At 62.3% G+C, this 55914-nt stretch carries 52 protein-coding genes (1 of these 52 only partly in view); 7 read left to right on the plus strand and 45 right to left on the minus strand.

Annotation, left to right across the window (positions count from 1 at the left end):
• Positions 1–227: 227 nt before the first annotated feature.
• From ACMKFF_RS04265 to smc, 11 genes are all read right to left on the minus strand, one after another.
• Positions 228–1598, minus strand: a complete 1371-nt coding sequence (locus ACMKFF_RS04265; protein WP_419496155.1) for an LCP family protein — start codon at positions 1596–1598, stop codon at positions 228–230.
• A 123-nt stretch (positions 1599–1721) separates the two neighbouring features.
• Complete coding sequence (locus tag ACMKFF_RS04270) at positions 1722–1862, minus strand: hypothetical protein (RefSeq protein ID WP_367927681.1); 141 nt, start codon at positions 1860–1862, stop codon at positions 1722–1724.
• A 139-nt stretch (positions 1863–2001) separates the two neighbouring features.
• Positions 2002–2184, minus strand: a complete 183-nt coding sequence (gene rpsU / locus ACMKFF_RS04275; RefSeq protein WP_349135570.1) for a 30S ribosomal protein S21 — start codon at positions 2182–2184, stop codon at positions 2002–2004.
• 158 nt (positions 2185–2342) lie between these two features.
• Entirely contained in the window at positions 2343–4754 is a 2412-nt protein-coding gene (gene leuS, locus ACMKFF_RS04280; RefSeq protein ID WP_419496156.1) for a leucine--tRNA ligase, read from the minus strand.
• Positions 4755–4766: 12 nt separating this feature from the next.
• Positions 4767–5123 (minus strand): ribosome silencing factor, encoded by a 357-nt coding sequence (gene rsfS, locus ACMKFF_RS04285; RefSeq protein WP_419496157.1) that lies wholly within the window; start codon positions 5121–5123, stop codon positions 4767–4769.
• Between the two features lie 13 nt (positions 5124–5136).
• On the minus strand, positions 5137–6888 hold the full coding sequence (locus ACMKFF_RS04290; RefSeq protein ID WP_418487344.1) for an LCP family protein: 1752 nt from the start codon (positions 6886–6888) through the stop codon (positions 5137–5139).
• Positions 6885–8078 carry a nicotinate (nicotinamide) nucleotide adenylyltransferase gene (gene nadD, locus ACMKFF_RS04295; protein ID WP_419496158.1) on the minus strand — a complete coding sequence of 398 codons (1194 nt, stop codon included), beginning with the start codon at positions 8076–8078 and terminating at the stop codon, positions 6885–6887. Before nadD ends, ACMKFF_RS04290 begins: the two co-directional genes overlap by 4 nt.
• A gap of 30 nt (positions 8079–8108) precedes the next feature.
• A complete protein-coding gene (locus tag ACMKFF_RS04300; RefSeq protein ID WP_349135563.1) occupies positions 8109–8555 on the minus strand; it encodes a YhbY family RNA-binding protein in 447 nt (148 codons plus the stop codon).
• Positions 8549–9160 (minus strand): RdgB/HAM1 family non-canonical purine NTP pyrophosphatase, encoded by a 612-nt coding sequence (rdgB, locus tag ACMKFF_RS04305; RefSeq protein ID WP_349135562.1) that lies wholly within the window; start codon positions 9158–9160, stop codon positions 8549–8551. The genes ACMKFF_RS04300 and rdgB overlap by 7 nt, the downstream gene beginning before the upstream one ends.
• A gap of 13 nt (positions 9161–9173) precedes the next feature.
• On the minus strand, positions 9174–10079 hold the full coding sequence (gene ftsY / locus ACMKFF_RS04310) for a signal recognition particle-docking protein FtsY (RefSeq protein ID WP_349135561.1): 906 nt from the start codon (positions 10077–10079) through the stop codon (positions 9174–9176).
• Positions 10080–13661 (minus strand): chromosome segregation protein SMC, encoded by a 3582-nt coding sequence (smc, locus tag ACMKFF_RS04315; protein ID WP_419496159.1) that lies wholly within the window; start codon positions 13659–13661, stop codon positions 10080–10082.
• A 121-nt stretch (positions 13662–13782) separates the two neighbouring features.
• Between smc and dapA the strand changes: the two genes are divergently transcribed.
• On the plus strand, positions 13783–14664 hold the full coding sequence (dapA, locus tag ACMKFF_RS04320) for a 4-hydroxy-tetrahydrodipicolinate synthase (protein WP_419496160.1): 882 nt from the start codon (positions 13783–13785) through the stop codon (positions 14662–14664).
• Between the two features lie 124 nt (positions 14665–14788).
• Here dapA and xerD read toward each other — a convergent pair whose 3' ends face one another.
• The 3 genes from xerD to ACMKFF_RS04335 form a co-directional block, all read right to left on the minus strand.
• On the minus strand, positions 14789–15673 hold the full coding sequence (xerD, locus tag ACMKFF_RS04325; RefSeq protein ID WP_417325582.1) for a site-specific tyrosine recombinase XerD: 885 nt from the start codon (positions 15671–15673) through the stop codon (positions 14789–14791).
• Positions 15674–16003: 330 nt separating this feature from the next.
• Positions 16004–16399: a TIGR04086 family membrane protein gene (locus ACMKFF_RS04330; protein ID WP_419496161.1), complete on the minus strand. Its 396-nt coding sequence runs from the start codon at positions 16397–16399 to the stop codon at positions 16004–16006.
• Between the two features lie 97 nt (positions 16400–16496).
• Entirely contained in the window at positions 16497–16667 is a 171-nt protein-coding gene (locus tag ACMKFF_RS04335) for a DUF1540 domain-containing protein (protein ID WP_349135556.1), read from the minus strand.
• A gap of 157 nt (positions 16668–16824) precedes the next feature.
• Between ACMKFF_RS04335 and rpe the strand changes: the two genes are divergently transcribed.
• On the plus strand, positions 16825–17475 hold the full coding sequence (rpe, locus tag ACMKFF_RS04340; protein ID WP_349135555.1) for a ribulose-phosphate 3-epimerase: 651 nt from the start codon (positions 16825–16827) through the stop codon (positions 17473–17475).
• Between the two features lie 278 nt (positions 17476–17753).
• On the opposite strand, the gene ACMKFF_RS04345 is transcribed toward rpe, so the two are convergent.
• The 9 genes from ACMKFF_RS04345 to ACMKFF_RS04385 form a co-directional block, all read right to left on the minus strand.
• Positions 17754–21236 (minus strand): UvrD-helicase domain-containing protein, encoded by a 3483-nt coding sequence (locus tag ACMKFF_RS04345; RefSeq protein WP_419496162.1) that lies wholly within the window; start codon positions 21234–21236, stop codon positions 17754–17756.
• Positions 21229–24456: a PD-(D/E)XK nuclease family protein gene (locus ACMKFF_RS04350; protein WP_419496163.1), complete on the minus strand. Its 3228-nt coding sequence runs from the start codon at positions 24454–24456 to the stop codon at positions 21229–21231. Before ACMKFF_RS04350 ends, ACMKFF_RS04345 begins: the two co-directional genes overlap by 8 nt.
• 301 nt (positions 24457–24757) lie before the next feature.
• Complete coding sequence (locus ACMKFF_RS04355; RefSeq protein ID WP_419496164.1) at positions 24758–25366, minus strand: stage II sporulation protein R; 609 nt, start codon at positions 25364–25366, stop codon at positions 24758–24760.
• Between the two features lie 54 nt (positions 25367–25420).
• Entirely contained in the window at positions 25421–26278 is an 858-nt protein-coding gene (ispE, locus tag ACMKFF_RS04360) for a 4-(cytidine 5'-diphospho)-2-C-methyl-D-erythritol kinase (protein WP_419496165.1), read from the minus strand.
• On the minus strand, positions 26275–27516 hold the full coding sequence (locus ACMKFF_RS04365; RefSeq protein ID WP_419496166.1) for a DUF1015 domain-containing protein: 1242 nt from the start codon (positions 27514–27516) through the stop codon (positions 26275–26277). The genes ispE and ACMKFF_RS04365 overlap by 4 nt, the downstream gene beginning before the upstream one ends.
• A gap of 108 nt (positions 27517–27624) precedes the next feature.
• Complete coding sequence (locus ACMKFF_RS04370; RefSeq protein ID WP_419496167.1) at positions 27625–28647, minus strand: lipid II:glycine glycyltransferase FemX; 1023 nt, start codon at positions 28645–28647, stop codon at positions 27625–27627.
• 86 nt (positions 28648–28733) lie between these two features.
• Positions 28734–29477, minus strand: a complete 744-nt coding sequence (locus ACMKFF_RS04375; RefSeq protein WP_419496168.1) for a hypothetical protein — start codon at positions 29475–29477, stop codon at positions 28734–28736.
• On the minus strand, positions 29474–30862 hold the full coding sequence (locus ACMKFF_RS04380) for a HAMP domain-containing sensor histidine kinase (RefSeq protein ID WP_419496169.1): 1389 nt from the start codon (positions 30860–30862) through the stop codon (positions 29474–29476). The genes ACMKFF_RS04375 and ACMKFF_RS04380 overlap by 4 nt, the downstream gene beginning before the upstream one ends.
• Positions 30859–31518 carry a response regulator transcription factor gene (locus ACMKFF_RS04385; protein ID WP_419496170.1) on the minus strand — a complete coding sequence of 220 codons (660 nt, stop codon included), beginning with the start codon at positions 31516–31518 and terminating at the stop codon, positions 30859–30861. The genes ACMKFF_RS04380 and ACMKFF_RS04385 overlap by 4 nt, the downstream gene beginning before the upstream one ends.
• A gap of 261 nt (positions 31519–31779) precedes the next feature.
• On the opposite strand from ACMKFF_RS04385, the gene ACMKFF_RS04390 reads away from it, so the two are divergent.
• Both ACMKFF_RS04390 and ACMKFF_RS04395 read left to right on the plus strand, forming a co-directional pair.
• Positions 31780–32832 carry a sodium ion-translocating decarboxylase subunit beta gene (locus ACMKFF_RS04390; protein ID WP_419496195.1) on the plus strand — a complete coding sequence of 351 codons (1053 nt, stop codon included), beginning with the start codon at positions 31780–31782 and terminating at the stop codon, positions 32830–32832.
• Positions 32833–32844: 12 nt separating this feature from the next.
• Positions 32845–33027, plus strand: a complete 183-nt coding sequence (locus ACMKFF_RS04395; protein ID WP_367927125.1) for an OadG-related small transporter subunit — start codon at positions 32845–32847, stop codon at positions 33025–33027.
• Between the two features lie 50 nt (positions 33028–33077).
• Here the strand turns inward: ACMKFF_RS04395 and ACMKFF_RS04400 are convergent, their stop codons facing one another.
• Positions 33078–33317, minus strand: coding sequence for a hypothetical protein (locus tag ACMKFF_RS04400; RefSeq protein ID WP_419496171.1), 240 nt, complete (start codon positions 33315–33317; stop codon positions 33078–33080).
• A 493-nt stretch (positions 33318–33810) separates the two neighbouring features.
• Here ACMKFF_RS04400 and ACMKFF_RS04405 point away from each other — a divergent pair, with 493 nt between their 5' ends.
• A complete protein-coding gene (locus ACMKFF_RS04405) occupies positions 33811–35172 on the plus strand; it encodes an MATE family efflux transporter (RefSeq protein ID WP_419496172.1) in 1362 nt (453 codons plus the stop codon).
• Between the two features lie 66 nt (positions 35173–35238).
• On the opposite strand, the gene ACMKFF_RS04410 is transcribed toward ACMKFF_RS04405, so the two are convergent.
• From ACMKFF_RS04410 to rplU, 5 genes are all read right to left on the minus strand, one after another.
• On the minus strand, positions 35239–36654 hold the full coding sequence (locus ACMKFF_RS04410) for an MATE family efflux transporter (RefSeq protein WP_419496173.1): 1416 nt from the start codon (positions 36652–36654) through the stop codon (positions 35239–35241).
• Positions 36655–36771: 117 nt separating this feature from the next.
• Positions 36772–38046 carry a GTPase ObgE gene (gene obgE / locus ACMKFF_RS04415; RefSeq protein WP_419496174.1) on the minus strand — a complete coding sequence of 425 codons (1275 nt, stop codon included), beginning with the start codon at positions 38044–38046 and terminating at the stop codon, positions 36772–36774.
• 326 nt (positions 38047–38372) lie between these two features.
• On the minus strand, positions 38373–38654 hold the full coding sequence (rpmA, locus tag ACMKFF_RS04420) for a 50S ribosomal protein L27 (RefSeq protein WP_349136091.1): 282 nt from the start codon (positions 38652–38654) through the stop codon (positions 38373–38375).
• Positions 38655–38657: 3 nt separating this feature from the next.
• The gene (locus tag ACMKFF_RS04425) at positions 38658–38981 is read right to left on the minus strand and encodes a ribosomal-processing cysteine protease Prp (RefSeq protein WP_349136090.1); all 324 of its coding nucleotides are present in this window, start codon (positions 38979–38981) and stop codon (positions 38658–38660) included.
• The gene (gene rplU / locus ACMKFF_RS04430) at positions 38981–39292 is read right to left on the minus strand and encodes a 50S ribosomal protein L21 (protein ID WP_349136089.1); all 312 of its coding nucleotides are present in this window, start codon (positions 39290–39292) and stop codon (positions 38981–38983) included. Before rplU ends, ACMKFF_RS04425 begins: the two co-directional genes overlap by 1 nt.
• 176 nt (positions 39293–39468) lie before the next feature.
• On the opposite strand from rplU, the gene ACMKFF_RS04435 reads away from it, so the two are divergent.
• Together ACMKFF_RS04435 and ACMKFF_RS04440 are read left to right on the plus strand one after the other, a co-directional pair.
• A complete protein-coding gene (locus ACMKFF_RS04435; protein ID WP_419496175.1) occupies positions 39469–40461 on the plus strand; it encodes an FAD:protein FMN transferase in 993 nt (330 codons plus the stop codon).
• Complete coding sequence (locus ACMKFF_RS04440) at positions 40458–40811, plus strand: NusG domain II-containing protein (protein ID WP_419496176.1); 354 nt, start codon at positions 40458–40460, stop codon at positions 40809–40811. The genes ACMKFF_RS04435 and ACMKFF_RS04440 overlap by 4 nt, the downstream gene beginning before the upstream one ends.
• Here ACMKFF_RS04440 and ACMKFF_RS04445 read toward each other — a convergent pair.
• The 16 genes from ACMKFF_RS04445 to ACMKFF_RS04520 all read right to left on the minus strand — a co-directional run.
• A complete protein-coding gene (locus ACMKFF_RS04445) occupies positions 40808–41236 on the minus strand; it encodes a CBS domain-containing protein (protein ID WP_418464156.1) in 429 nt (142 codons plus the stop codon). The two genes, ACMKFF_RS04440 and ACMKFF_RS04445, sit on opposite strands and share 4 nt — an antisense overlap.
• A 104-nt stretch (positions 41237–41340) precedes the next feature.
• Positions 41341–42726, minus strand: a complete 1386-nt coding sequence (gltA, locus tag ACMKFF_RS04450; protein ID WP_367927115.1) for an NADPH-dependent glutamate synthase — start codon at positions 42724–42726, stop codon at positions 41341–41343.
• A 13-nt stretch (positions 42727–42739) separates the two neighbouring features.
• Entirely contained in the window at positions 42740–43594 is an 855-nt protein-coding gene (locus ACMKFF_RS04455) for a sulfide/dihydroorotate dehydrogenase-like FAD/NAD-binding protein (RefSeq protein WP_349136083.1), read from the minus strand.
• 76 nt (positions 43595–43670) lie between these two features.
• Positions 43671–44597, minus strand: a complete 927-nt coding sequence (gene gluQRS, locus ACMKFF_RS04460; protein WP_419496177.1) for a tRNA glutamyl-Q(34) synthetase GluQRS — start codon at positions 44595–44597, stop codon at positions 43671–43673.
• Positions 44594–45517 carry a D-2-hydroxyacid dehydrogenase gene (locus ACMKFF_RS04465; RefSeq protein WP_419496178.1) on the minus strand — a complete coding sequence of 308 codons (924 nt, stop codon included), beginning with the start codon at positions 45515–45517 and terminating at the stop codon, positions 44594–44596. Before ACMKFF_RS04465 ends, gluQRS begins: the two co-directional genes overlap by 4 nt.
• Positions 45510–46079 carry a prolyl-tRNA synthetase associated domain-containing protein gene (locus ACMKFF_RS04470; protein WP_419496179.1) on the minus strand — a complete coding sequence of 190 codons (570 nt, stop codon included), beginning with the start codon at positions 46077–46079 and terminating at the stop codon, positions 45510–45512. Before ACMKFF_RS04470 ends, ACMKFF_RS04465 begins: the two co-directional genes overlap by 8 nt.
• 1 nt (position 46080) lies before the next feature.
• On the minus strand, positions 46081–47412 hold the full coding sequence (locus tag ACMKFF_RS04475) for an LCP family protein (protein WP_419496180.1): 1332 nt from the start codon (positions 47410–47412) through the stop codon (positions 46081–46083).
• Positions 47413–47694: 282 nt separating this feature from the next.
• Positions 47695–49422 carry an ABC transporter ATP-binding protein gene (locus ACMKFF_RS04480; protein ID WP_418464803.1) on the minus strand — a complete coding sequence of 576 codons (1728 nt, stop codon included), beginning with the start codon at positions 49420–49422 and terminating at the stop codon, positions 47695–47697.
• Positions 49416–51194 (minus strand): ABC transporter ATP-binding protein, encoded by a 1779-nt coding sequence (locus ACMKFF_RS04485; RefSeq protein ID WP_419496181.1) that lies wholly within the window; start codon positions 51192–51194, stop codon positions 49416–49418. The genes ACMKFF_RS04480 and ACMKFF_RS04485 overlap by 7 nt, the downstream gene beginning before the upstream one ends.
• 83 nt (positions 51195–51277) lie before the next feature.
• Complete coding sequence (locus tag ACMKFF_RS04490) at positions 51278–51991, minus strand: hypothetical protein (protein WP_419496182.1); 714 nt, start codon at positions 51989–51991, stop codon at positions 51278–51280.
• Positions 51992–52142: 151 nt separating this feature from the next.
• Positions 52143–53114, minus strand: a complete 972-nt coding sequence (locus tag ACMKFF_RS04495; RefSeq protein ID WP_419496183.1) for a helix-turn-helix transcriptional regulator — start codon at positions 53112–53114, stop codon at positions 52143–52145.
• 2 nt (positions 53115–53116) lie between these two features.
• The gene (locus tag ACMKFF_RS04500; RefSeq protein ID WP_419496184.1) at positions 53117–53518 is read right to left on the minus strand and encodes a hypothetical protein; all 402 of its coding nucleotides are present in this window, start codon (positions 53516–53518) and stop codon (positions 53117–53119) included.
• Positions 53512–53757, minus strand: coding sequence for a hypothetical protein (locus ACMKFF_RS04505; protein WP_419496185.1), 246 nt, complete (start codon positions 53755–53757; stop codon positions 53512–53514). The genes ACMKFF_RS04500 and ACMKFF_RS04505 overlap by 7 nt, the downstream gene beginning before the upstream one ends.
• Positions 53754–54389: an L-2-amino-thiazoline-4-carboxylic acid hydrolase gene (locus ACMKFF_RS04510; RefSeq protein ID WP_418464808.1), complete on the minus strand. Its 636-nt coding sequence runs from the start codon at positions 54387–54389 to the stop codon at positions 53754–53756. Before ACMKFF_RS04510 ends, ACMKFF_RS04505 begins: the two co-directional genes overlap by 4 nt.
• Positions 54386–55228, minus strand: coding sequence for a class I SAM-dependent methyltransferase (locus ACMKFF_RS04515; RefSeq protein ID WP_419496186.1), 843 nt, complete (start codon positions 55226–55228; stop codon positions 54386–54388). The genes ACMKFF_RS04510 and ACMKFF_RS04515 overlap by 4 nt, the downstream gene beginning before the upstream one ends.
• Positions 55229–55277: 49 nt before the next feature.
• Positions 55278–55914 carry the 3' portion of an L-2-amino-thiazoline-4-carboxylic acid hydrolase gene (locus tag ACMKFF_RS04520; protein ID WP_417325031.1) on the minus strand. Its footprint extends 65 nt past the window's final position, so 637 of the gene's 702 nt are visible here — the last part of the coding sequence; the start codon falls outside the window, past its right edge; it ends in the stop codon at positions 55278–55280.

The following is a 55914-nucleotide window of genomic DNA, read 5'->3' on the forward strand; positions in this document are numbered from 1 at the left end:
GAGACCTTTCAACTCCCAAAATCCGGCTTTCTTCAGATTCCACCTCACGATGGACACCCTTGCCTTTGGCTAGCCCTTCCCGCTACCGGGCGGACTCGGGACTTTCACCCTATAGAACGTGCGCTCACCGGGCGCACATACCAGCAGCGGCATGGCCGGTCCGGCCACGCCGCTGTTTCGTTTATACGATACAGATCTCGACTCATGCCGCCGCAGGAGCCGTCTGCTCAATCGTCATAGCCCGAGATATACAGCTCCTCGTAAATGATGCGGTAAATGCGGTCACTGGCACGGCGCAGGTCATAGACGTAGTAGAAATACTCCTTGATGAGCCCGGCCCACCAGTCCACCTGCCCCTCCGGGAAGAAATACTGCTCGACCGTGTAATTCTGCCCCAGCGTCTCAGCGGCCATGGTCAGAAGCGTCTCAGCCTCGAACGATGTTGCGCACATACCGAGGCAGTCGCGCACAAAGCCCGGATACTGCGACAGCGGCATGGTCTGCAGCGTGTTGAGGATCGAGAGAATGACCTCACGCTGGCGGCCGGTGCGCTTGCGGTCGCTGTCCGTGGCACTGCTCTTGCGGATGCGGGCATAGGAGACCGCTGTTTCCCCGTCAAGCAGGCAGTCGCCGACATGGACGTTCGGATAATTGGAAAGATAGCGCGCCTCATCCTCGTCGATGTTGACTGTCACACCGCCGATCCGGTCGATGATCTCCGCGAGCTGATCAAAATCCACAGCAATATAATCCGACACGTTCAAGTAATAGTTATAGTTCAGATTCTTGACGGCCATCGCCGCGCCGCCCCAGGTGTAGGAATAGGCCAACTTGGAGAAAAAGCCGTATTCCGGAATGAAAACATAGGAATCGCGCGCAAGCGAGATAAGCTTGATCTTCTGATGCACGCGGTCGAGCGCAACGAGCATGACGCTGTCGGACGAATCGACGCCATCGAGGCCGAACAGCACGAACACCTGAATTTTGCTTGCATCGCTGCTGAGATAGCTGCTGCGCGGGGCCTTGCCCGTGTCGAGCTTGGCCAGTGCCTCGGCCGGGATATCATTATTGGACAGCAGGTAGCGATCGACCTCCGTGAAGGACGGCAGATCAGCCAACTGCTCCTCCAGACCGGACAGCGCCTCAGAAAAACGCTCCTCGCGTTCCAGGCGGCCGTCGGCCTCCGTCGCCGTCTGGTGCAGGTCACTGGCGGAAAGCGAATCGAAATCATCGTCCGTCGTCATTTTGCCGGTCAGATAATGGTCTGCATACAGCAGTCCGCCTGTCAGCACGAGCGCAACGAGCGCCAGAGCAAGGCCCCAGGCGGCAAAGCCGCGGCGGCGCTTTTTCCGCAGCAGACCGGCGACGGCAAGCACGGCAGCCAGTCCGGCGGCTCCCACGCCGAACGGCAGGCCGCGGCGCAGCACGGTGATATCTCCGGCGGCAAGCGAGCCGCTGCGGTAGCCGAGCCAGATGCGCAGCACGACGGCTGCCAGCAGCGCCAGCACGATGACAGCCAGGAAAAAGGCAGGCAGGCCCGCGCGCTTTTTCTTTCGTGCGGGACGGTGATAGCCCTCCTGTACGGGACGATCCTCCATAAAACACGCTCCTTCCGGGAAGTACTTTTCTGCATTATATCACAGGAAGCGGCAGAAGGCCAGTACCGATACAAAAAAATAGCGGAGGAGAAGGCAAGCCTTCTCCCCCGCCGGATCGATGCGTCAGCAGCCGCAGCCGCCGCAGCCGCAGTTGTTGTTGGCCGCGTTGGCGCAGCCGCCGTTATTTCCGCAGCAGCAGAACAGCAGGAGCAGGATGATGATCCACCAGCAGTTGCCGCCGAAGCAATTGGAATTGCAATTCATAGTCAGGAACCTCCCGTTTGGATTCTGAGCACTCGGCTCATTCCATGTTATGACGGCGGGCCGCAAAAGTGCGGGAGGCGGGACAAAAAACAAGAGCCGCTGCATCAGCAGCGGCTCTGGCTATGCAAGAAAACGGGAATCAATAGCCGCGACGCTTGTTCTTACGAGCAGCTTCGGACTTCTGCTTCCGCTTGAGGCTCGGGCTGACGTAATGCTCACGCTTCTTGACCTCAGCGATAACGCCATCCTTCTGGCAGCTGCGCTTGAAACGCTTCAGCGCGCTCTCCAGAGACTCGTTCTCCTTCACGCGAATTTCAGACATTGATTTCCCTCCCTCCGGTGCATCCGGCTCAATCCGGGATGCTTTCAGGGCCGATATAACGGCATCAATTATTATAGTCAATCGCAAGTCAAAAGTCAAGCGATCTCTACAATTTTTTTCAAACTTTTGCCGATTTCAAGCCGAGCGGCCGGATTCCATCACTTTACGATGAGGTTGACCAGCTTGTTTTTGACAACGATGCTCTTGCGCAGCGCGCCGCCGGTCTTCTCGAGGAAGCGGGCGATCTTTTCGTCGGCCAGTGCCGTCTGAACGACGGTCTCGTCGTCAAGGTCGGCTGCAACATGGATCGTGCCCCGCAGCTTGCCGTTGACCTGAACGGCCATGTCGATCTCCGCATCGCGGCACTTCGACTCATCATACGCCGGCCAGGCCGAGACGGAGCAGATGCCCTCGAAGCCGTGCTGCTGCCAGATCTCGTCGCAGATGTGCGGCGCAAACGGGCTGAGCAGCTGCAGGAGCGTTTTGAGCTCGGCAGCGTTGCAGCCGTTGTCCGTCAGCGTAGACGTCAGCGTCATGAGCGCGGCCAGCGCGGTGTTGCCCTTGAGCGCATCGATGTCCGACGTGACCTTGCGGATCGTCTTGTGCAGGATGGACTCGTTCTTGGCAGAGTATGCCGTCTCGCGATCGGTGACGGTCTCGGCCAGATTCCATACCTTGTCGAGAAAGCGCTTGCAGCCCTTCACGGCGTTCGTCGACCAGGAGGCGGCCTTCTCGAAATCGCCGATGAAGATGATATAGGTGCGCATGGTGTCCGCACCGTATTCGGCGATGACATCCGTGGGGTTGATGACATTGCCGCGGGACTTCGACATCTTGATGCCGCCCTCGCCGAGGATCATGCCGTGGCTCGTACGCTTGGCATAGGGCTCCTTCGTCGGCACGACGCCGATATCATAGAGGAACTTGTGCCAGAAGCGGCTGTAGAGCAGATGGAGCGTCGTGTGCTCCATGCCGCCGTTGTACCAGTCGACCGGACTCCAGTAGCGCAGGGCCTCGGGCGAGGCAAGGGCCTCGTCGTTGTGCGGATCCATATAGCGCAGATAGTACCACGAGGAACCGGCCCACTGGGGCATGGTGTCCGTTTCACGCTTGGCTGGGCCGCCGCAGCAGGGGCAGGTCGTGTTGACCCAGTCCGTGATGGCGGCAAGCGGAGACTGACCGTCGTCCGTCGGCTCGTAGCTCTCGACATCCGGCAGCTCCAGTGGCAGGTCCTTCTCATCGAGCGGGACGGTGCCGCACTTCGGGCAGTGGACGATGGGGATCGGCTCGCCCCAGTAACGCTGGCGGGAGAAGACCCAGTCGCGGAGCTTGAAGTTGACCTTTGCCTCGCCGATGTGCTTCTCCGTCAGGTATTCCGTGATGGCCTTCTTGGCGTCGGCGACGCTCATGCCGTCAAGGAAGCCGGAATTGACCATCACGCCGGTGGCGCAGTCCGTAAAGGCCGCCTCCTGCACGTTGCCGCCCTTGACGACCTCGATGATCTCGCAGCCGAACTTCTTCGCGAATTCCCAGTCGCGGTCGTCATGGGCCGGGACGGCCATGATCGCACCGGTTCCGTAGGTGGAGAGGACATAGTCCGAAATGAAGATGGGGATCTCCTTGCCGTTCACGGGGTTGATGCCCTTCACGCCGCCGAGCTGCACGCCGGTCTTCTCCTTCGTGAGCTCCGTGCGCTCAAAGTCGGACTTCGCGGCGGCTGCCTCCTGATAGGCCTTGACCTCGTCGGCATTCGTCAGGCGGTCCATCCAGCGCTCGAGCAGCGGATGCTCCGGCGAAAGGACCATGTACGTCGCGCCGAACAGCGTGTCCGGGCGGGTGGTGAACACGGTGATCTCATCGCCGAACGTCGAGCCGAAGCGGACCTCCGCGCCGGTGGAGCGTCCGATCCAGTTACGCTGCTGAATTTTGACGCGCTCGATGAAGTCGACGTCGTCCAGATCGTCGAGCAGGCGCTGGGCATAGCGCGTGATGCGCAGCATCCACTGGCTCTTTTCCTTGCGGACGACCGGGCTGCCGCAGCGCTCACAGACGTTCTCTACGACTTCCTCGTTTGCCAGCACGCACTTGCAGGACGTGCACCAGTTCACGGGCATCTTGGCCTTGTAGGCAAGGCCGTTCTTATAGAGCTGCAGGAAGATCCACTGCGTCCACTTGAAATACTTCGGGTCCGTCGTGTTGATCTCGCGGTCCCAGTCGAAGCTGTAGCCGAGCGCCTGCAGCTGGCCGCGGAACGTGGCGATGTTGTTCTTCGTCACGACGGCAGGATGGATGTGGTTCTTGATGGCATAGTTCTCCGTCGGCAGGCCGAAGGCATCGTAGCCCATGGGGAACAGCACGTTCTCGCCCTGCATGCGGTGCTTGCGCGCGATGACGTCCATGGCCGTATAGGGGCGGGCATGGCCGACGTGCAGACCGGCACCGGACGGGTACGGGAATTCGACCAGCGCATAGAATTTCTTCGCGTCGCTGCCGGTCCTGGCGGCATAGAGCTGCTTTTCATCCCAGATCTTATGCCATTTGGCCTCGATGGCGGTAAAATCGTACTTCATGTTTCTCCCTCTTTATTCTGCAAAATCAATGGGAACCGGCGTTGCGTCGTTCCACAGGCGTTCGAGATCATAGAAGGCGCGCGTCTCTTCTGTGAAGACATGCACGACGAGGCAGCCGAAGTCCAGCAGGACCCACGTTCCGCCGCGGTGGCCCTCCCGGTGCAGCAGCGGCTCGCCCAGCTCATCGGCGACGGCCGCCTCCACGCTGTCGCACAGCGTCTTGACATGCGTGTTGGACGTGCCGGTACAGATCAGAAAATAGTCAGCAATGGACGTGACGTCCGTAACCTGCAGCAGGCGGATCTTCAGGCCCTTGCGGTCGTCGAGTGCCTTTGCGGCGCGCAGCGCCAGCTCCTTGGGTGTATGCATGGGGTGTTCCTCCTTATTCTGCCGTCTCCGGCGCAGCGGTCGGCGCTTCCGTGGGCGCCTCGGTCGGAGCCTCCGTCGGCGCTTCCGTCGGGCCCTCGGTCGGCCCCTCCGTCGGGTCCTGCGTTTCGTCGGTTGGGCCCTCCGTCGGCTCCGTGGGATCTCCCGTCGGTTCCGTCGCCGTATCCTGCGTGGGCTCTGTCGGCTCCTGGCGCGGCTGCGTGCTCTTTGTCGGCGTTGTCGCCGTGGTATCACGGGTCACGGTTCCATCCCCGCGCTGAATATCCGTCTTCTGGCGGATGTTGATGTCATATTTGCCGTATTCCTCGGACGTGGGGTTGAAGTGCTCGTTCAGGATCTTCAGCACGCCGTCCGGGTCGAGCTGATAATAGTCGCCGCCCTTGATCTCCACGGCCTCGCCGGGCAGGGTCACGGTGTACATGGCGTCGAAATCGCACTGCATCAGCTCGGATCCGAGATAGATCAGGTTGCCGACGGTCAGGTCGGTGCGGACATAGGTCGCAAATAGCTCGGCATAGTCCTTCACCTTTGCCAGCGTCGCGGACGAAGCCAGCTTCCGTGCCAACGCTCGCAGGAATTCCTGCTGCGTAGCCGCACGCTCGATGTCCATATCGGCAGCGCCGCTGCGGTAGCGGCACAGCTGCAGCGCATGTGCACCGTCAAGCAGCTGATGGCCCGCCTTCAGGTCGACGTGGATGTTCTCGTCGTCATCGTCATACTGCAGGTCGGTCGGGATATCGAATTCCACGCCGCCGACCATGTCGATCGTCTTTTCAAAGCCCTGCAGATCAACCAGCACATAACCGTCGACTGCAATGGCAAGCGTCTCGCGGATCTTATCGGTCAGCGCACGGATACCGCGGTCACCCTGGCCCGCCGCGCTGTAGACGGAATTGATCTTCGGAATGACGTAATTGCCGGTGATATAAGTGTCGCGCGGGATGCTCATCAGGCTGACGGTGTGCTCCTTTGTGTTGAGATTTGCGATCAGGAGCGTATCCGTGCGGGTGCTGTCGCCATCTGTGCCAACAAGCAGGATGTTGTAGATTCCCTCATGGCCGGAGGCGTCCGGCACGTCCATTTCGATGCTCTGGCCAGTCTGTGCGTCCGTCTCAACGCGGACGCTCGTGCCGCCGTCGGACTTTTTATTGCCGCCGGACGGGGCGACGGCCGTCGTGCGGCCGAGCAGCGCCAGACACATGGCAACAGAGCCGAGGAACAGCGCGATGGAGGCCAGCAGCAGGATCAGGCCGCGCGTTTTGCCGTTCATGCCGCCGCGCGGCGCTTCGGCATCCGTGCGAGGCAGATCACGCGTCAGGTCCTCGTCCCTGACTTCCTCCCGGCGGGGCCGCGGCGCTTCGGCACGCGGCGCACGGGGTGCGGGAACGCTCTGCGCCGGCTGCGGGGCCAGCCGGCTCTGGGGCTGCTGTGCCGCCGGGCGCGCCTGCTGCGCAGGTCTTTGCTGCGGCTGCGCCGGAGCCTGATGCCGCTCCTGCGGCATGACCTGCGACAGCGGCGGGCGCTTCAGATATTGCTGCAGAAGCGGGATATCATTCTCTTCCGTCTCCGCACGGTGCTGTGCCGCCTCGCGGTTGGCATAATCACGCAGGAGCGGGATCTCCTCGTCATCCGCCTCGGGGCGCTGCACATCGGGCTGCACCGGCGCACTGCGGCGCTCAGCCTGCTTCCCGGCGACATAGCGCCCGCCGGAAGCGCCGCGGCTGCTGTTGCCGAATAGTTTCCTCATTCCGACTTCGTCCTTTCGCTTTTCAAAAAATCTCTGGCCGCTCTGGAATTCACGTCAATGGGCTGACCGGTTTCCGTCAGCAGATCGAGCGACATCTCAAGGCCCAGAAGGACCGCCTCATCCAGATCATGCTCCGCCAGAGCGCGGAGCCGTTCCACACCGGGGAAATCCCGGTTCGGCTCCATGTAATCGGCAAGATATAAGATCTTCTGCAGCAGCGTCATGTCCGGCTTGCCGGTCGTGTGCCAGCAGATGGCCGACTGCACCGCCGCAGATTCCCCGAACACCGCCCCTGCGACCGCCGCGCCGCTCTTGGCGTGCAGCAGCTTGGGGTGACTGCGTTCGAATGTATCCAACATCATACCATATTTATCGCATAATTTCAACTGCTCCGGACCGGGAAGCGCCTTTGTCACATCGTGCAGCAGACCGGCACGCCGGGCCGGGCCGGGATCCTCCCCGAAGCGGGCGGCAAGCTCCGCCGCCGTATGGCTGCAGCCGAGTACATGCGGCACGCGCTTCGGGTCGTGCAGCGGCAGGGCGATGCGGGCCAGCGCATCGAGCGGCAGGCCGCGAAGGTCGCTGCGCGTGTGATAAAGCCCCTGCATGCAGACGGCGTCATAGACCGCAGGCTCGAGATAGTCCTCCCCGCAGCGGAAGGCCAGCATGGCGCGGGCGATGGTGGAGGAATAGGGCAGAAAGTCATTTTCCACCAGCACGACGTCCGCCCCGAAGCGGTCGCGCAGCTGCTGCGCCGCTTCCCGAAGCGTTCTGCCGTCGTCCTTTCCGCGATGTGCGACTGCCAGCGAAGCGAGCTTTGCAATGCGCTCCGGCGCATGCCACTGCGCAAATGTCAGCAGCATGTCCGTCCCCATCAGAAACCAGAGGTGGTCGTTGGGATACTGCCGGTGCAGCTCCTCGAGTGTATCGGCCGTGTAGCTTGCGCCGCTGCGGTGCAGCTCCAGATCGCTGACCTCCGCAAACGGAAGGTCCTGCGCGGCCAGCCTTGTCAGCTCCAGACGCGTGTGGGCGTCCGGTGACCCGGCGGCCAGCGCCTTATGGGGCGGCAGCGCCGCCGGCATCAGAATGACGCGGTCCAGCCCAAGTCTGCGCTGGAACTCCGCTGCAGCCAGCAGATGGCCGCGATGCGGCGGGTTGAAGCTCCCGCCGAATATACCGATATTTGCCATGTGCGGCGCTCCCCTTTCCGATGATTTTTGTTATTCCTCGCGGCTCTTCCGGCGCTCGATGGCGGCCTGAATGGCAGCCTGCCGGAAATACTCATTGCGGCGCTCGCGCTCCTCGCGTGCCTGCCGGCGGCGCTCCTGCGCCCCGCGCCGGACGGGGTTCGACTTGCGCTTTTTCAGCTCGCGCGCCTGCCGTGCGGCCTCCTGTGCCTTCTTCTCCGAGCGGCGGTAGATCACGAATTTCGAGCCGACGCACTGCACGCCGTCTGCACCGAGCGCTTCGCACAGCGCATCGCAGACCTCGCGTGCGGACAGGAGCGCCGCCTCGAGCACGCGGCCCTTGACAAGCTCACGCGCCTCAAGCTGCCGGGCGGCCTCGGACAAAACATTCTCCGTCACGCCGCCCTTGCCCACCATCAGGGTGGTATCCAGATCATTTGCCTGTGCGCGCAGATCGGCGCGCTGTTTGCTGGTCAGCATAATTCCTTCTCCTTTTTCGTACCGAACGCCTTCTCCACAAAGGCGCGCAGCGCCCGGGCGCGGTGGGATACCTGATTTTTCTGCTCCGGGGCCAGTTCTGCGAACGTGCACCCGGCATCCTCCGCAAAGAACACCGGATCATAGCCGAAGCCGCCGTTTCCGTGGCGCTCGAACAGGATGTGTCCCGGACACTCGCCGCGCGCGACGATCTCCTTGCCGTCCGGCGTGACGAGGGTGATAACGCTGACGAATTTTGCCGTCCGCTTCCCCTCCGGAACGTTTTCGAGCTTTTTCAGCAGATAGTTGATGCGGTCGGAATCGCTGATGCAGTCCGGTCCGCCGTAGCGCGCGGAATAAACGCCCGGCTCTCCGTTCAGCGCGTCGACCATCAGGCCGGAGTCGTCCGCCACGGCGGGCAGACCGCAGGCCTGCATCACAGCCACAGCCTTGATGCGGGAATTCTCCTCAAACGTTGTGCCGGTCTCCTCCGGCTCGACATGCACACCCGCCTCACGCTGCGAGACGACGTCCAGCCCGTAGGCAGACAGGATCGCGCGCAGCTCGGCGATCTTGTGGGCGTTGTTGCTTGCCATAACGACCTTCATGTCGGGCACCTCCTTAAATCAGCGCGTCGACGAACGCGCGCGGCTCAAACGGCATCAGGTCGTCCATCTGTTCGCCGACACCGATGAGCTTCACAGGGATCTGCAGCGCGTCCGCCACGGCGATGACGATGCCGCCCTTGGCCGTGCCGTCGAGCTTTGTCAGGGCGATGGCCGTAACACCGGCGATCTCCTTGAACTGCTTGGCCTGCAGCAGGCCGTTCTGGCCCGTCGTGCCGTCGAGCACGAGCAGGACCTCTTTATCCGCATTCGGCAGCTCGCGGTCGATGATGCGGGAAATTTTGCCGAGCTCGTTCATCAGGTTGGCCTTGTTGTGCAGGCGTCCTGCCGTGTCGCACAGGATGACGTCGCTGCCTCGCGCCTTGGCGGCGGAAATGGCGTCGAACACCACGGCGGCGGGGTCCGCGCCCTCGTGCTGGCGGACGATGTCCACATTGGCGCGTCCGGCCCAAATTTCGAGCTGATCGGCAGCCGCGGCGCGGAACGTATCGGCCGCGCACAGCAGCACACGCTTGCCCTCGCCGGAGAGGCGATGAGCCAGCTTGCCGATGGTCGTCGTCTTGCCGACGCCGTTGACGCCGATGACAAGCACGACGGACGGGCGCGTGCCGAGCTTCAGGCTCGTGTCGCCGACGTTCAGCATGTCCACAAGGATATCCTTCAGGGCATCGTGAATTTCTTCCGCCGTGCGGAGCTTCCGCTCCTTCACGACGGTGCGGAGTTGCTCGACGGCCTTGCAGGACGTTTCCACGCCGATGTCGGCGAGGATCATGCTCTCCTCGAGCTCCTCATAAAATTCTTCATTTGCACCGCTGAACGAGGCGAAGATGCCGCCGAGCGTGTTGGCCATGGCGGCGCGCGTCTTTTTCAGTCCGTTTTTGATTTTTTCAAAAAAACCCATTTACTTGATCTCCTCCGAAATTCCGAGCTGCTGCTCCATTTGATTCAGGTCCAGATGCAGGATGCGGGAAATTCCCTGCTCCTGCATGGTCACGCCATAGAGCACGTCGGCGGCCTCCATGGTACCGCGGCGGTGAGTGATGACGATAAACTGCGTTTTCCCGCTGAAGCCACGCAGGTAGCCCGCGAAGCGTTCGACATTCCGGTCGTCCAGCGCGGCGTCGATCTCGTCGAGCATGCAGAACGGCGTCGGCCGCACCTTCAGAATGGCAAAATACAGCGCGATGGCAACAAAGGCCTTCTCACCGCCGGACAGCAGCGTGATGGTCTTGAGCTGCTTGCCGGGCGGCTGCACACGAATTTCAATGCCGCACGTCAGCGGCTGCGAGCGGTCCTCCAGCTCGAGCGAGGCCTTGCCGCCGCCGAACATCTCCGTGAATGTCTGGCCGAAATAGGTGTTGATGCGGCCGAATTCCGTGACGAAAATATCGGTCATCTGGCCGGTGATATCGCCGATGATGCCCTCGAGGTCGCGCTTGGACGTCAGCACGTCGTCGCGCTGGCCGCAGAGGTATTCATACCGCTCGTTCACGCGGGCAAATTCGTCGATGGCGCCGAGGTTCGGCGTGCCGAGGCCGGAGATCTTCTTGCGGAGCTCCGCGGCGCGCTTCGTTCCGGCAGCCGTGCTCTCCAGCTCCGCCGCAGCGGCGGGCGCGCTGGAACGTGTCAGCTCATAGGTATCCCACAGCCGGTCGAGAATTTGCTTTTCCTCCAGCTCGGCGGCATTTTTGCGCGACTCCAGACGGGCGCTCTCGCGCTCCATGTTCAGGATATCGCGGTTTTTCTCCTGTACTTCCTTTTCCGTGGCCGTTTTGCGCGCTTCGACCTTCGCACGCTCGGCAAGCGCGGCCTGCAGCTCTTCCTGCCTGGCCTGCGCCGCGGCGTCCTGCCCGGCCAGCTTGTCCTGCTCGGCCTGCAGCGTCTTTTCCAGCTCAGCGGCCTCCTGCGTATAGCGGTCGATGAGCTGCAGCTTCTGCTCGCGGTCGCCGTGCATGGCATGCTCCAGCCCGCGCAGCTGCTCGGCGGAGCTCTTCGCCGTGGCACGCTCGGCCTCCAGTCTGGCCGCCTCCATGCGCAGCGCCGTCAGGCGCTCCGAAAGGCGGCTGCTCTGCTCCGAAGCAACGCTCTGGCCGTCCGAAACGACGGAAAGCTCCTGCTCAGCCTCCTCCAGTGCCTTCTGCAGGTCGGCAACGGCCTTCTGCAGCGCCGCGCGGCGGCCGCTGTTGGCGCCGATCCGCTTTTCGAGCAGCTCCTGCTCGCGCTGCGAGCCGGTGATCGCGTCCGTCAGGGCCTGCACAAGAACGTGGTGCTGCTTTTCCTCGCCCTGCAGGCGCAGAGCGGCGTCTTCGGCCGTACGGAGGTCCGTCTCCGCGTTCGTCAGGTCATAATTCGCCTGCTCCAGCAGACGCTGCGCCTCCTTCTGCTCTCCGCGGAGCTTGTCCAACGCGGCGGCGGCCTCCTTCTGCTGGGCCTGCAGACGCTCGATCTCGTTGGCGCGCGACAAGATGCCCGCACTGCGGGAGACGGAGCCGCCCGTCATGGAGCCGCCTGCATTCAGGACCTGCCCGTCCAGTGTGACGATGCGGAAGCGGTGGCCGAATTTGTTGGCAATGGAAATGGCCGCGTCGAGGTCCTGCGCCACGACCGTGCGGCCGAGCAGATTCAGGATGATCTCGCGATAGCGCGGCTCACACGAGACAAGGTCGGAGGCTACGCCGCAGAAGCCGGCGCAGCGCTCGATGCCGCTCTCGTTCAGCGGCCGGCCGTGGATGACAGACAGCGGCAGGAATGTGGCGCGGCCGTTGTCCGAGCGTTTCAGATATTGGATGGCAGCCTTGGCGCAGCCCTCGTCCTCCACGACGATATTCTGCATGGCGCTGCCGAGCGCGACCTCGATGGCAACGGTGTAGCTGTCCTGTGTGCGCAGCAGCATGGACACCGCGCCATGGATGCCGCGGAGCTTGCCGCGTCGGCTCTCCTGCATGACGGTGCGGACAGCGCGGGAATAGCCCTCCAGCTCACGCTCCATCTCCTGAAAGAGCTTCAGACGGGAGCTGACCGTGTCGAGCCGGACACCGGCGTCCGTGGCCTGCTTCTGCAGGGCCTCGCTCCGCTCCGCTCGGGTGCGGCTGCGCAAACGGTAGCCGTTGATGCGGTTCTGCGCGGCCGTGATATCGGCCTGCGCTTTGGAGAGCTGCTTCTGTGCGGTCTCGAGCGCGCGCTGTGCCTCTGCACAGCGGCTCTGCGCCGCCTGCAGATCCTGTGCCAGCTGGGTCTGCCGCTCCGTGCTCTGGGCAAGACTCTCTTCCACGGCGGTCAGGTCCGCGCCGCGGGCGGAGAGCTCCTCGCGCTTCCGGCCCTGCAGATCGCGCAGGGTGAGATAGCGCTTTGTCATGCCGTCGGCGGAGTCCGCCAGTCTGCGGCCCTCCTCCTCGGCCAGCTTCTGCTTTTCGGCCAGCGCGGCGGTCTGCGTGTCGATCTCGCCCATGCGCTGCTCCAGTGCTTCGATCTGCGCGGAGATGCTGCCGCTGCGGCTGTCCTGATCCTCCAGCTCGTGCTGCACGCGCTTCAGGTTGCTCTGCGCGTTGCCGCGATTCGTCTCCAGCACGGCGATCCGGCTGCGCTGCTCCTGCGAGGCGGCCTCCGCCTGCCGGATCGCATCACGGATCTGATCCGTCTGCAGGTCGCGGTTGTGGAGGTCGAACGTCAGGGATTCCGATGTGACATACAGCTTGTCCAGCGCGTCGTGCTCCTGCTGCAGGATGAAGGCGGCGGAATGATAGTCCTCCTCGGCCTTGCGCGCCGTGGCACTCAGGCGCTCGAGCGACTGCAGCCACAGCGCGACCTCAAGGCCCTTGAGCTCCTCACGGTAGGTCAGGTAGCGCTTTGCCTTTTCCGCCTGATCGCGCAGCGGGCCGACCTGCAGCTCCAGCTCCGAGATCTTGTCGCCGATGCGGGTCAGATTGTCCTGCGTCGTGGCAAGGCGGCGCTCCGTTTCCTCCTTGCGGTGGCGGTATTTCGAGATACCGGCGGCCTCCTCGAAAATTTCGCGGCGGTCCGTGCTCTTGAGGGACAGAATTTCGTCGATGCGTCCCTGGCTGATGTTGGAATAGCCGTCGCGGCCGAGACCGGTATCCATGAACAGCTCGTTGACGTCGCGCAGACGCACGCTCTGCTTGTTGATGTAGTATTCGCTCTCGCCGGAGCGGTAATACCGGCGCGTGACCATCAGCTCGTCGGCGTCATAATGCAGGGCGCGGTCGCTGTTGTCCAGCACGAGCGTCGCCTCGGCAAAGCCGACGGGGGCGCGCTTCTCCGTGCCGCCGAAAATGACATCCTCCATCTTCTGGCCGCGCAGCGAGCGGGAATTCTGCTCGCCCATGACCCAGCGGATGGCATCTGAGATATTGGATTTTCCGCTGCCGTTCGGCCCGACGATGGCGGTGATATCATGGCCAAATCCCACGACCGTCTTGTCCGGGAAGGATTTGAAGCCCTGAATGACTAGCTGTTTCAGATACATATGGACAGATTGCTCCTATTGTATTTCAATGTCTGATTATACCATTGCGCCCCGAAAATTGCAAGACCGGGATTTCACCCCTGCAGGCGGTGCGGCATAGGATGACGCGGAGGTGATCGGAATGCTGCCGATCTTTCGGGGCGCCGCCACGGCGCTCCTCACCCCGTTCCGGCCGGACGGGAGCATCGATCTTCCGGCATGGGACCGCCTGCTTGAGCGGCAGCTGGATGCCGGGATCGCGGCGCTCGTTGTCTGCGGCACGACCGGCGAGGCTGCGGCCCTGACGCAGGACGAGAGGCTGACACTCCTGCGCCGCGCAAAGCAGGCTGCCTGCGGCCATTGTCCCGTTATCATGGGCGTCGGGACGAACTGCACGGCAGGCTCAGTAGAAAATGCAGAGCTTGCGGCACAGAACGGCGCGGATGCGCTGCTGGCCGTCACGCCCTACTATAATAAAGGGACACAGGCAGGCCTGCTTGCGCACTATACCGCGATCGCGGACGCGTCTCCCCTGCCGCTCGTGCTCTATAATGTTCCGTCGCGCACCGGCGTCGACCTCCTGCCGGAGACGGTGCGGGCGCTCGCCCGCCATCCGCATATTGCAGGCATCAAGGAAGCCTGCGGCAGCATCAGCCGAGCCGCACAGCTGCTGGGCCGGTGCGGTCTACCGGTTTGGAGCGGCAACGACGACCAGACGGCCGCGATCATGGCGCTCGGCGGCAGCGGCGTGATCTCCGTGGTGTCGAACGTCGCGCCGGAGGCCGTCGTTGCCATGACGGATGCCTGCCTTGCCGGAGATTTCCGCGAAGGCGCGCGCCGCCAGCTGGAGCTTCTGCCGCTGTGCGAGGCGCTGTTCTGCGTCGTGAACCCCATCCCGGTCAAAGCTGCCATGGAGGATCTCGGCCTGTGCGGCGGGACGCTCCGCCTGCCGCTGTCACCACTGGAGGAGCCGCACCGCAGCCGCCTGCGGGCAGTGCTGCGGGGGTATGGGCTCCTCTCATAAGAGTATCCCCGCGCAGCACCGGGACTGCTTCCTGCGCGGCATGAAAATGCTCCCCCTATGTGACGGTGTCTTTCATCGTCTCATAGAGGGAGCATATCACTTCACCAGCTCCGAAGCTTTTTCTTTAAGCGCGCGGGTGGTATTTTTCATAGACGCTCTTGAGCGTCTTTTTCACGACCTGCGCATAAACCTGCGTGGAGGAGATATCGCTGTGGCCGAGCATCTCCTGCAGGGAATGCAGGTCCGCGCCGTTTTCGAGCAGATGGGCCGCAAAGCTGTGGCGCAGCGTATGCGGCGTGATCTCCTTGTCGATCTGCGCGGTCTGCTGATAGTGCTTGATGATCTTCCAAAAGCCCTGTCTGGAAATGCGGCCGCCGTTCAGGTTGACGAACAGGGCCTGCTCGTCCGGCTCGGCGATCATATTCGGCCGGATATCCGTCACATAGGCCGTCAGGGCTCGGATGGCAGCCGGGTAGATCGGGATGATGCGGGACTTCCCGTTCCCGATGCAGCGGACAAAGCCGCCCGCCAGACTGACGTCCGAAACGTTCAAGGCGATCATCTCGCTGACGCGCATGCCGGTGGCATAGAGCGTCTCAAGCATGGCCTTGTCGCGGTAGCCCTTCATATCCGTACACTTCGGCTGTTCGAGCAGCAGCTCGACCTCGCGGCCGGTCAAAATCTGAGGAAGGCGCTTTTCCGCCTTCTGCTGTGGGATATCGTGCACAGGAGACTGCGCGACCGCGCCGGTGGAGACGCAGTAGCCATAGAAGCTCTTGAGCGATGCCACACACCGGGAGACCGTCGCAGGCGATTTGCCGATACTCGTCAAATGGCGCACATAGGCACAGACCGTCTCCTGCGTGCACGCCTCCAGCGCAGGGCCGTCCGTCTGCTCCAGATAGGTGGTGAATTGCCGCACATCGCGCAGATAGGAAGCGACCGTATTGTCCGATGCGTGCCTGATATTCATAAGGTAGGATTCATATGCAGCCACGAGCTTCCCCATCTTGCGTTCCCTCTCGCCAGCAGAAACTATGCCGCAGCGGCCCGGCGCATACAGGAGGCAACCGGAGCGTTCTGCAAACATTTCTGGCAGTGTAGAATATAATAACGCATATTTTCCCAGATTTCAATCCTTTCCGGCCCGGAAAGGAAAACTTTGTATATTATGCTCAAGAATTATGTTAACAATATTATGTTAACCAATGCAACGGAGACATCGTAATTCAGCGGCTCATCTGCATATTCCACCAGATGTTGTATTCATTATCTGCATATTCACCACATACTGTGTTTTGCATATTTGCAAGTTCTCCTGCATTTATCCGTTTTCGATTTATGCATAGCGGCGCTTTTTCCGGCGCCCGGCCCCGAGCAGAGCGCCGAGCAGCCCCGCACCGGCCAGCGGCAGCAGGACCGGCAGTGCTTCCCCGTAATGTACGCCGAAGAACAGCAGGTTCCCCAGCAGCAAAAACAGCGCATAGCCGCCTGCCGCCCCAAGCCCGCAAAGCAGCTTCCGCCGTCCGCTGTGCAGGGCTGCGATCAGCGCACCGAGAAAGGCGACCAGCCCCGCGATCACGCCCGCGGCGACCGTCAGACTGCTTTCCGGTAGCTTCCCGCCCAAGATCAGGCGCGCAGCCAATGCGGCCAGCGCCAGCGTTACCAGCGGCATGGCCGCCGCCAGCTGCAGCGGCAGCCAATTCCGTTTTTTCCTTCCCTGTTTTCCACCCATGGCGATCCCCTCTCCCATTGTTCTGTTCCAGCCTATGCCGCCACGCAGAAAAAAAGACCCGCCGTCCGGTTTGCCGGACAGCGGGCTTGCAGAAGGATCACTTGCGAACGAAGGACATGCAGTCCGTGCACTGCTTCATCGTGGGATCGGACTCGTGGGTGCCGACCTGGATGCGCTCGAGCGAGCAGTAGTTTTCGTCGCTGCAGTGGTTCCGGCACTGGGTAACGGAGCACTGGATGCAATGGTTGGCATGGCAATCACAGCTCATGAACGGTTCCTCCTTTGCTTGATTTCGAGCCTAGTTTGCGCCGCTCCGCCGGGAAAAATCATGGAAATTCCATCCATTTTCAAATTGACAGCCCCGGAAAATTCGCTATAATGAAGAGCAGAGGTTCAGGAAGAACTGCAAGGAGGTTATTTACACTATGATCAAGGTCGCACCGTCCATTTTGTCCGCGGATTTTGTCAATCTGGAGCGAGATATCCGCTCTCTGCCCGCCGCAGGAGCCGATTATGTCCACGTCGACGTCATGGACGGCATGTTTGTTCCGAATATCACCATCGGCATCCCGGTCGTCGCTGCCATTTCGCGCATCGCCCCCCTGCCGCTGGATGTCCATCTGATGATCGAGCGGCCCATCCGCTATGTTGACGCGTTCTGCAAGGCTGGAAGCAGCATCCTCACGCTCCATGTTGAGGCCGACACGCAGGAAAACACGCTCGAGGCCCTGCGCCGCATCCGGGAAAACGGTGTGCGCGCTGCCATTTCCGTCAAGCCGAACACCCCTGCAGAGGCCGTGCTGCCGTTCCTGCCGCTGTGCGATCTCATCCTTGTGATGACAGTCGAGCCGGGCTTTGGCGGACAGTCGTTCCTGCACAGTACCATGCCGAAGCTGCATCAGCTCCGCCAGTGGATCGACGAGCAGAACCCAGCCTGCGAGCTGGAGGTTGACGGCGGCGTCAATGTGGAGACGGCAAAGATCTGCCGCGATAACGGCGCGAACGTCCTCGTCGCGGGCAGCGCCTATTTCAAGGCCGCCGACCCCGCAGCCTTTGTCCGCGCGGTAAAGGCATAATATCAGAATAATTCCCCGGCCCTGCATGGAAGATCACCATGTAGGGCCGGGATTTTTCAGGCAGCACCGCATAATTCAGCGAGAGCATTCGCCGAGGGATTTTTTGTCGAGACAAAGTTTGAAAAGTGCAGATGTACTTTGTGTACCCGCAAGGGGCATGCCGCATCCGTAAGGCGGCAAAGCCGCCAACGGCTGCGCAATACCTCAAACTTTTCGAACTGATGGATCGGCAAGAAATAACCGGCAAAGGCCGAAACTGCAATTGTGCGGTGTTGCCTTCATAGGCTGACCGCGGTGTCCGTTGCAAAGAAATACACAATGCGCTCCGACACCGGCAGCTCAAAAATACGCGACAGCGCGCGGCTGTAGGCATCAAGCTGACCGCGATAGTATTCCGCGCGCTCGCGCTCCGCACCGGGGCGCAGGCGGTCACTCTTGAAATCAAGAATGACCAGGCCGTCCAGCTCGATGAGGCAGCAGTCCGTAACGCCCTGCAGCAAAATCTCCTCCCCCTCCAGCGCCGGATCATAATTCGCGCCGTCGTCCAGCACGGAGAATTTGAACTCCCGCACAACCTGTGGGGCCTGCAGCACACGCAGCCCCAGCGGAGAGGCAAAGAAGCGGCGCAGCCGTTCCGGGTCGACAGCCTCAAGCTGCTGCGGCGTCAGGAATTTTTGCCGTCCGAGCCGCTCCAGTTCCGAACGAAGCCCCGACTCGTCTGCGCAGGCTGCATAGTTCAGGTGCTGCATGGCAAGGTGCAGCGCCGTGCCGCGCTCCGCCGCTGTCAATGCCCTTCTCCCCTCTTCGAAGCGCGGGACCGGGAAATGAAGCTTCGGCGCCTGTGCGGTCTGCTCGGCCGCCTCGTTATCCAGTTCGCGGCCCTTGAGCTGCGTCGCTGTCAGCTTTGTCGGCATCGTCACCGCCGCTGCGTGGCCATAGGGCGGAAGGAAGCGCGGCTCCGGCGGCTGCTCACACGCCGGTTCGGCCGATGCGGCAGTTCCCGCCTCCGGGGCGGCCTGCACAGCAGTATGGAGTTGAATGCGCCACGGGTGGCCGCCCTGCAGTGCACAGTCCGGCTGCCCGGCTGCAGCGAACAGCTCGCCCGCCTCCGGCCGGGTCATCGCAGCAAGCAGGATCCAGTCGCCCAAGGAATCCGCGCCCTCCAGCAGGGCGGCATCCGGCGGCAGGCTCAGTCCCTGCGCATAGCTCTCGAGCCTGCGCGTCAGGCGGGCGGCGCAGCAGGTCATGATCAGGCGGTACTGCGGCCGCGTCATGGCGACATAGAGCACGCGCATCTCCTCCGAAACGGCCTCCTGATCCAATCTGCGCGCAATGGCCTGCCGCGCAATGGTCGGGCAGAGGATACGCGCTGCGGGGTCATAGCAGTTTGAGCCAAGCCCCAGCACAGGGTCGGTGAGCACATTGGCGCGGGAGTCCGTGCGGTTGAAGCTCTTGCAAAGGTCCGCCAGAAATACGACCGGGAATTCCAGCCCCTTGGAGCTGTGGATGGTCATCAGCCGAACGGCCCCGGCCGCCGCGCCGCCGCTTGACGGCACGCCGCGCTCCCGCAGGCCCTCCAGATGGCGCAGGAAGCCGGGCAGACCGCAGCCGCCTGCGCGCTCATAGGAATCCGCGATCGAGCGGAACGCCGCCAGATTCCGCTGCCGCTGCGGGCCGTTCGGCAGAGCGGCGCAGAGCGCGGGCAGCAGGAGCCGCTCCTCCGCCTCCTCGAGCAGAGTGCGCAGCGGCGCTTCCTGCGCCGTGCGGCGCAGGTCCTCCAGCACGGCGCAGATGGGCGCTTTGCTTTCGCAAAGCAGCGTGTAATGGTCAGCGTCCCGGTCCCCGGCGCGCAGCCGGGCCAACGCGTCGGCAGGATAGCCGCCAAACGGCGAGAGCAGCACCGCCAGCAGCGGGATATCCTGATGAGGATTGTCGATGATCTGCAGCAGTGCGAAGAGGAAGCGAATCTCCTCCGCAGCAAACAGGTCGTCGCTGCCGCAGGAGGCCGGAATGCCGTGCCGCCGCAGGGCGTCGAGATAGGTCTGCGTCCGGCCGGAGAGCGAGCGCATCAGGATGACGATATCACCGGGCCGGACGGGCCGCAGTCCGTCGCCGTCCGGGATCTTCTCCTCCTGCCGCAGCATCTCCGCGATGCGCGCGGCGACAAACTCCGCCTCGGCCGCCGCGCGGTCCGGCGGCGCGCCGTCCCCGGCCGGGCTGTAGTCGATGGCATGCAGCTCCACGGCAGGCTGCCCCATGTCCGGGAATGTCCGGTTGGCGCGCAGCGCCTCGGCATCGCCGTAGACAATGCCGCCAGTCCGCTCCGTCATCGTCAGGCGGAAAACGTCGTTCGCCGCGGACAAAATTTCTGCATGGGAACGGAAATTATCCGAAAGCAGGATGCGGCGCGGCTCTCCTGCAGCGGGCTTCTCCGCAAACGTGCGGTATTTTTCCAGAAAAATGGTCGGGTCGGCCAGACGGAAGCGGTAGATGGACTGCTTCACGTCGCCGACTAGGAACACATTGCGGCCCTCCCGCGAGATCGCGGAATAAATTGCCTCCTGCACGCGGTTCGTATCCTGATATTCGTCCACGAGAATTTCGGCGTAGCGCCCGGCCACCTCGCGGGCGGCCGCCGTCGGCGCGCCGGAGCGGTCCGTCAGCAGGCGAAGGGCAAAATGCTCCAGATCGTTGTAGTCGAGCAGGTGCCTTCTGCTCTTTTCCGCCGCAAAGCGCGCGGAAAATGCCCGCGTCAGGGCCAGCAGTCCGCGCAGCGCCTCCGCGCTTCCGCTGAGCTCCCGCAGCGTCTCGTCCGGCTGCAAAGAGAACGGCTCGAGCCTGCGCCGCACGCGCGCGACGGTGTCCGTGCGCAGGCGCTTGATGCGCTCCTGCGTCTCCGGGTCGGCGCATTTTCGGATCGCCGGGAAACGGCCGAAATCCGGCGGGATGCGCGCAAGCGCCTCCCACGATCCGGCAGAGGCCAGCGCCTCGAGCAGCAGGAGATTGGCCTGCAGCACGGGCGCATAGGCGGAAACGGCCTCGTTCTCCTCAGCAAGCGCCAGCGCGCGGCGCAGCATGGCCGCATCGCTCTGCAGGCCGCGCTGCAGCTCCCGCAGCAGCCACTCGCCCCAGATCGTCTGGCCGGGGTCCGTGCAGTCCGTCACATACAGCATGACCTCCCAGCGGTCCGCCGTCGCAGCCGGATCGGGATAGCACTGCAGGTTCGTGTAGACGCGCACGATCAACTCCTGCAGTGCGCGGTCGTCCCGTCCTGCGCCGGGCAGATCCAGCGCAGCGCGCACGGCGGGCGACGGATCTGCATAGGCCTCCTCGAGAACGGCGCGCACGGCGCGCTCCCGCAAGGCGGCTGCCTCCTGCTCGTCTGCAAGGCGGAAATCGGCGGGCAGCTCCAGAACGTGGGCATAGTCCCGCAGGAGCGCCGCGCAGAAGCTGTGGACCGTGGAGATCTGTGCCAGATAGACGCGGCTGAGCTGCCGCTGCAGATGGCGGTTCTCCGGGTCGGCGGCAAGGCGGCGGTTCAGCTCCGCCAGCAGCTTGCCGCGCAGCTCCGCTGCAGCCGCCTGCGTGAAGGTGATGAGCAGGAATTCGTCGACACACCTGCCCTCGCGGATGACCTGATCGAGCACGCGATCGATCAGGACGCGGGTCTTACCGGAGCCTGCGGCCGCCGCGACCAGCAGGGCGCAGCCGCGGCTCTCCACCGCCGCCCGCTGTCCGGGCGTCAATACGATCTCAGCCATGCTCTCTCCTTTCCAGCGTCTGCCAGAATTCCTCCGCCGTGATCTTCTTCAGCCAGCGAGGCTGTTCATGTCCGGCGCAGATCTCCGAATAGGGGCAGAACGCACAGGCGCTGTCCTTCGCATCCCGGATGCAGGGATCCGGGTCGATACAGCCGTCCGCCAGCTCGTCTCCGAGCGCAGCCACGGTCCGGAACACGAAGCGCTCCAGCTGGGCAAGCTGGACAAACGAGGCAAGGTCGCCCGTTTTCCGCCCCTCCTTGTCAAGCGTATACGGCAGAAAACGCGGGCTCCCGCCGCACGGCTCCATAGCCTCGAGCACCGGATCGCTGTTCAGCAGCACGCCGGAGCGGCGCAGCTGCTTGCGGCGCTCCTTTTCGATCTCGGCCTGCGCAAGACGGTCGCGCACGGAGACGCGCTCGATGCGCGCCGGGAAATACAGCACGCCCGCAGGCAGCGGCTCGCCATGGAGCAGATGTCCGCCCTGCCGGACGAGGGCAAAGAGATACAGCAGCATCTGCAGCCCGCGCCCGTGCAGCACGTTCGTATAATCGAAGCTCTTTTTGCCGGTCTTGTAGTCCACAACGCGGACATAGGGCCGGCCGCCGCTCTGCCAGACGTCTACACGATCAACAAAGCCCTCCACAACGCCGCGGCAGCGTTCCCCGGCAAAGGCCACACCCGGCAGCGCGCCGCGCGCCGAGAATTCCAACTCGCAGAATTTCGGGCGGAAGGCGGAGACGGACAGCTCGTCATACAGCTCGTCGACGACCTGCGTCACCTCGTCAAACGTCCGCCGGAGCAGATAGCCCGTCCGGCCCGAGTCCGGGAAAGTCTCGAGCAGGGTCTGTGCGTTCTGCTCCATGCGCTCCTGCGCCAGTTCCTGCACCCGGCTGCGCGGCACGGCGGCAAATCCGCCCTCGCGCTCCGTCTGCTGCACGATATACTCCAGCACGTCGTGCACGAACGTGCCGTAGAACCGGCTGTCGAATTCCGCCGGTTCGCGTTCCTGCGCCCGCAGGCCATACTGCAGAAAATGTGCAAAGCGGCATCCGGCCAGCACATCGATGCGCGAGGAGGAGAAGTGCAGCTCCGCGCCATAGAGCGCCCGCGCCGTCTCCGGCCGGAGCGAGCCGGGCGAATAGGTCCGGGCCTGCTCCGCACGCGCGGCAGCCCCGGCAAACATCGGCTCCTGCAGCAGACCGCCCGCGGCGGGCAGCCAACGCTCCAGATAGGCCTGCGGCGCGCGCAGCACCAGCGCCTCATCCGTCGCCCCGCGCACCGCCTGCGGCTGCAGCTCCGTCAGCCGGTGGAAAAAGTAGGATTCCCGCTCCTGCACGGCGCTGACCCACAGTGAGCGCCGCGGCGCTTCCAGCACGCTCGCCATGGCGGCAAGCTCGCGGTCGAGCCGGGCCGAAGCAGCAGGGCCGACCTCCAGCCCCATGCGCTGCAGGCTGGCGCGCTCGGCATCCGTCAAGAGGCTGCGCGGCGCGGCAGCAGCCGGGAACGCACCCTCGTTCGCGCCGAGCAGCAGCAGATGCGGCACATCCGCACGGCGGAGCGACATGACGCTGCCGACCGTGACGCTGTCGAGCTGAGCCGGGATCGTGCCGATATCATACTGGCTCAGAACGACGCGGAAAATATGGAAAAATGCGTCCGCCGTGCGGACGGTGCGGCCGAGCACGCCGTACAGCTGCTCCAGCACCGTGCAGACAATGCCGTAGACCTGCGTCAGCTCCTGCGCCTTCTGCAGACTGCCGCTCCGATAGGCCTCCTGCGCACGCTCGTTCAGCCGCTCGCGCAGACCGGTCTGCTCCAGAAAATGATAGAGCGCCAGCACCATCTCGCCCGTATTCTGCGCGGCGCGCAAACCGCGCCGCAGGGCGGACAGGGGGGCGATCGCCTCTGCGCGCCATGCGTTCAGCTCGGCCAATCGCTCCGGCGGCGCAGCGCGGCCGTGCAGCCCGGCCGGGTCCATCGTCCATTCGCGCTCCCAGCGCGCACCCTGGATATTCCAGATCACGGCATAGTTCTCCAGTGCGTCGCACGCGGCGGCGTCCAGCGGAGAAAGGCCGGATTTTAAGTACGCCAGAACGGCCTCCTGCTCCATGCCGCCCGAGGCCGCCTCCAGCGCGGCAAGCAGCATGCGCACGACCGGCTCACGGAGCAGATCGCGCGTTCCGGCAAAATAGGCCGGGATGCCCGCACGGCGCAGGACGGTCTCGAGCACCGGACGATAGGTCTCCGGGTCGGCGCAGGCCACGGCAATGTCGCGCCAGCGCGCGCCGCCCTCCATCCTTTGCAGAATTTCACCCGCCGCAGCGCGGCACTCCGTCTCGATATCCGGCGCGCACGGAAGGCAGACGCCCGGAAGCGCCGGGCAGGCCGCTCCCCTGCCGAACAGCGCGCGCAGCAGAGGCGAAAAAGCCTCATCCTCTGCCGGGAATTCCCGGAGCTGTACCGCCGCGCCCGCCTGCCGGGCCGCTCTCTGCAGGCTGCGGATCGTATCCCGCGCAGCATCGAAAATTTGCGCACCGCCCGCCGGGCTGTCGCAGCTCAGCGCAACGGTCACCTCCGCCCCGCCTGCAAGGAGCTGCGTCAGGATCTCCAGCTCCACGCCGTTCAGGTCGGTAAAGCCGTCAAGATACAGCTGCCGCCCTGCAGCAAACGTTCCGGTCTCCAGCGCGGCGGCAAGCCGCGTCAGGCGGCTGGACGGGTCCTGCCCCGCATTAGCGCAGGCGGCGTCATAGCTCTCCATCAGGAGGGCAAATTCCTCGGTCTTCACGGCCAGCGCGCCGCTGAGCTTCTCCGATGCCGCGCGCAGCAGCTCCGGCCGCAGGCAGTAGGCACGGAATTCCTCCAGCGTGTCGAGCAGCTGCAGCAAAAATTCCGGCCGGGACGTGCTGGCACCGAACAGCTTCAGCCGCGGGCGCACCTGCTCCACAGCCAGCGCCATCAGCAGCAGCCGTCCGCCCGCGTCCGTCTCCTCGCAGGCGGAGCCGCCCTCGATGGAAAACACGCGCGAGGCCAGCCGGGAAAAGCTCAGGACCTCGGCAAAGCGGCTGATCGTGTCGCCGCCCGCGCGGCAGAGCATGCGTTCGGCCTCGTGGGAGAACTGCTCCGGCACGACCAGGATGCGCTGCGCCGTTTTTTCGCAGAGCGCCTGCATCACGCGGGCCGTGTTCTGTTTTCTGCTCGGACAAAGCCAAAGCTCCAGCATGTTTCTCACCTCTTTTTACCTATTGTAACACACGCCGCGCGAAAAGAAAAGCCCACACCGGATCACGACGTGAGCTGCGGACTGTTGAAAAAACTGCCCAGCCAAAGGTTCCGGAGGGAAGAAAAGTGTGAAAGGAAACCGTCAGGGTTTCCTTTCGCGTTAAATAACCCGCCGCAGCGGCAGAATTGCAAAATCATGCTGCAAAAATTGATTTTGCAATTCTGATAGCAGCTTGGCGAAAAAGTCCAACAGGACTTTTTTGACAAGCTGAGCCCACGCCGGGTCACGGCGTGGGGCTGGTTCATGAAAACAGTTCCTTGAGCTTCTGGAGCCACTCGAGCGTTTTGAAGCGCAGGCGGTATTCCGGCTGCTCCTCCGTGATCCATGCAGCCTCGTCCTCGTCAAAACCTCCCGCGGCAGCCTGCAGCTCCGCCTCATCGCTCGTTGCGGCCGTGCAGAGCGTCGGGAACACGACGCACCACCAGTTTTTCCCGGCGGCTTCGCCGATCTGCACCCGCAGCGAGGGGTATGTCCCGGCAGGCAGAGAAAAGCTGGCATAGTCCCGTGTGCCGTAGGTTTCCGGGCCGAGGCTGACCGTCACGTCATAGCCGCTGCCCGCAAGCACGCGCTGCGCCGCCTCCGCGATCTCCGGCAGATGGACCGCGATGCATTTGCGCGCGTCATCCGCCGTTTCGCAGTCTGCCGTCAGGCCGGACACGCAGGCCAGCACGCCGTCGCGCACGCGCAGCTTCTGCGCCTGATCAGCTGCTTCATCGGAATTGGCAATGACATGCAGCCGCACGGTCTTCCGCGCCAGCCTGCGCTGCCGCACGAGCGTATCGGCCGTATAAATGCTGCCGGTCAACAGAGCAAGCGACAGCAGCCAGCAGAGGATCCTTCTGATTTTCATAAAAAACACCGTCCATTCCGTAGTTGCCTATAGAATGGACGGGTTTTGGAATTTTTATACCGTTTTGGCGATAAAGACCTGCGGATAATTGTCCTTGAGCATCGTGCAGGCGACGGCGGCATATTCGAACGAGTCAAACAGGCCATAAACGGCAGAGCCGCTGCCCGTCATCTGCGCGCCATAGGCGCCATAGGACATCATGATGGACTTGATATAGTTCAGCTCCAGATGGTCCGGAATGGCGACCTGTTCAAACACATTGCACAGGCCCGCGCCGATGGCCTCGAGATCGCCCTTTTCAAGCGCGGCTCGCATGGCGCGCGTGTCCGGCCGCTTGGCAAGCGCGACATCGTCGAGTTTGGCATAGAGCGCCGGGGTGGAAAAGCAGACGTCCGGCTTACAGATCACGGTGAACATCTCCGGCGTGTCCGGCAGCTTCGTCAGCCGCTCGCCGCGCCCCTCGGCCAGAGCCGTGCCGCACAGCACGCAGAACGGAACGTCGGAACCGATCTGCGCGCCCAGCTCACACAGCGCATAGACGGAAAGCGGATAGTCCCTCCAGCGGTTCAGCGCGCGCAGCACAGCCGCCGCGTCGGCGCTTCCGCCGCCAAGGCCCGCCCCGGACGGGATGCGCTTGGTGATGCGGATGGTCAGGCCGTCCGGCTCGCCGCCGAACGTGTCAAAGAACACGCGAGCGGCACGCCAGGCCAGATTCGTTTCGTCCAGCGGGATGCCCGCCGTTTCACACTCGATGCGCCAGCCCGTGCCGGTGTCCAGCAGGAGCTCGATGTCGTCGCGCAGGGCAACAGTCTGCAGGATGCTGCGGATATCGTGGTAGCCGTCTTCACGGCGGTCCAGCACGTCGAGCGTGAGGTTGATCTTTGCAAATGCGCCTTCGGTCAGAGTTGTCATTTGATCTTTCTTCCTTCAAGATAGTAACGTTTTTCGCGGCTGTGGCCCATCGAGAACGTCTTGCGCGGCAGGATGCCGTCGGCAATGACGCCGCGGAAGAGCTGGCTCTTCTCCATGGCGGGCAGCAGGAAGCCGATGGCGTTCGGCTGCTTTGCCAGCGCGATGAGGGCGTCGTCGTCATGGATGTAGTCCACTTCGCCGGGATGATCGGCCAGATAGCTGTCCAGGAAGCCCTGCAGCACGCCGACGGCCAGCTCGCTGAGCGAACGGTCGAGCAGCACCGTGCCGGACTCCTCGCCCGCGTACCACGTCACAGGGAAGCCGCCCTCGGCGCAGGCCTGGCTCTCCAGCGCCTTCCGCAGCGCCTTCGGGTCGCAGCCCGTCACAACGCGGTGGATCGGCTCAAAGACCTGCGCGGGATCATGGATGTTCTCCAGCTCCACGAGCGCATAGCGCGCGGGATGGTTCGACAGATCCTCACCGGGATGGTTGCGTTTCAGTTCTTCATAGCAGGACTTTGCGGTGGCAAGGGAATGGTTGCCGTCGCCGACGGCGAACACCATGGGAACCCCCTTCAGGCCCTCGTACTTCTTGCCGACGTTTGCGGTATAGTCCATCAGGCGGGCATTGAACGCAGCGGCTTCCTCGCCGTCGACGAGCCAGCCGCGGATGTGGCCGCCGTCCTCCATGAGGTCAAAGTCATAGAGCTTCTCGAGCTTGTCCTTCTTCTCCGCGATCGGCTCGATGAGCACATGCTCATGGTCGTCCGCCAGCATCAGGATGTGCGGCAGCTCGACGGGCGCTTCGCGGCGGACGCGCATGCGCGGCGGAATGCGCTCAACGACCGTGCGCTCCGTGGCGCGGATGGGCGAAACGGAGCCGGTGGAATAGTCATAGGCGTCCAGATCGACCATGCCGATGAGGCCGCGGCGGATGGAGCCGTTTTCCAGCGTGCGCTCCACATAAACAAACGAATCCTTCAGCGTGCGGAAGACGTTGGCATCGAGATATTCCGCCATTGTGCGGTTGATGAGCGCCGTGTGCGCAGCCTCCTGCGGGGTACCAAGCTCTGCCTCGGGCAGAATAAGGTTGATCGTCGAGGGAGATCCCTCGGCATGCTGCCGGACACGCTCCCAATAGGCAGGGTCAGAGGTGAACTGATCGCAGGCGATGACCGCCCACTTCTCCATGGAATCGACCTGCGGGAAGAGAATGTCTGCCGGTAAAAACGCGTTCATGTGGATATCCGCCTTTCAAAATTTTTGTAGGAATCAGCCAAAATTATTATAGCGTATCTTACAGATTTTGTATAGAGGAAAAAACGAAAACCAGCAAATAATTCGATATTACTCGCGCACGAATATCTTCTGCAAGGTATGGACGAGCTTTGCGCGCATCGGGTGCAGCACGCGGTCGCACTGGCCGACATAGGCATGGAACTGCGCGCCGAAGCCCTGCTTGTAGTGATGCAGGCCGTAATAGGGATTCTCCGGCACGGGATAGCCCTCGACGCCGCGGAAGTCGAAGTAACGGTAGCCGCCCTCGAGCGCGTCGCGCTGCATCTGCCACTGGATCAGCTCATTCGGAAAATCGGCCTGATAGGCACGGTCCGAGCAGGCATACATATGCCACACGCGGTTGCCAAGCTCGGCCGTGATGCTCGCGGCGATGATGACGCCGTCCTTCTCCGCAAGGTACAGCCTGGCCATGGGGCCGAGCGCCTCGAGGAAGTGGGCATAGTACTGCTGCGGCCGCGCGGTAAAGCCGTTCTTTGCCGCCGTGGCGAGCATCATGCGGTAAAACACCGGGATATCCGAGACATCGCCCAGCCGGACAGTCACGCCGTTGCGCTCCGCGCGGCGGATGTCATAGCGCTTTGTTTTATTATAGTAGGCCAGAAGCGACTCCGGCGTGAAGCCCTGCAGGTCGAGCACATAGCACATGCGCGGCTGGAACAGGGAAAAATCGCTCGCCTGATTGACGGTAAAGCCCAGACGGCGCACCTCGTCCAGAAACGCCGTGTCCGTCTCCTCCAGCATCGGGTCAATGCGGATCATATAGTCGCCGCGCTTTTCGGCAAGAGCGCGCATGGCGTCCACAAGCGCCTCGAGCGTGGCGTAGTCGCCGTCCCGGAAGATCGGCCCGCGCGGCGCATAGAGAAAGCCCGTGTGCATATGGCGGATGCGGTGCTCCAGAATGGCCATGGAGCCGATGATCTCGCCCTTTTCATCGCGGCAGAGGATGCCGGTCCAGCCCCATCCCTCCTTCACGCGGCCCCAGACGGAGGTCTGCATGAAATGGCAGTTCGGCTGCCGGAGCACAAAGGCGTCCAGCTCCGCCGCCTGATCGATGGTCACATATTCGATCATGGTACGTTCCTTTCTGCCCCCGCACCGGCGGGAGCGCGTATCCGTATCGGAAATCTCACCCATTTTACCACAGGCGGGACGCTGCGTCAACTGCCGAACGAGCCCAGCGCGATCGCCATCCCCGGCGCAGCGCCGTGCCGAAAGCCATAGGTGACCGCATTTCCGTCGGCATCCCCCAGCACGAAGCCCAGTTCGCTGGGCTCTGCCGTGGAATACCACTGCTTGACAAGGGAGTCCTCCGGCCGGAATGCATTGGCCGTCAGACCGTAATAATCTGCCACTCGCTGCCGCCAGCCGTCCGTATCCTCCAGAGTATCCGGCAGGTCCTGCAGCAGGATCAGATAATCGGACTCCTGATAGAACAGCATCTCCAGATGGAGCAGCCTGCCGGTCTGCGCATCGAGCAGAATGATCGTGTCAATAAACGGCGTATGGTGCAGTGACGCACGGATCGCCGAAAACACCGTGCCCGAGGCCGTGTCAAGGATCCATCCGCTTTCCGCAAATACCTCACCTGACAGGTCGATATACGGCTGGATCGGCTGCGGGATAACACTCTGCGCATCGAGCAGCCACTGCTGCGTCTGCGCCGTCAGCGCGCCGGCGTCATCGCCGGTATTCTGCGCAATGAACTCACCGACGGCGGCAAGGCGGAGCCGTTCCATCAGAGTCACCGCTTCCTCCATATCCAGCTCTGCGCCATCGACGGAAAATTCCGTCTCGGCCACGCGGTCGAGCTTCTGCTGCAGAAAACGCTGCGGAAGCAGAAGAGCTGCCGCAAGGACCGCGCAGGCCGCGGCTGCCAGCCACCAGCTTCGCATTCGCTTCATTTCTGCTCTCCTTTCAGAAGGAATGACACACGCGTTCCCTCGCCGACCACGCTCTCAAACCGCAGGCTCGACCCATGGACCTCGGCGATCTTCCGGCACAGCGTCAGGCCGAGGCCCGCGCCGCCCGCCGCTCTGGCGCGCGATTTATCCACCATATAAAACGGATCGGTGATGCGGGACAGCTCCTCCGGAGGAATGCCGCGCCCCGGATCGATCACGCAGAACAAATAGCCCGACGGAACACCCCTGCCGCGCAGCTGCAGAACCGCGCCTGGCGGGGAGGCCTTGTGCGCGTTATCGAGCAAATTGAGCAGCAGCGTCCGCAGCAGCTCCGGTTCGCCCCAGACGGCCGCCTCCTCCACATCGCACTGCAGGCTCTGCTTCTGCCGGACAAGCCGGTATTCGCAGCTTTTCCGCACGGAGGCCGCAAGCGCACCGGTCTGCACCCAGGAGAAGGAGGGCTCACTGCGCTCAAGCGCAAACAGGTCCAGCAGCGCGAACGACATGCGCTCCAGACGTTTTCCCTCGGTGTAGATCGCGTTGGCTGCTTCAAACTGCATCTCGTTCGGAAGCGTTCTGCTGCGCAGTGTGTCGGCATAGCCGATGACGGAGGTCAGAGGCGTTTTCAGCTCATGCGCAAAGCTGGCCGTAAATTCCTTCTGACGCTGCGCCGCAGCCGCCAGCTCCCGCAGCCGCGCCTCGAGCGCATCGGCCATGGCGTTGAAATTCTGCGCCAGATCGCCGAGCTCGTCATCGGTGCGGACCGTGACGCGCCTGTCCGTCTGCCCGGCCGCAAGCTGCCGCGCCGTGCGCGAGATGCGGCGGAGGGGCCGCGTCATATAGACAGACAGAGCTGCCGTTGCCGCGACCGCAGCCCCAAGCACAGCGGCAAGGATCCATCGAAAGCGCTGCAATTCCGTCTCCGCTTCGCGCAGCATGTCCGTAATGTCGTTCAGGCAAGTCAGAGAGTATGTACCGCCGTACAGTGTAAGCAGCGACGTTGTGATCAGGCGGCTGCCGGAGGTGGTATTCTGCACACGGGAGACGATCACGCCCGCCCTTCCGTTCTGCACCGCCTCCTGTGGGAAGTCCGCGCTTTCAGATAAAACCGTGCCGTCCGCCGCGTGCAGGCAGTAGCTGCGGTCCTGCGGAATAGCCTCCAGCGCCCTTTCAATCGCGCCGGAGGAAGCGGTGTCCTGCCCCTGCTCTCTGGCGCAGAGCGCCTGCACCGTCATGCCGAGCAGCCGTACCCCCTCCTGCGCATCGCGGACTTGTCCCTGCAGACGCGCGTCAAACGAGCTGCTCATGACCAGGTAGCCGCCGACGGCCAGAGAAGCCGCCAGCAGCATGGTGATGAGGGCGGTCATTTTGGCAGCAAATCTCAATCCGTCACCTCCAGTCGGTAGCCTGTCTTATAGATCGTCAGGAGCTTTCCCTGCCAGCCCAGCTTTCGCCGCAGCCGCTGCACATGCAGGTCGACCGTGCGGCTGTCACCCGTGAATTCCGTGCCCCAGACGCGCTCATAGATCGTTTCGCGGAACAGCGCGATGTTCCGGTTCTGTACAAACAGGAGCAGCAGGTCAAATTCCTTCGGCGTGAGCAGAATCGGTTCGCCGCCGCGTGTGACGCGCATGGCTCGTGCGTCGATGCACACATCTCCTACGGTATACTGGTCTCCGGTCTTTCCGGTGCGGCGCAGGACGCTCTCCACCCGCGCGATCAGCTCTACAATGTCGAATGGCTTGACAAGATAGTCATCCGCTCCGGCGCGCAGACCGTTAACGCGGTCGCTGACCGAGCCGCGCGCCGTCAGGAAGATCACCGGCGTTTTCGTTGGGCGGATCAGGTCCATCAGTTCGAAGCCATCCGCCCCAGGAAGCATGATATCCAGAAGGATCAGATCGAAGCTCATCTGCTCCAGAAGGTCTGCGGCCGCCAGACCGTCATATTCGCAGGTGCATTCGTAGCCGCACGCGCTGAGATTCAGGTCGATCAGACGTGCGATCGTTATTTCATCTTCCACGATCAAAATCCGGATCATGATTTTTCCTCCCAAAAAGCATTTCCTGAGGATAGTTTGCATCTGCCTTGTATCTATATTGTATCACAGGAACGGTCCGCCCACCAGCCCTGCGGAAATTTTGTGTACTTTACCCAGATTTAACATTCTATCCTCTTGCATCTGCCGGGACGTTCGATTATAATTGTGTTATTATACTGCCAAAGGGAGGCAACGTATTTGGAAGTTCTGTTAGAAAATGCGCAGTCCCTGCTGCAGGGAGACGGCTGGAAGCTCATCGTCATGTGGGTCATCGGCGCGGTGCTCATCTATCTCGCCATCGCCAAGGATATGGAGCCCTCGCTGCTGCTGCCGATCGGCTTCGGCGCGATCCTGATGAATCTGCCGGGCGCGGACCTCGAGATCCTGCACCTGCTGTATGAAAAGGGCATCGCAAATGAGCTGTTCCCTCTCATTCTGTTCATCGGCATCGGTGCAATGATCGATTTCGGTCCGCTGCTGTCGAATCCCAAGCTGATGATCTTCGGCGCTGCGGCACAGTTCGGCATATTCTTCACATTTTTCGTGGCGAGCCTCTGCGGCTTTGACATCCGCGACTCCGCCTCCATCGCCATCATCGGCGCGGCGGACGGCCCAACATCCATTGTCGTGGCAAACGCCCTGCAGAGCGGCTACATCGGCGCGATCACCGTCGCTGCCTATTCCTATATGGCGCTGGTCCCCATCGTCCAGCCGCCCGTCATCCGCCTGCTGACAACGAAGAAGGAGCGGCTCATCCGCATGCCGTATGAGCCGAAGCAGATCTCCAAAACGACGCGCATCCTCTTCCCCATCGTCATCACGATCATCACGGGCATCTTTGCCCCGAAGGCAGTCGCGCTCGTCGGCTTCCTGATGTTCGGCAACCTGATCCGCGAGTGCGGCGTGTTGAACTCGCTGTCCGAGACGGCGCAGAAGGTGCTGGCGAACCTTATCACGATCTTCCTCGGCATCTCCATCGCGTTCAACATGCACGCGGTGCAGTTCCTGAAGCCGCAGACGCTGCTCATCATGGGCCTCGGCCTTGTTGCCTTCATCTTCGACACGGCGGGCGGCGTCCTCGTGGCGAAGTTCCTGAACCTGTTCCTGCCGAAGGGCAGGAAGATCAATCCCATGATCGGTGCTGCCGGTATCTCGGCCTTCCCGATGTCCTCCCGCGTCATCCACAAGATGGGCCTGAAGGAGGACCCGCAAAATTTCCTGCTCATGCACACCGTCGGCGTCAATGTTTCGGGCCAGATCGCCTCTGTCATTGCGGGCGGCCTGATCATGAGCCTTGTCTACACCATTGGGTAAGGAGGAATGACCATGCAGCTGCTGCCGATCCTCACCGCCGTTGCGGAACAGTCGATCCCGGGCCGTCCTGCCACATGGCAGGAATCCCTGCGCCTGATGGGCGCCGGCTGGGGTTCCATTTTCATTGTGATCCTCGTCATCATGCTCTGCGTCTATCTGCTCAACCGCATATTCCGCAGTAAGGATCCCAAATAAAAACTGCGCGGGCGCTGCCAAAAGCAGCGCCCGCATTTTGTGTCATCAGATCATTTCTCCGTCTCCGCTTCAAAACGATAGCCCTCGGCGACGAGCCAGCTTTCGATCCGGGCGCGGCAGCTTTTCTGCTCCTCCGGGGTGATCCAGCGCCTGCGGGTTCTGCTCTTGCCGCTCGTTCCGTAGGCAGCAAGGTCCTTTTCGAGCAGGAGGTGCTTTTTCCCCTCCTTCTCCGTATACGTCAGCACAGCCACCCGGTCGCCGAGGCCGCAGTAGAGCGCATACTCGCCCATTCTGATCTCGCCCGGCCCGTGCGGTATTCCAGGCTGGAGCGCTTCCACTCCCGCAGCAGGAAATTCAGGGCAAGGCCCCACTTCGGCGTGCCCCAGTTTGCCAGCGGGATATTGAAGCCGATGGCAAAAAACAGGAACAGCGCCGGGAGAAAGATCAGGATATTGGCACAGGCCTGCGTGCCTGAGCTTCGGGAACTTCATATGTGGATTCCTCCTCTGGAAAATCGCGCCGGAATATGATAGAATTAAGGCAACACCACACAATTGCAGCTTCAGCCTTCGTCGGATCTTTTTCGTCGATCCAGCGGTTCGAAAAGTTTGAAGTATTGCGCAGCCGTTGGCGGCTTTGCCGCCTTACGGATGCGGCATGCCCCTTGCGGGTACGCAAAGTACATCTGCACTTTTCAAACCTTGTCTCGGCAAAAAATCTATCGCCGAATGCTCTCGCTGAATTATGCGGTGCTGCCCTAAAAAAATGTCGGAGGGATTCTGAATGGCTCATGTTCCGAACAGTGCGGAGCAATATGAGAAGATGATCGGCACGCCGATCCCGCAGCTCGTCAGCTCGTTGGCGATCCCGACTACCATCAGCATGCTCGTTACGGTTATTTACAACACAGCGGATACCTATTTCGTCTCCCAAATCAACAAATCGGCATCGGCTGCAGTCGGCATGGTCTACACGCTCATGGCCATTCTGCAGGCCGTCGGCTATGGACTCGGCATGGGCGCAGGCAGCCTCATCAGCCGCAAGCTCGGCGAAAAGGACGACGACGCGGCCGAGCGCTACGCCGTCAGCGCCTTTGTGGCCGCCATTCTCGCGGGTGCGGTCGTCGGCTGGGGCTGTCTTGCCGGGTTGAAGCCGATCCTGCGCGCGCTGAAATGCACGGACACTATGCTCCCCTATGCCGTCCCCTACGCCCGCTGGATCCTGCTCGTCGCGCCGGTCAGCTGCGCCTCGTTCGTGCTGAACAACACGCTCCGCGCCGAGGGCGAATCGACGCTCGCCATGTGGGGGCTTGGACTGGGCGGCGTGCTGAATATCGTGCTCGATCCCCTGTTCATCTTCACGCTGGACATGGGCGCAGGCGGCGCGGCACTGGCCACAGCCGTCAGTCAGGTCGTGAGCTTTGTGCTTCTGCTGATGTTCTTCCTGACCGGCCGCTCCATCGTCCGGCTGCGCCTGCGCATCGTAAGTCGTCATTTCTGTGATTACTGGCTTATTTTTTCGACGGGTCTTCCAACCGTCTGCCGGCAGGGCCTCGGCAGCGTGGCCTCGGCCGTGCTCAATATGCAGGCCGTCCTCTATGGCGACGCGGCCGTCTCGGCCATCACGATCGCGAACAAGCTCTATGTCTTCGTGCGCAATCTCGTCATCGGCATCGGGCAGGGCTTCCAGCCCGTTGCAGGCTATAACTACAGCGCCGGAAAGCGCCGCCGCACATGGCAGGCGTTCTGGTTCTCTTCCCTCGTCGGCACGGTGCTCTGCACGGTCTGCGCCATCGTCATGGCCATCTTCGCGCGGCCGATCCTGTGGTGGTTCTGCAGCGACGCGGAGGTCGTGCGCATCGGTGCGGATACGCTGCGCTTCTCCTGCATCGTTCTGCCGCTGCTGGCCGTCTCGACGTTCGTCAATCAGCTCTATCAGTGCCTCGGCTACCGCACGGCCGCGACGTTCCTGGCAAGCTGCAGGCAGGGCATTTTCTTCCTTCCGGCCGTGCTGCTCCTGCCGCTGTGGCTGCATTGCGCCGGTGTGGAGATGAGCCAGCCCGTGGCAGACCTTCTGACCTTCGTGATCTCCATGCCGTTCCTCGCAGCATTTTACCGGCACCATATCCGCGGGCATGCAGAGTAAACTCAACGAAAAAATTCGGGGCGAAAAGCCCCGAATTTTTTTCGCGCGATTCAAGTATAGCATATATCATGCCAGACGGCAAGCCTTTCCCTCGCCGCGCAGCTCGCGGTCCGTTCGGACGATGAGCACAGCAGAAATGGCAAACGTCAGGATATCCGAGACCGGCATGGACCACAGTACGCCGTCCAATCCCCAGAACAGCGGCAGGAGCAGCGCGAAGCCGACGCCGAAGACGATCTCACGCACCATAGACAGCGCCGTGGAGGCCGCCGCCTTTCCCATGGCCTGCAGGAAGATGAAGCAGGCCTTGTTGACACAGGCAAGCACAAGCATGCACAAATAAATGCGGAAGGCGCGCAGAGCGAAGTCCGTATAGTACACGCTCTCGTTTGCCGCACCAAAAATGCCGATGAGGGCGCGTGGGAATCCCTCCACCAGAATGAGGCCGACCGCACCGACCAGCGCCTCGCACAGCAGCAGGCGGCGGAACAGCGTCCGGACACGGTCTCTGCGCTCCGCACCCATATTGTAGCCGACGATCGGGATGCAGCCCGCCGCCATGCCGACGACAATGGAAATGATGATCTGGAAGAACTTCATGACAATGCCGACGACCGCCATCGGGATCTGGGCATACTGCGTCTGCGAAAAGATCGGGTCGAGCGCGCCGTATTTTCGCACCATGTTGTTGATGGCAGCCATAGCCGCGACCAGTGAGATCTGCGACAAAAAGCTGCAGGCGCCGAGCGAAAGGGTACGCCAGACGATCTTCGCCTTCAGGCAGAAATCCGCAGGATGCAGGCGGACGATCCTGCTGTGGAACAGATACCAGACGGCCAGCGCCGCCGTCAGCGCCTGCCCGAGCACGGTCGCAACGGCCGCGCCCATCATGCCCCACTTGCAGACGAACAGAAAGACCGGGTCGAGGATGATATTCACGACGGCCCCGGCCAGCGTGGAGAGCATGGCAAAGCGCGGACTGCCATCGGCGCGGATCACCGGGTTCATGGCCTGTCCGAACATATAAAGCGGGATGCCGAGCGTGATCCAGAAGAAATATTCCTGCGCAAGGCGGAACGTCTCGTCATTCACCCGTCCGCCGAAAACAGTCAGAAGCGGATCGCGCAGCAGCAGGTAGATCGCCATCAGGACAAAGCCCGCGGTCACGGACAGCACAACGGCATTTCCCGTGCTGCGCGAGGCGTCCTCCGGCCGCCCCTTCCCGAGACTCAGGCTGACGAAGGCGCAGCAGCCGTCGCCGATCATGACGGCGATGGCCAGCGCGATGACCGTCATCGGGAAGACGACGGTATTGGCCGCATTGCCGAACGAGCCGAGGTAGGAAGCATTGGCGATGAAGATCTGATCGACAATGTTATACAGCGCGCCGACCAGCAGCGATATGACGCACGGCATCGCATAACGACGCATGAGCTTTCCGACCGGTGCTTCCGCCAGAAAGCGATGTTCCGAGTTTTCCATACAAAAACCTCCTCAAAAATGCAAAAAAGAATGCGTAAGCCCAAAATCTGGACTTACGCATTCGCAGCACGATAGTATTATTTTAGCATGGCGCGCTCAAAAATGCAAGCGCAAAAATTATCGCTCGTACTCAAATTCAAAGTCGTAGATGCTGACCGTGTCGCCGTCCTCGATGCCCATTTCCTCCAGCCGGTCGAACAGGCCACTCTTGCGGAGCTGGCGGTCGAAGTACATGCGCGACTCGTAATCCGCAAAGTTGATATCGGCGATGAGCTGCTGCATCCACTTGCCGGACACGATCCACAGGTCATCCATATGCTCGATGGACAGGGCGTCGGCCTCGCCCGCCTCGGCCAGCGGTTTAACATACTCCGGCTCATAGACCGTCACGGGCGGAAGCTCGCGCAGACGGCCGGCAATGACGCGCATGAGCTGCTTCGTGCCCTGCGTCGTGGCGGCCGAGATCTCATAGAACGGGTAGCCGCGCTCCGTGACGTAGGCACGCAGACGCTCGAGATTGTCGCTGCCCTCCGGGATGAGGTCGCACTTGTTTGCCGCGACGATCATGGGCCGCTCGGCCAGCTCCGGCGAATAATCGCGCAGCTCGGCGTTGATCTTCTCGAAGTCCTCGATCGGGTCGCGGTCCTCACTGCCGGAGACATCGACGATGTGCACGAGCAGGCGGCAGCGGTCGATGTGCCGCAGGAAATCGTGGCCAAGGCCCGCGCCCTCGGCCGCACCCTCGATAATACCGGGGATATCGGCCATGACGAACGACACGCCCTCATCCACATAGATGACGCCGAGATTCGGGTACAGCGTGGTGAAGTGGTAATTTGCGATCTTCGGGCGGGCGTTGGACGTGACGGACAGCAGCGTGGACTTGCCGACATTCGGGAAGCCGACAAGGCCGACATCCGCCAGCAGCTTCAGCTCCAGCACGACCTCGTGCTCCTCGCCGGGCAGGCCGGCCTTGGCAAAGCGCGGCACCTGACGGGTCGGCGTGGCAAAATGCTTGTTGCCCCAGCCACCGCGGCCGCCCTTGCAGAGGATAAAGTCCGCATCGTCGGACATATCCTTGATGATCTCGTTCGTTGCGGCATCGCGCACGACCGTACCGCGCGGGACCTGAATGACAAGGTCCTCGCCGCGCTTGCCGGAGCAGCGCGCGCCCTGCCCGTCCTGACCGGGTGCCGCAGCATATTTGCGCTTGTAGCGGAAGTCCATCAGCGTGGAGAGGTTGTCGTTCACGCGCAGGACGATATTGCCGCCCTTGCCGCCGTCGCCGCCGTCCGGGCCGCCTGCGGCCACATATTTCTCGCGGTGGAAGGCCACCGCGCCGTTGCCGCCGTTGCCTGCCTTCACCGTGATCTTCACTTTATCAATAAACATTTAAGAATCCCCTTTCAGATGCAGCTCATAAAACGCTGCGTCAAAGGTTTCGCTGCCGTCGAATTTAGCAAACGTTCCGCGGCGGACAAGCTGAACTCCGCACTTGCGGATGACATTGCCGGAGGCCGTGTTTGCGGACGCGTGCTCCGCGGCAAAACCGCAGATGCCAAACTCTTCCGGTGCCCCACAAGAGCATGGCCTTCGCCGCCTCCATGGCGCAGCCCATCCCCCACATATCGCGGCGGAGGTTATATCCCAGATGATGAAACCCGTTATAAAAAAATCCCGAACATAGAGCGCCTATGTCCGGGATTCCGTATTGCGTCTTACTGTTCCGCGTAGACGGAGCACTGCTTGCGATCCTTGCCCTTGCGCTCGAACTTGACGTGGCCGTCAACCAGAGCAAACAGGGTGTCGTCGCTGCCGATACCGACATTGACGCCCGGATGGATGTGCGTGCCTCTCTGGCGAACCAGAATGTTGCCCGCGAGGACGAACTGACCGTCCGCGCGCTTCACGCCCAGTCTCTTGGACTCGGAATCACGGCCGTTCTTGGTGGAACCGCCGCCCTTCTTATGAGCGAAGAACTGAAAACCGATTTTCAGCATTTGTTACACCTCCATAACTTCGATATACTCAGGATAATTGTCCCGCAGGGAGCAGACCGTCAGCAAAAAGCCGGTCAGCACGGCCTGCACGGCGTCCTCGTCGTCGCAGGCTGCGGGAAGGGTGAGGGTGATCCGGGGCTCTTCTTCCTTCACCTTCGTATTGGCATGATTGCCCAGCACGTCGTTGATCGTGCACTCGGCGAAGGTCACGGCTGCGGAAACGGCTGCGCACACGATGTCGCTGCCCTCTTCGGCATAGCCGCTGTGCCCGGACACGGAGAATCCATGGATCCTGCCGTCGTGATTGAAGATCTCTACCTTAGTCATTACACGGAGATCTTTTCGATCTGCACCTTGGTGTACGGCTGTCTGTGGCCGCGGATGGACTTGGAGTCCTTCTTCGGGCGATACTTGAAGACGACGACCTTCTTGGCCTTGCCGTTCTTCAGCACCTTGGCTTCGACAGAAGCGCCTGCCACCACGGGAGCGCCGAACTTGGAGTTCTCGCCGTCCACGACTGCCAGGACCTGATCGAAGGTTACGGTTGCGTCAGCCTCAGCATTGAGCTTCTCGACGTAGATCACGTCGCCCTCCTTGACGCTGTACTGCTTGCCACCGGTAACGATAACTGCCTGCATGTTTGTTTGCACCTACCTTTTTGTAGTCTCGCTCTGGAGGCGTGAGGGCATACCTCAAGCTTGTACCTCTTCGATGCGGCCTGTCTATCATACCATCCCGGCAGGAAAATGTCAAATACTATTTGAGAAAATTTCTCTTTTTTGATATAATGATCCCGGAAAATGAGGTGATCCCCTTGAAAAAATGGTTCGCTGCCGTACTTCTGGTAGCATTGGTCCTGACGGGCTGCGGCCCAAAGCAGCCAGAGGCGCATGAGGCACAGCTTTTTGCCATGGACACGCTGATGAGCCTGCGCATCTGGGGCGATGAGGCCCTTGTCACGCAGACGGAGGACACGCTCCGTTCGCTCGAAGCCCTGCTTTCCGCCACGGCAGAGGACAGCGACATCGCCCGCCTGAACCGGGACGGCACGGCGGAGCTGCAGCCACAGACCGCAGACCTCCTGCAGCAGGCGCTGGATTGCGCCGCGCGCACGGGCGGAGCCTTTGACCCGACAGTCTATCCCCTTGTCTGTCTCTGGGGCTTCCCCTCCGGAAAATATCATATCCCGACGGAGGCCGAGCTGACCGGAGCGCTCGCGCACACCGGCGTGCAGCATCTGCAGCTGGACGGCGCGGCGGCTGCCCTCGATGCGGGCTGCAGCGTCGACCTCGGCGGCATTGCCAAGGGCTATGCGGCAGAGCAGTGCGCGCATCAGCTGGAGGAGACCGGGGCGCAGGCCGCCATGCTCTCGCTCGGCGGCAATGTGCAGACCGTCGGCAGCAAGCCGGACGGCACGGCATGGCAGGTCGGCATCGCCGACCCGAAGGACCCGTCGAGCGCGATCGCCGTCGTGCGCTTTACCGGCTCGAAGGCCCTTGTGACCTCGGGCGACTATCAGCGCTATTTTGAGCAGGACGGCGTCCGCTACCATCACATTCTCGACCCGCAGACCGGCAGGCCGGTGCAGAACGGCCTGCGCTCCGTGACGATCCTCGCGGACAGCGGCACGCTGGCAGATGGGCTTTCCACGGCCCTGTTCGTCATGGGGCTGGAGCGGGCAACGGAATTCTGGCGTGCTTCGTCCGATTTTGAGGCCGTTTTCATCACGGAGGACGGCACGATCTGCGCCACGGAAGGCGCGGCCGCCCTGCTGACGGACTGCACGTTTACGGAGCTGACGCGATGAAGACAAGATTCTGGATCCTGCTGTTTCTGTCCATCGCCGTGGTCTGCGCCGGGCTGTCCATATGGCTGCTCGGCGGCAAGGCCGAGACAACGGCGGAGGTCTATTCCGACGGGAAGCTCGTGCAGACGATCGATCTTGCCGTCGACGGCGAATACCGCATCGAGTCCGGCGGCGGCTGGAACATCCTGACCGTCTCCGGCGGGAAAATCGCCGTCACATCGGCCTCCTGCCCCACGCAGGACTGCGTGCATCACGCCGCAGCGGACCACGGCGCGCCCATCGTCTGCCTGCCGAACCGGCTCGTCGTGCAGTTCAGCACGCCGTCGGAGTTGGATGCCCTGCTCGGCTAGACCCGGCGGATATTCTGCGAAATTTCCTGCAGGACCTCCCCTGCCTCCATCGTGTAGTCCGGCCGCACAGCGACATCGCCCAGCGACACCATGCCGACGAGCCGCCCGTGCTCCTGCACCGGCAGACGCCGCACCTGCTCGCGCGCCATCAGGCGCGCGGCCTCATCGACACTCCGGTCCGGCTCCGCCGCCAGAACGCGCCGCGTCATGATCTCCGCAACGCGTGTGCGCTCGGGGTCGTCCCCTGCCGCCACACAGCGCACAACGATATCCCGGTCCGTCACCATGCCGCGCAGCCGCCCGTCCCGGCTGCACACCGGCAGCGCGCCGATGTTGTGCTGCGACAGGAGCCGCGCCGCCACGGCGACAGTCTCCTCCGGCGAAATGGCAATGATCCGGCGGCTCATGACCTCTTTGACCTGCATTGCAGTCCCCTCCCTGATAAAAACCGCCTGCCCCGACGATGCCGGGACAGGCGGTCGTTTCTTTTAGTATGGGAACGCGGCAGGCAAATTATACCGGTTTTGTCTTATTTATGAAAGCGCGCGTCGATAGCAGCAGCGGCCTTCTTGCCTGCACCCATGGCGAGGATAACGGTTGCAGCGCCGGTCACGGCGTCACCGCCGGCATACACGCCGTCGCGGGTGGTCATGTTGTCCTCGTTGACAACGAGGCAGCCCTTCTTGTTCGTCTCGAGACCCGGCGTCGTGGAGCGGATGAGGGGGTTCGGGGACGTGCCGAGGGCCATGATGACGGTGTCGACGGCAAGCTGGAACTCGCTGCCCTCGATGGCGACCGGACGGCGGCGGCCGGAGGCATCCGGCTCACCGAGCTCCATGCGGACGCATTCCATCGCGCCGACGCGGCCATTGCCGTCGTCGAGGATCTTCGTCGGGTTGCACAGGACGTGCAGCTCGATCCCCTCTTCCTTGGCGTGATGCAGCTCTTCCAGACGGGCGGGCATTTCCGCCTCGCCGCGGCGATAGACGATGTACACATGCTCCGCGCCGAGACGTTTCGCGCAGCGCGCGGCATCCATGGCAACGTTGCCGCCGCCGACGACCGCAACGGCGTTCGAACGGATGACCGGCGTGTCGCTCTCGTCGCGATAGCCCTTCATGAGGTTGATACGGGTCAGGTACTCGTTGGCAGACATAACGCCCTTGAGCGCCTCGCCCTCGATGTGCATGAACATGGGCAGGCCTGCACCGGAGCCGACGAACACGGCCTTGAAGCCCATCTCCTCGAACAGCTCGTCGATGGAAAGGACCTTGCCGATGACCATGTCGGTCATGACATGCACGCCCATGGCCTCGAGCTTCTTGACCTCGTTGGCAACGATGGCCTTCGGAAGACGGAATTCGGGGATACCATAGACCAGAACGCCGCCTGCGGTGTGCAGGGCTTCAAAAATGGAGACCTCATAGCCCTTCTTGGCCAGCTCGCTCGCACAGGTCAGGCCGGAGGGGCCGGAGCCAACGACGGCGACCTTGATGCCGTTGCTCTCGGGCTTCTCGGGCATCTTGTTGACGTTCTCGCGATACCAGTCGGCGACGAAGCGCTCCAGCCGGCCGATGGCGACCGGCTCGCCCTTCACGCCGCGCACGCACTTGCTCTCACACTGGGACTCCTGCGGGCAGACACGGCCGGACAGGGCGGGCAGAGCATTCGTGGAGGTGATGACCTCGTAAGCGCCGAGGAAATCGCGCTCGGCGACCTTTGCGATGAACTCCGGAATGCGGATGTTGACGGGGCAGCCCTCGACGCACTTCGGATTCTTGCAGTGCAGGCAGCGGCCTGCTTCCTCCACGGCCATCTCCTCGGTGTAGCCAAGGGAGACCTCTTTGAAATTCTTATTGCGGACGTCCGGTGCCTGCTCGGGCATCGGGGTCTTGGTCAGAGTCATATTCGGCATGCTGTGTTCCTCCTCAGCGAATGAGCTCATGCGCCAGCTTGTCCATGCGGCACATATGCGTCTTCTCGTTTTCTGCTTCCTGATCGCGGTAGACACCGTTGCGGTTCATCAGCTCGGCGTAGTCGACCTTATGGCCGTCGAAATCCGGGCCGTCCACGCAGGCAAACTTCACTTCGCCGCCGACCGTCACGCGGCAGCCGCCGCACATGCCGGTGCCGTCGACCATGATCGGGTTGAGGGACACGGTGGTCTTGACGCCGAAGGGCTCAGTCGTCTTGGAGACGAACTTCATCATCGGGATCGGGCCGATGGCGAGGACCTCGTCATAGTGCGTGCCGGCCTCGAGCAGCTGCTGGAGCTTCACGGTAACAAAGCCGTGCTCGCCGTAGGAGCCGTCGTCCGTCATGAGGTACAGATGGTCGCTGCAGGCCTTGAACTCGTCTTCCAGAATGACGATATCCTTGCTGCGGAAGCCGACAATGACATCGACCTCGGCGCCTGCCTCCTTGAACGCCTGAGCGGACGGAAGAGCGATCGCACAGCCGACGCCGCCGCCGACTACACAGACGCGCTTGATACCCTCGGTGTTCGTGGGCTTGCCGAGCGGACCGACGAAGTCCTGAATATAGTCGCCCTCGTTCATCGCGCCGAGCATCTTCGTCGTCAGGCCGACCTTCTGGAAAATAATGGCTACCGTACCCTTTTCGCGGTCGTAGCCTGCGATGGTCAGGGGGACACGCTCACCGGTCTCATCCACGCGGAAGATGATGAACTGACCGGCCTTCGCCTTCTTGGCGACAAAGGGAGCCTCGATCTCCATCAGAGTAACGGCAGAATTCAGCTCTTTCTTGCGGACAATTTTGAACATGCGATTCATCCTTTCAATGTCGGAAGTACGACTTCCCTTACTCACGCTTTTCATTATAGCACAATACGGCTGTTTTTCAAGGAAAAACACGAAATCCGTCCGAAAAATTTGCCGGGATCACGATCTCGCCGCGCGGAATGCGCTCCCATGAGAAGCGGGAGACGAGGTCTGCGGCGCGGACCGGCTCCGGCCCCGGCTGCAGGCCGGCCAGCTGTGCCAGCCTGCCGACGAGCTGCTCCGGCGTACAGCGCGCGCGGAGCGCCTCCATGTCAAGGTCACGTTCCCGCTTGCTCAGGCGACGTCCGTCCGGCGCAACAAGCAGCGGAACATGGTAATATTGCGGTGCGGGATAGCCGAAAACGGAGAACAGCCACAGCTGCCGCGCCGTGGAGCCCAGCAGATCGCAGCCGCGCACGACCTCCGTCACGCCGCCGAGCGCATCGTCGCACACAACGGCAAGCTGATAGGCATACACGCCGTCGGAGCGTCGGACGATAAAATCGCCGCAGGTCTCGGCGAGCCGTTCTGTCTGCGGGCCGCAGACACCGTCCCGGAATGAGACGGCGATGTCCGGCACACGGACGCGCCACGCGGGGCGGCGGGTCTTTGCGGCGCGCTGCTCCGGCGTCAGGTCGCGGCAGGCACCGGAATAGAGCACCGTGCCGTCCGAGGCATGGGGCGCAGAGGCGTCGTGCAGCTCACTGCGGGAGCAGTAGCACGGGTAGATCAGGCCCTGCTCCTCCAGTTTTGCAAAATGTGCGGCATAGACCGGGCTTCTCGTGCTCTGCGGCGGCATCTCGCCGTCCCAGTCCAGCCCGAGCCAGCCGAGGTCCCTCCGCAGCTGCTCGGCATAGGCCGCACGGCTGCGCTGCGGGTCAAGGTCCTCGATGCGCAGCAGCATACGCCCGCCCTGCGACCGGACGGAAAGCCACGCGAGCAGCGCGGTAAAAATATTGCCCAGATGCATACGCCCGGTCGGGCTGGGCGCAAAGCGGCCCGTCACAGCGGGATCTCCCGCACGAGGTTCCGCAGCGGATCTCCGGCGGCATAGCGCTCCAGATTCTCCGCGCAGATGCGCCAGATGCGCTCCTCCGTCTGCGGCAGGTGGCCGAAGCTCACGCCCGCGACATGCGGCGTCAGGATACAGTTTTGCAGGTTCCAGAGCGGATGCGCGGCAGGCAGCGGCTCCGGGTCCGTCACATCAAGGCCTGCGCCGAACAGGTGGCCGCTCTGCAGCTCCCGTGCCAGCGCATCGGCATCAAGAAAGCTGCCGCGCCCGACGTTCACAACGACGGCGTCCTGCGGAAGCAGAGCAAGGCGCTCCGCGCTGAGCCACCCGGCCGTCTCCGGCGACTGCGGCATCGCGCCCAGGACGAAGTCCGCCGCGGGCAGCAGGGTCTCTGCCTCGTCCAGCCGGACAAGGCGGTCAAAGCCGGGGCGATCCGGCGAGGTCCGGCGGCAGACGCCGAACGTCTTCACACCAAAGGCCTGCAGGCGGCGGGCAATGCACCCGCCCAGATCGCCCGCGCCGAAGATAAGGGCCGTTCCCCCTGCCACGCGCCGCTCGGAGCCGAGATCGTTCCAGTTCCCCTGCCGCGCATAGGCGGGCAGGCGGCGGCACAGGGCCAGCAGCATCCCGATCGCATGCTCCGCGATCGTTTCGCCGAACGCGCCGGAGGCCGTTGTGAGCAGCACACCGCGCGGGAAGCCGCCATGCAGATAGCGGTCTGCGCCCGCCCATGTCATCTGCAGCCAGCGCAGCTGCGGCGCGTTCTGCAGGGCCTCGAGCGTCGGCTCGCCGATGACAGCCTCGGCCGTCTGCAGGCAGGGCGTTTTCTGCACGGTGAACCAGCGGGACGCTGTTTCCAGAAACCAGTCCGGAGCATACGGGGCATACTCCGCCTCGATCATCAGTTCACGCATCGCTGTCCTCCGGCAGGTCGACCAGGATCGGCACATGGCCCAGCGCGGGCAGCAGCTTTTCCGTCAGATCCTGCGTGGAAAAGGCCAGCGAGCTCGTGTTGATGCAGGGATGGCAGCCGAAGCGTGGGGCCTGCAGCACGGCGCGGTCGATGACGAGCGCGACCTCCCCCGCCGTGTCGTTCTGCAGGGCCAGCACCGTTGCGGAGCCGGGCGTCACGCCGAGCAGGCGCTCCATGTCCTCCGGCGGGCCGAACGACAGGCGCGCGCAGCCGAGCTGGGAGGACAGGTCCTTCGTGTGGAACGGCTTGCCGCCCGGCATGAGCAGCAGGTAGAATTTCGTCTTCTGCCGGTTGCAGAGGAAGAGATTTTTGCAGATAGAGATGTGCAGCACACCCTCTGCGGCATGGCACAGCTCCATGGTCATGGCGGCGTCATGGTCGACGCGTTCATAGGCGATGCCAAGCGAGTCGAGCAGGTCGTAGCACGCCGTCTCTTTTGCGCTGCGCGGGTCGGACGGTCTGCCGCTGTGGCAGACCGTGTCAATGTGAAATGTCTCTTCCATGTCAGCCTCCGTAGATATCATCCGGTGAGACATCCGTCTCATAGGGATTGAGATAGGCGTTGACAACATCGGCCGTTTCATAGGGGTCGGCCAGAACATACATACCGTCGCCGCTGAACGTATAGGGGATGGTGAGCGTCTGCAGGTTCGACGTGCCGCACAGGGCGACGGACTCTGCCAGCCAGACGAGATTGCGTGTGCTGAGGTCCGTAACGGTATGCGCCGAGAGCAGCCGCGCCGCCGAGGGCAAACGCCAGAGGTTCCAGACGGAGACCCACTGGTGCATGGCAGCCAGCATGAAATCCCGCTGCACGTTTACGCGCTGCAGATCGGCCATGGCATAGCCGGAGCGGAAGCGCACAAGGCCCATGGCCTGCTCGCCGTTCAGGCGCTGCATACCGGCCTTCAGATCGATGGTCAGGTCCTGCGCAGGGTCGCTGTAATCCATATCGCAGGGAACGTCGAATTTCACGCCGCCCATCTTGTCGACGAGATCGACAAAGACATCCAGATCGATGAGCACATAGCCGTCCGGCCGGAAGCCGATCAGCTCCGTGACATAGTCCATCAGGGCCTCCATGCCCTCCTGATCCTTGCCGTTCACGCCATAGGCGATATTGATCTTATGCGGCGTATAGGTCGAATTGACCTTCGTATCGCGCGGGATGCTCAGCAGTGTCAGCCGTTTGGCGCTGCGGTCGACGCTCAGCAGCATGACGGTATCCGTCCGGTCGCCGGATTTGTCCGTTCCGGCAAGCAGGATCGTCGAGCATCCGTCGCGGCGTGCGCCGAGAGCCTCCTCGGCCTTCGGCTGCTTGGCCAGCAGCAGCATCGCGCCGATAACGAGCGCAAACAGCACAAGCAAAATGAGCAGGAGCTTGCCGAGTCCGCGCGCAAAGCGGTGCTTTTTCTTCTTTTTGGGCGGCTCGGCATCATAGCCGGATTCCGGCACGGCGCGGTGCCTGCGCGGCTGCTCCTCGCGGCGCGGCGCACGCTCCGGCTCCCGGCGGGAGCGCTGAGACTGGCGGCGAGGCGGCTCGTAGTCGTCCTCCTCCACCGGGCCGAGATAGGTCGTCGGCTCCTCCCGGCGCTGCGGGGCTGCGCCGCGGCGGAAGTCGGAGTTATAGGCATGAATCACGGGGCCGGAGACGGAATTCTGCTGCCGTCTCGGCGGCTGCTGCGTCTGCAGCGTCGGGTCCTCGCAGTCCTCATACAGCTTATCGGCAAAGCCGCGCTCATAGGGATCGTCCGCGTCGTGCCGGTCATCCAGAATTTTGCGGATGTCGCGCAGCAGGTCCTCGTCGTCCTGAGCGGGCTGATTTCTCGGGTCCATCGGGATACCCCCTTTCTTTCCCTATTTTACACCAGCTTTCGCACAATGTAAAGACGGCAAAACGGGGGCCGCTTCCGCGCCCCCCCAAGGAATGCCAATACCCGTATAAAAGCAAAAAGCAGCACCACATTATTCAGCGAGAGCATTCGGCGAGATATTTTTTGTCGAGCCGAGGTTTGGAAAGTGCAGGCGTACTTTGTGTACTCCAAACTTTCCAAACCGATGGATCGGCAGAAAAGATCCGGCGAAGGCCGAAGCTGCAAGGATGTGGTGCTGCGTAAATCAAAGTGACCAGTTCTGGCTGCCGTTCTGCAGGTCCACCATGTGGGTGTAAAGCCCGTTCTTCGCATAAAGCTCGTTGGGACTCCCCTGCTCGGCCACAACGCCGTCAGCCAGCACGACGATCTTGTCCGCTCCCGCGACGGTACGCATCCGGTGCGCGATGATCAGGACCGTCTTGTTGCGGATCAGGCGGGACAGCGCCGTCTGGATGAGCGTCTCGTTCTCGACGTCCAGACTGGCCGTCGCCTCGTCGAGCAGGATGATGGGCGCATCCTTGAGGAAGGCGCGCGCAATGGAAATGCGCTGGCGCTCACCGCCCGAAAGGGCGCAGCCGTTTTCGCCGATGTCGGTGTTCCACTTGTCCGGGAGCTTTTCGGCAAATTCGTCGCAGTTGGCAAGCTTTGCCGCCGCGAGGACCTCCTCATCCGTCGCGTCCTTGCGGCCGAGGCGGATATTCTCCAGAATGGTATTGTCAAACAGCGTGACATCCTGAAAGACAATGGAATACAGGCTCATGAGTTTTTCCGGGTCGATCTTTGAAACATCCATGCCGCCGACCGTGATGCTGCCCTTCTGATAGTCCCAGAAGCGCGCCGCCAGCCGGGACACGGTCGTCTTGCCGCCGCCGGACGGACCGACGAGGGCCGTGACCTGTCCCTGCTTTGCCGTGAAGGACACGTCCTTCAGGACCGTCTCGCCGGAGTTGTAGGCAAAGCCCACATGGTCAAACACGATATCGCAGCCCTGATTGCTCAGCTGCTCGCTGCCGGTCTGGATCGGGTATTCCAGAATCTCATTCATGCGCGCCACATTCGTCCGCATGGCGATGACAGCCGCCAGATTCTGCAGCGCGCCCTGCATCGGATCATACAGGCGGGAAGCCACGAGCAGAAACAGGAACAGCGTCAGCACGTCGATGCGGCCGCTCAGCAGCAGCACGGAGCCGGTCAGCGCCACGGAGGCGATGCCGAGCTTCAGGACCGTACCGGCCGAGGTCACGAACACGGCGTTCGTCAGCTCCGCCGCGATCGTCTGCTTTTCCACGGCACGGATCTTCCGGGAAAGGCCGCCGAGATAGCCCTGCTCTGCATTGCTGGCCTTCAGGTCGCGGATCGATTCGATATACTCCTGAATGCCGTCGGCGCAGGTCATTTTCACGGCCATGGTCCTGCTCTGCACGCGGTCCTGCACGCGATAGCTGCAGAGCACGATGGCCGCAGATACCGGGATGACCCACAGCGCGGCCAGCGCCATGCGCCAGTCGAAGAGGAACAGGCCCAGCGCGATGAGCACCGTGGAGATGAGCGAGCCGAATAGGCCGGGAATGAAGTGCGAGCAGGTCTTCTCCAGCACCTCACAGTCTGCCATGATGGTGCTGGTCAGGTCGGCCAGGTCGCGCTTGCCGAAGAAGGACAGCGGAAGTCTGCGCAGGCGCTCGGCGAGCGTCAGGCGGCGGATACCGCTCTCCTGATAGGTCGTAAAGTAGGTGCCGTTATACTGGAACCACGTCGTCAGAAGGATCAGGGCAAAGCAGGCAACGCAGCCGCAGACATAAAATGCGGTCCTTCCCGCTGCGCCGCCCGCCATCAGGTCGCGGACGAGCGCATACAGCAGGCTCGTGGGCAGCATAAAGGCGATGTTCTGCGCGGCGCAGGCCAGCACGCCCCGGACGAGTCCCCGCGTGCCCTCCGGGGAGCTTGCCGTTGCTCTCTGGATCTTTTTCAGCATGCCGGTCCCTCCTTTTCGACCTTCCAGCGAACCGAGGACTGATAGTCCTGCCACATTTTTGCAAACAGGCCGTTCCGGGCGCAGAGGTCGCCCTTCGTGCCCGCCTCGGCGATCCTGCCGTCCTGCACCACATAGATACAGTCGTCGTTCACAACGGTAGACAGACGGTGGGCGATCATAACGACGGTCTTGCCCTTCGCCAGCTCCGCAAACGCGGCCTGCACCTTCGCCTCGTTGTCGGGGTCGGCAAAGGCCGTGGCCTCATCGAGGATCAGGATGGGGGCATTTTTCAGCATGGCGCGCGCAATGGCAATGCGCTGCTGCTCGCCGCCGGAGAGATACACGCCCTTCGAGCCGATGACGGTATGGATGCCGTCCGGGAATTTTTCGATAATATCCATGCACTGCGCAGCCCGCAGGGCGGAAAGCGCCTCTGCCTCCGTGGCGTCGGGCCTGCCCAGCTTGACGTTGTCCAGGATGCTGCCCTTGAGCAGGCGGCTGTTCTGGAACACGAATGAGACCGTGTCCATCAGCTCTTCCTTCGGGATATCGCGCACGTCCGCGCCGCCGACGCAGATGCTGCCGCTGCCCACGTCGAAGAAGCGGCAGATGAGGCTTGCCAGCGTGGACTTGCCGCCGCCGGACGGGCCGACGAGCGCCACGGCCTGTCCCGGGCGGATGTCCATGGAAACGCCGCGGATCACGTCCGTCCTGCCGTCATAGCTGAACCGCACATCATGCAGGGCGATCGAGCTGTCCTTCGGGTGCTGCGGCTTTTCACTCACGGACACAGGCGCCTCGTCCAGCACGGAGTCGATGCGGCTCAGCGCATCGGCCACGATCATCTTGTTCTCGCTCATATACATGATCTTCGTCAGCGTCAGCGAGATGACCGGCGTGATGATGATATAAAACAGCAGATTCAGCAGGAATTCCGGGGTAACGCCGTTTCTCGTCAGCAGCAGGCCGCCCGCGATGAGGAAGGCAAACACGCCGTTGATGGCCGCCGTATAGAAGAGCATCGGCATCCGCAGCTCTTTCGTGTAGGCAATGACCCACTTTTCATATTCGTCGATCGTCGCCTTGAACTTTTTGAACGAAAACACGGACTGACCGAACGTCTTAACGACCGGAATGCCGCGGACATATTCCACGGCCTCGCCGGACATGGCGGCAAGGGCATTGCCGTACTGGCGCATTTTCTCCGCCATGCGCTTGCCGGTCATGGCCGACATGATCACAAAGCCGAGGGCCACCGGCACAAGGCTCAGCAGGCCCAGCCGCCAGTCAAAGACGAACAGCAGCACCAGCAGGCCGACCGGCGTGGCCATGGCGGCATACTGATCCGGCAGCTGATGGGCAAGATAGGTCTCCGCCGCGCCGGTGCTCTCCTGAATGACCTTGCGGAGCTTGCCGCTGCCGTAGCGCTCCGTAAAGCCCAGCGGCAGCCGGGCAAGATGCTCCGAAACGGCGAGCCGCAGGTTCGTCGCCACGCGAAAGGCCGACAGATGGGAGCACAGCAGCGCGCAGACATAGATGAGATACGACAGCGCAGCAAACAGCACCGCCATCCAGCCGTAATGCGGGATGTTGACCGCCCGGGAATAATCCGGCGCAGCATTCAGCACATCGCGCAGGATCATCCAGATGTACAAAAACGGGACCAGCGCCACCAGCGCGCTCAGGGCCGACAGGACCCAGGAGACATAGGTAAAGACCCGATGCCCCCCGGCATACTCCATCAGCCGCGACAGATCCGATCGTTTCTTCAATGGTTTTCCCCTCCTTTTTTCTGTAATCGTTAATCGTGGTTTTCAGCGCACCCGCCGGAAAACGGGTGCGCTGAGCTTCCTCTTTACTCCGCTTCGGTCAGGTTCTCCGTCACGAACAGCTCGATCACGTTCTTCATGCTCTCCTGATCGTAGTCCACGGCGATCGCAGCGGCGTTCCAGTAGGCATAATTGCCCTCGAACCAACTCTGCAGGTCACTGAGGTCCTCGGCATAGCGGAACTCCAGATGATAGGTCGTCTCCATCGTGTCCGGGGAGAAGGCGAAGTAGGTAAAGTCGCCGGAATCCGCGTCGTCGCTCTGGTAGAACAGGAAGCCGTTCTCATTTTCCTCGTCGAGCTTGTGATAGGTATGGGAGAAGACCTCATTGCCCTGCGCGTCCAGACCGGAAATGGTGTGGCCGTCCATGACGAAGCGGTCCACGCCGCCGCGGAAATAGCAGTTGAACGCCATGCTCTCGGGGTCCGCCGCATACTTTTCGGAAGCCTCCGGGCCGTAGGGCTCTGCCATGCACATGGCAAGCAGCGTATCCGTCGCGGTCTCGGCGTTCTCCGCGCCGACGAGCGGCGTCGTGGCATCGATCCACAGGTCGCGGTACTCCGCCTTGGCCAGCTGCGGGAACAGCTCCTCATAGGTCCCGCTGATGGTCGTCAGATAGTCGCCGGTCTCCTGCGCCGCAGTGGGCTGCGCGGTCTCCGCATCCGGCTTGCTCTGTGAGCAGCCCGCAATGGCCAGCAGGCAGAACACACATAACACGATTGCTGCAATTCTCTTTTTCATGATGCACCTCCAGGTTATATCGGACAGCACCGCACAATTCATCGAGAGCATTCGACTGGGCTCCGGCGAAGGCCGAAGATGCAATTGCGTGGGCTGTCTTGGTTAGTGTTCTCTAACCAGTGCATACTCTACCATATTTCCGTCTCGCAGACTACTCCGTTTTGGTTCCGATGCTCTGTTTTGCCTTTGCATCCGTGCGGTACTGCGACGGTGTCACGCCGTAGCGCTCCTTGAAGCAGGCCGAAAATTTGCTGGCATTGTCATAGCCCGCATCCTGCGCGATCTCCGTCACGGGCCTTGCGCTGCGCACGAGCTCGACCGCCGCCTGCTCGAGCCGGTATTCCTTGATGTAGTGATAGACCGGCACACCGTAAATTTGCTTGAACAGCTTCTGCAGGTGCGATACGGACATCTCGTGCTCCGCCGCCAGCCGGGAAAGCGAGGTATAGCCCTCGCGGTCCGTCAGCAGATGGTCTCGGATATGGCGGATCAGCTCCGCCTGCCGGGCCGAGCAGTAGGCATCCGTCCCGGCCCCGCGCGGGATGCTGCTGAGCAGCATCAGGAGCTCCAGCACCTTGAGCCGCAGGAACGCAGGGTCCAGATAGGCGGCGCTCTCATACAGCTCCCGGAACACATGCTCGCAGCGCGGGCCCGCCGGGCTGCAGCGATACCACTTGTCGCCCAGCAGATTCTGCTGCAGAGCGGAAAAATCGACACGGAAGGCCGGGGCATTGCGCTCGACCCAGCGCCGGGCGCGCTCCGGATCGACCTCAAGGCAGATGCCCTCATAATAGCCCAGCGGGAAATGCGACTCGGAACGCGAGCCATGCACGCCGTCATAGCAGCTGATGGCCATGTCGCCCGGCTTCAGCAGCACATGGTCCCGCAGGGAGAAGCGCGTTTCAAAGCGGCCGTTGGCGCAGAAATTGAGCTCCAGCAGGCCCTTCTGCGTGCGAAGCTCTGTATAGGACTCCATTTCGAGCCGCATCAGCATGGCGCTCACGCCGTCCAGCCACGAATAGCAGTGGATCTCGCCGTTTCCGTCCGCCTGCGCAAAGCCGCCGCTCTGCCCGGCCTGATCCGGCGCCGCCGAAGCGCCGTCGTGGTAGATGATGTCGATCACTGTCATTCCCTCCTGTCTGCGTTACTCCCCAGTGACGGCAGGAACGCCCGGATCGTTTCGATGAATTTTTCTGCCTGCAGGACCGTGGTCAGATGGCCGCCGGAGACATAGGCGATGCGCGGCTCGTGCATCAGGCGGATGAGGGCCCGCTGCATTTTTTCGGAAAAGTAGTCGTCCTTCTCCTGCCTGTAGTCCCGGAAGATCGTCTCGAACATATCCTGCGCATAGGCGGCCTCCTCGGGACCTTCGCCGCGAAGATGGCTCATGCCGAGCCGGATGAGCTTCGGCTTCAGCTTTTCATAGTTGCAGTGCTTCAGGTACCACAGTGCCAGCGGCGCAAAGAAGGATTGCCTTTTCAGGCTCTTGATGGTATTCGCGTCCAGCCCGCCGGTGGAGATCAGCACGAGTCCCCGGTCTCACCGGGATATTTCTGCACATAGACCTGCGCCACCATGCCGCCGTCGGACGTGCCGGTGCAGGCAGAGAGCATCCGCAGAATTCCCGTCGGCGATTCCTGCTCCGTGCCCCAGCCGAGGATCAGATCCCCCGCAAGATGCAGCAGGGACGCACCGATCGTCAGCAGCTTCCGGATCCGCGGCACATCGAGCTTTTCCGATATTCCGATCGAATGAAAATGACTCATCTGGTTTTCCTCCTGTAGCCGCAGTCGCAGTACGGCCCGCCGGAGGCGAGCGTATACTCTCGCACGAAATCCGCCGTTTCACCCGCCTCGGCCATGGTGTAGTCCAGGTGGCAGAGGGCCGGCGTCAGGTCATAAAGCCCCAGCTCCTTCATCAGCGTGCAGATGCCGCACTGCGTAAAGCGCGCCTCATAGCCGCTGCCGTCGGGGTAGGCATAGTATTCCATGTTCCAAGAATACGGGTTGCGGTCCGCCGCCTTCAGCGCGGCTGTGGCCTGCATCCCCGCGATGTCCTTTTCCGTGAATTTCTTTTTTCCGCTCTTGCGGCAAAACCACTTCATCGGCTTTGTCATCATCGCGTCGGCATAATAGACCGTCAGGCGCTCCACATCCGGACGCTCCGGCATGGAGCAGATGAACGCGCCGAGCATGGCGCAGTTGACGATGTTCATCTGAAACCGGTCGGCCTTTTCAAACGCGGGCAGCTTCGCAATGAGCTTCCGGTACTGCGGCTTCGCCCTTTTCATGATCTCCTTTGCCGCCGCGGCGTCATAGCCGAACACGACCGTCAGCTGTCTGCGGAACGACCCTGCAAACAGCGCCCACATTCCCAGGGGCATCCCGATGTATTTCATATTTCGCCTCCAAAGCCGATCCTGACGATCTGCATGTTCATGCTGCGGTCGCCAACCCGCGCAAGGACGCGGAAAAAGCCGCTGACGGACGGGTCCTTCAGATCGTGGTAGCCCAGCATATAGCCCCGGCTGGAGATCTGCAGGCGGCTGTCCCACGGGCCAAGCTCGGCTTTGGCATCCGCAACGGCAAAATACGCGCCGACGTCCTTGATCTTCGCATCCCGGATCCATGTTTTCAGCATCAGCTGGACGGCCTTTTCGTTGGCCGCGTCAAAGACCAGCACGCCGCCGGGGAAAGCCGCCGCCATGCGCTGCACGAGCGCCCGGACCTGCTCCCTCAGAAAATAATAGAACACGCCCGCCGCAAAGAATATTGCGCCGCCGGAGGCGTCGATGCGGTCGAACCACGCCGTGTCGTTCAGGTCGCATGGGATGTTCTCCTCCCGCGGCCCGGCGGGCAGCAGCTCATCGCGCACACGGATGACATCCGGGAAATCCAGATTGTAAAGCTTACAGCTGCCGTTGTCGCAGCTGCGGCCGGTCGCATCCAGCCCGCAGCCGAGGTTCACAACGGCCGCATTCGGGTGCGCGCGCAGATAGTCCCGCACCTCAAAGGCCAGATCGTTCTGGCGCATGGCGACCTCCAGAAAACCGAAGCGCTGCATCAGGCTCCGGGACTTTTTCTCCAGCGCAGAAAAATCATAGTCGATCTCCCCGAACAGGCGGACGGCCGTCTCGTCCCGGTAAAGATTCGGATACAGCTCCGTGCACATTTTCCGCGCATAGAGCGGGATGATCAGGGTCTCCTGTACGGTATTTTTCTCAATTTTGTAGTTCATAGATTGCCCTCACTTCATGATCCTCAGCGCTGCCGAACGCAAAATGCATCTACCGGTTCCGCCGGTAGCCCGCCTCGTCGCGGTATTCGGGATGGTCCTTCAGATATGGGTCCCGGCTGCCGCAGATGGTATAGTCGCATTTACAGCCGTTTGCGCAGGTCGTCGTCCGCACCAGCTTCGCGCCGATCAGCTCCATGGCCGCATAATCCACGTTGCACAGGGCGGGCATGATATCCGTCAGCCCGTTGCGGATGGCAAATTCCGCCGCAGGGCAGGCCGTAAATTCATAATAGATCGGTTTGTCCTTCTCGTAGGGCGCGACCGTCATTTCGTAATCGTGCCATTTGTCGCAGCGCCCCTTTGCCGTTAAGAAGGCGCGATGCATCAGTCTTTTGAAAAACGGCTTGTTGCAGTCCACGAATTTCAGCTTGCGGAAAGCAGGCAGGACCAGAGCCTCCTCCATCTCCTCGATCTCGCGAAAGGACGTGACGTCCCTGCACGCGACATAATAGCTCAGGATGGCGATGCAGTCATAGGTGCCGCCGCTGCCGTTGTGGAAGTTCTTCTTCCCGCCGAGGTCGGTGCGCCAGTCGGAGAGAAAATCAACATATTGCCGCTGGACCCGCTCCCAGACCGCCTCGCGCTCCGCCTCCGGATAGTGCTGCGCGATCCGTGCGCGAATTTCT

It is taken from the genome of Faecousia sp. (assembly GCF_048519415.1).
Taxonomy (GTDB): Bacteria; Bacillota; Clostridia; order Oscillospirales; family Oscillospiraceae; genus JAZOXB01.

What these genes read in the sequence shown, in the direction of transcription:
- ACMKFF_RS04265 (WP_419496155.1), bottom strand. Translation starts at nt 1,598, where the DNA reads ATGGAGGATCGTCCCGTACAGGAGGGCTATCACCGTCCCGCACGAAAG.
- ACMKFF_RS04270 (WP_367927681.1), bottom strand. Translation starts at nt 1,862, where the DNA reads ATGAATTGCAATTCCAATTGCTTCGGCGGCAACTGCTGGTGGATCATC.
- rpsU (WP_349135570.1), bottom strand. Translation starts at nt 2,184, where the DNA reads ATGTCTGAAATTCGCGTGAAGGAGAACGAGTCTCTGGAGAGCGCGCTG.
- leuS (WP_419496156.1), bottom strand. Translation starts at nt 4,754, where the DNA reads ATGAAGTACGATTTTACCGCCATCGAGGCCAAATGGCATAAGATCTGG.
- rsfS (WP_419496157.1), bottom strand. Translation starts at nt 5,123, where the DNA reads ATGCATACACCCAAGGAGCTGGCGCTGCGCGCCGCAAAGGCACTCGAC.
- ACMKFF_RS04290 (WP_418487344.1), bottom strand. Translation starts at nt 6,888, where the DNA reads ATGAGGAAACTATTCGGCAACAGCAGCCGCGGCGCTTCCGGCGGGCGC.
- nadD (WP_419496158.1), bottom strand. Translation starts at nt 8,078, where the DNA reads ATGGCAAATATCGGTATATTCGGCGGGAGCTTCAACCCGCCGCATCGC.
- ACMKFF_RS04300 (WP_349135563.1), bottom strand. Translation starts at nt 8,555, where the DNA reads ATGCTGACCAGCAAACAGCGCGCCGATCTGCGCGCACAGGCAAATGAT.
- rdgB (WP_349135562.1), bottom strand. Translation starts at nt 9,160, where the DNA reads ATGAAGGTCGTTATGGCAAGCAACAACGCCCACAAGATCGCCGAGCTG.
- ftsY (WP_349135561.1), bottom strand. Translation starts at nt 10,079, where the DNA reads ATGGGTTTTTTTGAAAAAATCAAAAACGGACTGAAAAAGACGCGCGCC.
- smc (WP_419496159.1), bottom strand. Translation starts at nt 13,661, where the DNA reads ATGTATCTGAAACAGCTAGTCATTCAGGGCTTCAAATCCTTCCCGGAC.
- dapA (WP_419496160.1), top strand. Translation starts at nt 13,783, where the DNA reads ATGCTGCCGATCTTTCGGGGCGCCGCCACGGCGCTCCTCACCCCGTTC.
- xerD (WP_417325582.1), bottom strand. Translation starts at nt 15,673, where the DNA reads ATGGGGAAGCTCGTGGCTGCATATGAATCCTACCTTATGAATATCAGG.
- ACMKFF_RS04330 (WP_419496161.1), bottom strand. Translation starts at nt 16,399, where the DNA reads ATGGGTGGAAAACAGGGAAGGAAAAAACGGAATTGGCTGCCGCTGCAG.
- ACMKFF_RS04335 (WP_349135556.1), bottom strand. Translation starts at nt 16,667, where the DNA reads ATGAGCTGTGATTGCCATGCCAACCATTGCATCCAGTGCTCCGTTACC.
- rpe (WP_349135555.1), top strand. Translation starts at nt 16,825, where the DNA reads ATGATCAAGGTCGCACCGTCCATTTTGTCCGCGGATTTTGTCAATCTG.
- ACMKFF_RS04345 (WP_419496162.1), bottom strand. Translation starts at nt 21,236, where the DNA reads ATGGCTGAGATCGTATTGACGCCCGGACAGCGGGCGGCGGTGGAGAGC.
- ACMKFF_RS04350 (WP_419496163.1), bottom strand. Translation starts at nt 24,456, where the DNA reads ATGCTGGAGCTTTGGCTTTGTCCGAGCAGAAAACAGAACACGGCCCGC.
- ACMKFF_RS04355 (WP_419496164.1), bottom strand. Translation starts at nt 25,366, where the DNA reads ATGAAAATCAGAAGGATCCTCTGCTGGCTGCTGTCGCTTGCTCTGTTG.
- ispE (WP_419496165.1), bottom strand. Translation starts at nt 26,278, where the DNA reads ATGACAACTCTGACCGAAGGCGCATTTGCAAAGATCAACCTCACGCTC.
- ACMKFF_RS04365 (WP_419496166.1), bottom strand. Translation starts at nt 27,516, where the DNA reads ATGAACGCGTTTTTACCGGCAGACATTCTCTTCCCGCAGGTCGATTCC.
- ACMKFF_RS04370 (WP_419496167.1), bottom strand. Translation starts at nt 28,647, where the DNA reads ATGATCGAATATGTGACCATCGATCAGGCGGCGGAGCTGGACGCCTTT.
- ACMKFF_RS04375 (WP_419496168.1), bottom strand. Translation starts at nt 29,477, where the DNA reads ATGAAGCGAATGCGAAGCTGGTGGCTGGCAGCCGCGGCCTGCGCGGTC.
- ACMKFF_RS04385 (WP_419496170.1), bottom strand. Translation starts at nt 31,518, where the DNA reads ATGATCCGGATTTTGATCGTGGAAGATGAAATAACGATCGCACGTCTG.
- ACMKFF_RS04390 (WP_419496195.1), top strand. Translation starts at nt 31,780, where the DNA reads ATGTGGGTCATCGGCGCGGTGCTCATCTATCTCGCCATCGCCAAGGAT.
- ACMKFF_RS04395 (WP_367927125.1), top strand. Translation starts at nt 32,845, where the DNA reads ATGCAGCTGCTGCCGATCCTCACCGCCGTTGCGGAACAGTCGATCCCG.
- ACMKFF_RS04400 (WP_419496171.1), bottom strand. Translation starts at nt 33,317, where the DNA reads ATGGGCGAGTATGCGCTCTACTGCGGCCTCGGCGACCGGGTGGCTGTG.
- ACMKFF_RS04405 (WP_419496172.1), top strand. Translation starts at nt 33,811, where the DNA reads ATGGCTCATGTTCCGAACAGTGCGGAGCAATATGAGAAGATGATCGGC.
- ACMKFF_RS04410 (WP_419496173.1), bottom strand. Translation starts at nt 36,654, where the DNA reads ATGGAAAACTCGGAACATCGCTTTCTGGCGGAAGCACCGGTCGGAAAG.
- obgE (WP_419496174.1), bottom strand. Translation starts at nt 38,046, where the DNA reads ATGTTTATTGATAAAGTGAAGATCACGGTGAAGGCAGGCAACGGCGGC.
- rpmA (WP_349136091.1), bottom strand. Translation starts at nt 38,654, where the DNA reads ATGCTGAAAATCGGTTTTCAGTTCTTCGCTCATAAGAAGGGCGGCGGT.
- ACMKFF_RS04425 (WP_349136090.1), bottom strand. Translation starts at nt 38,981, where the DNA reads ATGACTAAGGTAGAGATCTTCAATCACGACGGCAGGATCCATGGATTC.
- rplU (WP_349136089.1), bottom strand. Translation starts at nt 39,292, where the DNA reads ATGCAGGCAGTTATCGTTACCGGTGGCAAGCAGTACAGCGTCAAGGAG.
- ACMKFF_RS04440 (WP_419496176.1), top strand. Translation starts at nt 40,458, where the DNA reads ATGAAGACAAGATTCTGGATCCTGCTGTTTCTGTCCATCGCCGTGGTC.
- ACMKFF_RS04445 (WP_418464156.1), bottom strand. Translation starts at nt 41,236, where the DNA reads ATGCAGGTCAAAGAGGTCATGAGCCGCCGGATCATTGCCATTTCGCCG.
- gltA (WP_367927115.1), bottom strand. Translation starts at nt 42,726, where the DNA reads ATGCCGAATATGACTCTGACCAAGACCCCGATGCCCGAGCAGGCACCG.
- ACMKFF_RS04455 (WP_349136083.1), bottom strand. Translation starts at nt 43,594, where the DNA reads ATGTTCAAAATTGTCCGCAAGAAAGAGCTGAATTCTGCCGTTACTCTG.
- ACMKFF_RS04465 (WP_419496178.1), bottom strand. Translation starts at nt 45,517, where the DNA reads ATGCGTGAACTGATGATCGAGGCGGAGTATGCCCCGTATGCTCCGGAC.
- ACMKFF_RS04470 (WP_419496179.1), bottom strand. Translation starts at nt 46,079, where the DNA reads ATGGAAGAGACATTTCACATTGACACGGTCTGCCACAGCGGCAGACCG.
- ACMKFF_RS04475 (WP_419496180.1), bottom strand. Translation starts at nt 47,412, where the DNA reads ATGGACCCGAGAAATCAGCCCGCTCAGGACGACGAGGACCTGCTGCGC.
- ACMKFF_RS04480 (WP_418464803.1), bottom strand. Translation starts at nt 49,422, where the DNA reads ATGCTGAAAAAGATCCAGAGAGCAACGGCAAGCTCCCCGGAGGGCACG.
- ACMKFF_RS04490 (WP_419496182.1), bottom strand. Translation starts at nt 51,991, where the DNA reads ATGAAAAAGAGAATTGCAGCAATCGTGTTATGTGTGTTCTGCCTGCTG.
- ACMKFF_RS04505 (WP_419496185.1), bottom strand. Translation starts at nt 53,757, where the DNA reads ATGAGTCATTTTCATTCGATCGGAATATCGGAAAAGCTCGATGTGCCG.
- ACMKFF_RS04510 (WP_418464808.1), bottom strand. Translation starts at nt 54,389, where the DNA reads ATGAAATACATCGGGATGCCCCTGGGAATGTGGGCGCTGTTTGCAGGG.
- ACMKFF_RS04515 (WP_419496186.1), bottom strand. Translation starts at nt 55,228, where the DNA reads ATGAACTACAAAATTGAGAAAAATACCGTACAGGAGACCCTGATCATC.